The sequence below is a fragment of the Cellulomonas fimi genome (assembly GCF_028527925.1).
In the GTDB taxonomy this organism is placed as follows: Bacteria; Actinomycetota; Actinomycetes; order Actinomycetales; family Cellulomonadaceae; genus Cellulomonas; species Cellulomonas fimi_C.
Genome location: NZ_JAPESW010000020.1, coordinates 1 through 57,671, shown reverse-complemented (window position 1 = coordinate 57,671; position 57,671 = coordinate 1). Strand labels below are relative to the sequence as shown.

Annotated in this window: 50 protein-coding genes (1 of these 50 running past the window's edge); 16 read left to right on the top strand and 34 right to left on the bottom strand. The window is 72.5% G+C overall.

Annotated features, from left to right (window positions below; genetic code table 11):
- The 6 genes from OMK64_RS11175 to OMK64_RS11150 form a co-directional block, all read right to left on the bottom strand.
- On the bottom strand, window positions 1-6 hold the 5' portion of the coding sequence (locus OMK64_RS11175) for a pseudouridine synthase (RefSeq protein WP_374694085.1). 741 nt of this gene lie to the left of the window's left edge; the window shows 6 of its 747 coding nt (coding positions 1-6); the start codon lies at window positions 4-6; the stop codon falls past the left edge of the window.
- A gap of 197 nt (window positions 7-203) precedes the next feature.
- Window positions 204-776: an SMC-Scp complex subunit ScpB gene (gene scpB / locus OMK64_RS11170; RefSeq protein WP_272728476.1), complete on the bottom strand. Its 573-nt coding sequence runs from the start codon at window positions 774-776 to the stop codon at window positions 204-206.
- A 143-nt stretch (window positions 777-919) separates the two neighbouring features.
- Window positions 920-1,885, bottom strand: a complete 966-nt coding sequence (locus tag OMK64_RS11165) for a segregation and condensation protein A (RefSeq protein WP_272728450.1) — start codon at window positions 1,883-1,885, stop codon at window positions 920-922.
- Window positions 1,869-2,735: a ParA family protein gene (locus OMK64_RS11160; protein WP_272728448.1), complete on the bottom strand. Its 867-nt coding sequence runs from the start codon at window positions 2,733-2,735 to the stop codon at window positions 1,869-1,871. The genes OMK64_RS11165 and OMK64_RS11160 overlap by 17 nt, the downstream gene beginning before the upstream one ends.
- A 73-nt stretch (window positions 2,736-2,808) precedes the next feature.
- Window positions 2,809-3,771, bottom strand: a complete 963-nt coding sequence (locus tag OMK64_RS11155; protein WP_272728446.1) for a site-specific tyrosine recombinase XerD — start codon at window positions 3,769-3,771, stop codon at window positions 2,809-2,811.
- Between the two features lie 5 nt (window positions 3,772-3,776).
- A complete protein-coding gene (locus tag OMK64_RS11150; protein ID WP_272728443.1) occupies window positions 3,777-4,691 on the bottom strand; it encodes a heme o synthase in 915 nt (304 codons plus the stop codon).
- Window positions 4,692-5,109: 418 nt separating this feature from the next.
- On the opposite strand from OMK64_RS11150, the gene tkt reads away from it, so the two are divergent.
- The 5 genes from tkt (at window position 5,110) to pgl (ending at window position 12,396) form a co-directional block, all read left to right on the top strand.
- A complete protein-coding gene (tkt, locus tag OMK64_RS11145) occupies window positions 5,110-7,278 on the top strand; it encodes a transketolase (protein ID WP_272728441.1) in 2,169 nt (722 codons plus the stop codon).
- A gap of 69 nt (window positions 7,279-7,347) precedes the next feature.
- Window positions 7,348-8,490, top strand: coding sequence for a transaldolase (gene tal, locus OMK64_RS11140; protein ID WP_272728439.1), 1,143 nt, complete (start codon window positions 7,348-7,350; stop codon window positions 8,488-8,490).
- Window positions 8,487-10,028 (top strand): glucose-6-phosphate dehydrogenase, encoded by a 1,542-nt coding sequence (gene zwf, locus OMK64_RS11135; protein WP_272728437.1) that lies wholly within the window; start codon window positions 8,487-8,489, stop codon window positions 10,026-10,028. The genes tal and zwf overlap by 4 nt, the downstream gene beginning before the upstream one ends.
- On the top strand, window positions 10,025-10,942 hold the full coding sequence (locus OMK64_RS11130) for a glucose-6-phosphate dehydrogenase assembly protein OpcA (protein ID WP_272728475.1): 918 nt from the start codon (window positions 10,025-10,027) through the stop codon (window positions 10,940-10,942). The genes zwf and OMK64_RS11130 overlap by 4 nt, the downstream gene beginning before the upstream one ends.
- On the top strand, window positions 10,939-12,396 hold the full coding sequence (gene pgl, locus OMK64_RS21095) for a 6-phosphogluconolactonase (RefSeq protein WP_272728434.1): 1,458 nt from the start codon (window positions 10,939-10,941) through the stop codon (window positions 12,394-12,396). Before OMK64_RS11130 ends, pgl begins: the two co-directional genes overlap by 4 nt.
- Window positions 12,397-12,563: 167 nt before the next feature.
- Here pgl and OMK64_RS11120 read toward each other — a convergent pair whose 3' ends face one another.
- The 9 genes from OMK64_RS11120 to uvrC form a co-directional block, all read right to left on the bottom strand.
- Window positions 12,564-12,926 (bottom strand): RNA polymerase-binding protein RbpA, encoded by a 363-nt coding sequence (locus tag OMK64_RS11120; RefSeq protein ID WP_272728432.1) that lies wholly within the window; start codon window positions 12,924-12,926, stop codon window positions 12,564-12,566.
- 12 nt (window positions 12,927-12,938) lie between these two features.
- Window positions 12,939-13,184 (bottom strand): preprotein translocase subunit SecG, encoded by a 246-nt coding sequence (secG, locus tag OMK64_RS11115; RefSeq protein ID WP_124342187.1) that lies wholly within the window; start codon window positions 13,182-13,184, stop codon window positions 12,939-12,941.
- 172 nt (window positions 13,185-13,356) lie between these two features.
- Window positions 13,357-14,151 carry a triose-phosphate isomerase gene (tpiA, locus tag OMK64_RS11110; protein ID WP_272728429.1) on the bottom strand — a complete coding sequence of 265 codons (795 nt, stop codon included), beginning with the start codon at window positions 14,149-14,151 and terminating at the stop codon, window positions 13,357-13,359.
- A gap of 2 nt (window positions 14,152-14,153) precedes the next feature.
- Window positions 14,154-15,353, bottom strand: coding sequence for a phosphoglycerate kinase (locus OMK64_RS11105; RefSeq protein ID WP_272728426.1), 1,200 nt, complete (start codon window positions 15,351-15,353; stop codon window positions 14,154-14,156).
- A gap of 135 nt (window positions 15,354-15,488) precedes the next feature.
- Complete coding sequence (gene gap / locus OMK64_RS11100) at window positions 15,489-16,493, bottom strand: type I glyceraldehyde-3-phosphate dehydrogenase (RefSeq protein ID WP_272728424.1); 1,005 nt, start codon at window positions 16,491-16,493, stop codon at window positions 15,489-15,491.
- A 238-nt stretch (window positions 16,494-16,731) separates the two neighbouring features.
- On the bottom strand, window positions 16,732-17,712 hold the full coding sequence (whiA, locus tag OMK64_RS11095; protein WP_272728422.1) for a DNA-binding protein WhiA: 981 nt from the start codon (window positions 17,710-17,712) through the stop codon (window positions 16,732-16,734).
- A 48-nt stretch (window positions 17,713-17,760) separates the two neighbouring features.
- Entirely contained in the window at window positions 17,761-18,762 is a 1,002-nt protein-coding gene (locus tag OMK64_RS11090; protein WP_272728420.1) for a gluconeogenesis factor YvcK family protein, read from the bottom strand.
- Window positions 18,759-19,703 carry an RNase adapter RapZ gene (gene rapZ, locus OMK64_RS11085; protein ID WP_272728417.1) on the bottom strand — a complete coding sequence of 315 codons (945 nt, stop codon included), beginning with the start codon at window positions 19,701-19,703 and terminating at the stop codon, window positions 18,759-18,761. The genes OMK64_RS11090 and rapZ overlap by 4 nt, the downstream gene beginning before the upstream one ends.
- Window positions 19,700-21,787: an excinuclease ABC subunit UvrC gene (gene uvrC, locus OMK64_RS11080; protein WP_272728415.1), complete on the bottom strand. Its 2,088-nt coding sequence runs from the start codon at window positions 21,785-21,787 to the stop codon at window positions 19,700-19,702. The genes rapZ and uvrC overlap by 4 nt, the downstream gene beginning before the upstream one ends.
- 152 nt (window positions 21,788-21,939) lie before the next feature.
- On the opposite strand from uvrC, the gene OMK64_RS11075 reads away from it, so the two are divergent.
- Both OMK64_RS11075 and OMK64_RS11070 read left to right on the top strand, forming a co-directional pair.
- The gene (locus OMK64_RS11075; RefSeq protein WP_272728413.1) at window positions 21,940-23,046 is read left to right on the top strand and encodes a hypothetical protein; all 1,107 of its coding nucleotides are present in this window, start codon (window positions 21,940-21,942) and stop codon (window positions 23,044-23,046) included.
- A gap of 4 nt (window positions 23,047-23,050) precedes the next feature.
- Window positions 23,051-23,587 (top strand): OsmC family protein, encoded by a 537-nt coding sequence (locus tag OMK64_RS11070; RefSeq protein WP_272728411.1) that lies wholly within the window; start codon window positions 23,051-23,053, stop codon window positions 23,585-23,587.
- Window positions 23,588-23,614: 27 nt separating this feature from the next.
- Here the strand turns inward: OMK64_RS11070 and uvrA are convergent, their stop codons facing one another.
- Window positions 23,615-26,488, bottom strand: a complete 2,874-nt coding sequence (uvrA, locus tag OMK64_RS11065; protein ID WP_272728408.1) for an excinuclease ABC subunit UvrA — start codon at window positions 26,486-26,488, stop codon at window positions 23,615-23,617.
- Between the two features lie 94 nt (window positions 26,489-26,582).
- Here uvrA and OMK64_RS11060 point away from each other — a divergent pair, with 94 nt between their 5' ends.
- Complete coding sequence (locus tag OMK64_RS11060) at window positions 26,583-27,290, top strand: MBL fold metallo-hydrolase (RefSeq protein ID WP_272728406.1); 708 nt, start codon at window positions 26,583-26,585, stop codon at window positions 27,288-27,290.
- A gap of 62 nt (window positions 27,291-27,352) precedes the next feature.
- On the opposite strand, the gene OMK64_RS11055 is transcribed toward OMK64_RS11060, so the two are convergent.
- On the bottom strand, window positions 27,353-28,516 hold the full coding sequence (locus OMK64_RS11055; RefSeq protein ID WP_272728403.1) for an acyl-CoA dehydrogenase family protein: 1,164 nt from the start codon (window positions 28,514-28,516) through the stop codon (window positions 27,353-27,355).
- Between the two features lie 66 nt (window positions 28,517-28,582).
- Between OMK64_RS11055 and OMK64_RS11050 the strand changes: the two genes are divergently transcribed.
- Window positions 28,583-28,870 carry a YciI family protein gene (locus OMK64_RS11050; protein WP_272728401.1) on the top strand — a complete coding sequence of 96 codons (288 nt, stop codon included), beginning with the start codon at window positions 28,583-28,585 and terminating at the stop codon, window positions 28,868-28,870.
- Window positions 28,871-28,927: 57 nt separating this feature from the next.
- Here the strand turns inward: OMK64_RS11050 and OMK64_RS11045 are convergent, their stop codons facing one another.
- From OMK64_RS11045 to OMK64_RS11000, 10 genes are all read right to left on the bottom strand, one after another.
- Entirely contained in the window at window positions 28,928-29,932 is a 1,005-nt protein-coding gene (locus OMK64_RS11045) for a TerC family protein (protein WP_272728398.1), read from the bottom strand.
- A gap of 246 nt (window positions 29,933-30,178) precedes the next feature.
- Window positions 30,179-32,284 carry an excinuclease ABC subunit UvrB gene (gene uvrB / locus OMK64_RS11040; protein ID WP_272728396.1) on the bottom strand — a complete coding sequence of 702 codons (2,106 nt, stop codon included), beginning with the start codon at window positions 32,282-32,284 and terminating at the stop codon, window positions 30,179-30,181.
- A 161-nt stretch (window positions 32,285-32,445) separates the two neighbouring features.
- Window positions 32,446-33,084 (bottom strand): pyroglutamyl-peptidase I, encoded by a 639-nt coding sequence (gene pcp, locus OMK64_RS11035; RefSeq protein WP_272728394.1) that lies wholly within the window; start codon window positions 33,082-33,084, stop codon window positions 32,446-32,448.
- Entirely contained in the window at window positions 33,081-33,710 is a 630-nt protein-coding gene (gene coaE / locus OMK64_RS11030; RefSeq protein ID WP_272728392.1) for a dephospho-CoA kinase, read from the bottom strand. Before coaE ends, pcp begins: the two co-directional genes overlap by 4 nt.
- Window positions 33,711-33,811: 101 nt before the next feature.
- Window positions 33,812-35,284, bottom strand: a complete 1,473-nt coding sequence (rpsA, locus tag OMK64_RS11025) for a 30S ribosomal protein S1 (protein ID WP_272728390.1) — start codon at window positions 35,282-35,284, stop codon at window positions 33,812-33,814.
- A 229-nt stretch (window positions 35,285-35,513) separates the two neighbouring features.
- A complete protein-coding gene (locus tag OMK64_RS11020; RefSeq protein WP_272728388.1) occupies window positions 35,514-36,539 on the bottom strand; it encodes a 6-phosphofructokinase in 1,026 nt (341 codons plus the stop codon).
- A 143-nt stretch (window positions 36,540-36,682) separates the two neighbouring features.
- Window positions 36,683-38,437 (bottom strand): dipeptide ABC transporter ATP-binding protein, encoded by a 1,755-nt coding sequence (locus tag OMK64_RS11015; RefSeq protein WP_272728386.1) that lies wholly within the window; start codon window positions 38,435-38,437, stop codon window positions 36,683-36,685.
- A complete protein-coding gene (locus tag OMK64_RS11010; protein ID WP_272728384.1) occupies window positions 38,434-39,375 on the bottom strand; it encodes an ABC transporter permease in 942 nt (313 codons plus the stop codon). Before OMK64_RS11010 ends, OMK64_RS11015 begins: the two co-directional genes overlap by 4 nt.
- A complete protein-coding gene (locus OMK64_RS11005) occupies window positions 39,372-40,379 on the bottom strand; it encodes an ABC transporter permease (RefSeq protein ID WP_162351932.1) in 1,008 nt (335 codons plus the stop codon). Before OMK64_RS11005 ends, OMK64_RS11010 begins: the two co-directional genes overlap by 4 nt.
- Window positions 40,380-40,397: 18 nt before the next feature.
- A complete protein-coding gene (locus OMK64_RS11000; RefSeq protein WP_272728379.1) occupies window positions 40,398-42,068 on the bottom strand; it encodes an ABC transporter substrate-binding protein in 1,671 nt (556 codons plus the stop codon).
- Between the two features lie 147 nt (window positions 42,069-42,215).
- Here OMK64_RS11000 and OMK64_RS10995 point away from each other — a divergent pair, with 147 nt between their 5' ends.
- Window positions 42,216-43,043 (top strand): class I SAM-dependent methyltransferase, encoded by an 828-nt coding sequence (locus tag OMK64_RS10995; protein WP_272728377.1) that lies wholly within the window; start codon window positions 42,216-42,218, stop codon window positions 43,041-43,043.
- Between the two features lie 135 nt (window positions 43,044-43,178).
- Here OMK64_RS10995 and OMK64_RS10990 read toward each other — a convergent pair whose 3' ends face one another.
- The 3 genes from OMK64_RS10990 to polA form a co-directional block, all read right to left on the bottom strand.
- Window positions 43,179-44,822 carry a monocarboxylic acid transporter gene (locus tag OMK64_RS10990; protein ID WP_272728375.1) on the bottom strand — a complete coding sequence of 548 codons (1,644 nt, stop codon included), beginning with the start codon at window positions 44,820-44,822 and terminating at the stop codon, window positions 43,179-43,181.
- A complete protein-coding gene (locus OMK64_RS10985) occupies window positions 44,819-45,172 on the bottom strand; it encodes a DUF485 domain-containing protein (RefSeq protein ID WP_272728373.1) in 354 nt (117 codons plus the stop codon). The genes OMK64_RS10990 and OMK64_RS10985 overlap by 4 nt, the downstream gene beginning before the upstream one ends.
- Before the next feature lie 177 nt (window positions 45,173-45,349).
- Window positions 45,350-48,118: a DNA polymerase I gene (polA, locus tag OMK64_RS10980; protein WP_276595901.1), complete on the bottom strand. Its 2,769-nt coding sequence runs from the start codon at window positions 48,116-48,118 to the stop codon at window positions 45,350-45,352.
- Here polA and OMK64_RS10975 point away from each other — a divergent pair.
- Entirely contained in the window at window positions 48,117-48,530 is a 414-nt protein-coding gene (locus OMK64_RS10975) for a PaaI family thioesterase (RefSeq protein WP_272728369.1), read from the top strand. The genes polA and OMK64_RS10975 overlap by 2 nt on opposite strands.
- Here the strand turns inward: OMK64_RS10975 and OMK64_RS10970 are convergent.
- Window positions 48,446-49,174, bottom strand: coding sequence for a GNAT family N-acetyltransferase (locus tag OMK64_RS10970; RefSeq protein WP_272728366.1), 729 nt, complete (start codon window positions 49,172-49,174; stop codon window positions 48,446-48,448). The two genes, OMK64_RS10975 and OMK64_RS10970, sit on opposite strands and share 85 nt — an antisense overlap.
- Before the next feature lie 310 nt (window positions 49,175-49,484).
- Between OMK64_RS10970 and OMK64_RS10965 the strand changes: the two genes are divergently transcribed.
- From OMK64_RS10965 to OMK64_RS10950, 4 genes are read left to right on the top strand one after another with little or no spacing between them, the layout of a single operon-like run.
- Window positions 49,485-50,921 carry a branched-chain amino acid ABC transporter permease gene (locus tag OMK64_RS10965; protein WP_272728364.1) on the top strand — a complete coding sequence of 479 codons (1,437 nt, stop codon included), beginning with the start codon at window positions 49,485-49,487 and terminating at the stop codon, window positions 50,919-50,921.
- 12 nt (window positions 50,922-50,933) lie between these two features.
- On the top strand, window positions 50,934-51,920 hold the full coding sequence (locus OMK64_RS10960; RefSeq protein WP_272728362.1) for a branched-chain amino acid ABC transporter permease: 987 nt from the start codon (window positions 50,934-50,936) through the stop codon (window positions 51,918-51,920).
- Window positions 51,910-52,866: an ABC transporter ATP-binding protein gene (locus tag OMK64_RS10955; RefSeq protein ID WP_272728359.1), complete on the top strand. Its 957-nt coding sequence runs from the start codon at window positions 51,910-51,912 to the stop codon at window positions 52,864-52,866. Before OMK64_RS10960 ends, OMK64_RS10955 begins: the two co-directional genes overlap by 11 nt.
- On the top strand, window positions 52,863-53,747 hold the full coding sequence (locus OMK64_RS10950) for an ABC transporter ATP-binding protein (RefSeq protein WP_272728357.1): 885 nt from the start codon (window positions 52,863-52,865) through the stop codon (window positions 53,745-53,747). Before OMK64_RS10955 ends, OMK64_RS10950 begins: the two co-directional genes overlap by 4 nt.
- A 76-nt stretch (window positions 53,748-53,823) precedes the next feature.
- On the opposite strand, the gene OMK64_RS10945 is transcribed toward OMK64_RS10950, so the two are convergent.
- Window positions 53,824-54,462 carry a hypothetical protein gene (locus OMK64_RS10945; protein WP_272728354.1) on the bottom strand — a complete coding sequence of 213 codons (639 nt, stop codon included), beginning with the start codon at window positions 54,460-54,462 and terminating at the stop codon, window positions 53,824-53,826.
- A 57-nt stretch (window positions 54,463-54,519) separates the two neighbouring features.
- On the opposite strand from OMK64_RS10945, the gene OMK64_RS10940 reads away from it, so the two are divergent.
- Window positions 54,520-55,287, top strand: a complete 768-nt coding sequence (locus OMK64_RS10940) for an endonuclease/exonuclease/phosphatase family protein (RefSeq protein ID WP_272728352.1) — start codon at window positions 54,520-54,522, stop codon at window positions 55,285-55,287.
- 186 nt (window positions 55,288-55,473) lie between these two features.
- Here OMK64_RS10940 and OMK64_RS10935 read toward each other — a convergent pair whose 3' ends face one another.
- The gene (locus OMK64_RS10935; RefSeq protein WP_272728350.1) at window positions 55,474-56,742 is read right to left on the bottom strand and encodes an ABC transporter substrate-binding protein; all 1,269 of its coding nucleotides are present in this window, start codon (window positions 56,740-56,742) and stop codon (window positions 55,474-55,476) included.
- Between the two features lie 198 nt (window positions 56,743-56,940).
- A complete protein-coding gene (locus OMK64_RS10930) occupies window positions 56,941-57,621 on the bottom strand; it encodes an ANTAR domain-containing response regulator (protein ID WP_374694086.1) in 681 nt (226 codons plus the stop codon).
- Window positions 57,622-57,671: the final 50 nt, after the last annotated feature.

Sequence of the window (57,671 nt, the reverse complement as noted above, 5' to 3'; positions counted from 1 at the left end):
CGTCACCTCGGGCTCACGCGCCGGACGCGGGCGGGACGGTCGCTGCGGACGCTGCGCCGCCCGACCACCGGCACCGCCGCGCCCCGTCCCGCCGGACCGCGCCGGCTTCCCGGCGCCTCCGGCGCGCGTCGGCCGTCCGCCGCCGCCACCGCCGCGTCCGCCGGACGCCTTGCCGGGCGTGCCGCCACGCCGTTCCTGCGGGCTCATCTGGTCTCTCCGATCGCCTGGTCGACGCCGTCCAGCGCGTCGATGTCCGGCAGGTAGGGGGCGAGCGGGGGCAGCTCGTCCAGGCTGGACACCCCCATGCGCTCCAGGAAGTATCCCGTGGTCCCGTACAGGACCGCGCCGGTCGTCGGCTCGGTGCCGACCTCGGCCACGAGGCCCCGCGCCGTCAGCGTCCGCACGACGCCGTCCACGTTGACGCCACGCACCGCCGACACCTGACCGCGCGTCACCGGCTGGCGGTACGCGACCACGGCCAGCGTCTCGAGCGCCGCCTGCGTGAGCCGTGCGGTCTGCCCGTCGACGACGAAGCGACCGACGACGTCGGCGTACGCGGGTGCCGAGTAGATCCGCCAGCCGTCCGCGACGGGTCGCAGCTCGAAGCCCCGCGGCCGTCCGCCGCGCTCACCCCGGTACTCCGCCGCGAGCTCGGCGAGCAGCGCCTCGACGTCCACGACGGGCAGCGCGAGCACGGACGCGAGCCGCACGGCGGGGATGGGCTCGTCGGCGACCATGAGCACCGCCTCGAGCGTCGCGAGGGCGCCGCCGGGCAGGTCCTCGACGTCGAACGCGAGCTCGTCCGCCGCGGCCGGTGTGTCGGTGCCGTCCCGTTCGTCGTCACCGACCGATCCGTCGGCGGAGCTCGCCCGGTCGAGCGCGTCCTCCTCCAGGGGCTCGTCGTAGGACCTCTCGTCGCTCACGGGGAGCCTCCCTCGTCGGTCGGGGTGTCGGTCGTGCTGTCGACCGGGTCGTCCGTCGGGTCGCCGGTCACCCCCGTCGGGGCTCTGCCCGCTCCCCCGGCTCCCCCGGTCGTGTCGAGCTGGTCGAAGTCGTCGGACACCTGCACGTCCCCCTCGGCCGCACCCGTCCACCGCACGGTGAGCTCGCCGAGCGCCTCGACCTGGTCGAACGCGACGGCGCCCTCGCGGAACAGCTCGAGCAGCGCGAGGAACCGCGCGACGACCACGACGGTCGCGTCGGCGTCGGCGGTCAGCGAGCGGAACGACGCGGCCCCCGCGTGCCGCAGCCGCTCGACGAGCACGGCGGCCTGCTCCCGGACGCTCACCGCGGGCGCGTGCAGGTGGCTGATGTCGACCGCGGGCGGGCCCGGCTTCGGCGCGAGCGCGCGCGCCGCGAGGCGGGCGAGCTCCTCGGGCCCGACCTGCCAGACGAGCTCCGGCAGGAGCGCGGCCAGGTGCGGTTCGAGCGTGACGGTCCGCGGGAAGCGGCGGCCCTCGGTCGCGAACCGCTCCTCGAGGTAGCCGGCGACCTGCTTGTACGCCCGGTACTGCAGCAGCCGGGCGAACAGCAGGTCGCGCGCCTCCAGCAGCTCGAGGTCCTCCGCGTCCTCCACCTCGGCGCTCGGCAGCAGCCGCGCGGCCTTGAGGTCCAGCAGCGTCGCGGCGACGACGAGGAACTCGCTCGCCTGGCTCAGGTCCCAGTCGCGCTCGTGGGTCCGGATGTAGCCGACGAACTCGTCGGTCACGCGTCCGAGCGCGACCTCGGTGATGTCGAGCTTGTGCTTGGCGATGAGGCCCAGCAGGACGTCGAACGGCCCGCTGAAGTTGTCGAGGTGGACCTCGAAGCCGTGCGCGCCCGCCGGCGCCGGGCCGGCGGTCGACTGCTCGGGCGGGAGCGCGCGCTCGTCAGGCGGCGTCGCCACGGGCGACGAGCTCACGCGCGAGCTGCCGGTAGGCCGCCGCACCCGCGTGCGACGGGGCGTACGTGGTGATGGGCTCCGCGGCGACGGTCGCGTCGGGGAACTTCACGGTGCGGCCGATGACGGTGTGCAGCAGCGTGTCGCCGAACGCCTCGTGCACGCGGGCGACGACCTCGCGCGCGTGCAGCGTGCGGGAGTCGTACATCGTCGCGAGGATGCCGTCGACCTCGAGGCGCGGGTTGAGCCGGTCGCGGACCTTCTCGATCGTCTCGATGAGCAGCGCCACGCCGCGCAGCGCGAAGAACTCGCACTCGAGCGGGATGACGACGCCGTGCGCCGCGGTGAGCGCGTTGACGGTCAGCAGGCCGAGCGACGGCTGGCAGTCGACGAGCACGACGTCGTAGTCGTCGAGCACGGGCCGCAGCACGCGCGCGAGGACGGACTCCCGGGCGACCTCGCCGACGAGCTGCACCTCGGCCGCCGACAGGTCGATGTTCGCCGGCAGCAGGTCGAGCCCGGGCGTGGCCGTCGGACGCACGACGTCGGCGATCTGCGCGTCGCGCTCCATCAGCAGGTTGTAGACGGTGCGGTCGAGCTCGTGCGGGTTGACGCCCAGCCCGACCGACGCGGCACCCTGCGGGTCGAAGTCCACGACGAGGACGCGGCGCCCGTACTCGGCGAGCGCGGCCGCGAGGTTGATCGTGGTCGTCGTCTTGCCGACGCCGCCCTTCTGGTTGCACATGGCGATGACGCGGGCAGGACCGTGCGACGCGAGCGGGGCCGGCTCCGGGAAGAGGGGCAGCGGTCGTCCGACGGCGTCGAGCTGCGGTTCGGTCGTCTCCTGGCTCACCACGCGGGACAACCTACCCGAGCGGACGGTGCGATCACCGGAGGACGGCCCGTGCCGACACGATTCGGGCGGACCGTCATCGGGCGTGCGGGTGCGCGGCCGCGTACGCCTCGCGGAGCTCGTCGTCCTGGGAGGTGGTGTAGAGCTGCGTCGTCGTCACCGACGCGTGCCCGAGCAGCTCCTGGACGACCCGCACGTCGGCCCCGCGGGCCAGCATGTGCGTGGCGAACGAGTGACGCAGCGTGTGCGGCGAGATGCCGTCGGCGTCGACGAGGCCGGCCCGGTGCGCCGCGCTGCGCAGCACCGCCCAGGCGCTCTGCCGGCTGAGCCGGGCGCCGCGCGTGTTGAGGAACAACGCGAGGCGGTCGGTGCCCGGGCCGCCGACGGTCAGGAGCGGTCGGGAGTCCGTGAGGTAGTCGTCGAGCGCGCGCACGGCCCGGCGACCCAGCGGCGCCACCCGCTGCTTGGCGTTGCCGGCCGCGAGGCGCACCGCGGCGCGCCGCTCCGCGCGGTCGACGTCGCGCAGGTCGAGACCGACGACCTCCGAGATCCGGGCACCCGTCGAGTACAGGAGCTCGAGCAGCGCGCGGTCGCGGGCCGGGAGCGGCCCGTCCCCCTGGCCGGCGGCGTCGAGGAGCCGGTCGACCTCGTCGATCGTGATGGCCTTGGGCAGCCGCCGCGGCTGTGCCGGTGCGCGTACCGACCACGTCGCGTCGTCGACCGAGACGCCGTGCCGCGCGAGGAACCGGTGCCAGCCGCGGACGGCTGCGACGAGCCGCGCGGCCGACGACTCGGACAGCGGGCGGCGGCCGTCCGTGCCCGCGCGGGCCGCCTCCACGAAGGCCTCGACGTCCGAGCCCGCGATCTGCGCGGGGGACGTCCGACCGACCGACGCGAGGAAGCCGACGTAGCGCTCGAGGTCACGGCGGTACGCCTCGAGCGTGTTGTCCGACAGCCCGCGGTCGGCCAGGTGGCGGAGGTAGCGCTCGAGCGACGGGCGCAGCCCGTCGGCCGACCCGGCGGCTGCGTCGTCGGTCACCGTCGTCAGAGCGGCAGGAAGACGTCGACCGCGATCGCGACGGACAGGAGCGTCAGGTAGGTGATCGACCCGTGGAAGACCGTCATCGCGCGGAGCTTGCCGCGTGCCGGGTCGTTCGCGCGCCGCAGCAGCGTGACGCACGACCACAGGAACCACGCCCCGAGCGCGGTCGCGACGACCGCGTACACCCACGTCATGCCGGCGACGGGGACGAGGAGCAGCGTGCACGCGATCATCGCGAGGGTGTACGCGATCATCTCGCGCGCGACCTTCGAGTCCTTCGCGACCACCGGCAGCATCGGCACGCCGGCCGCGGCGTAGTCGTTGCGGAACTTCATCGACAGCGGCCAGTAGTGCGGCGGCGTCCAGAAGAAGATCACGCCGAACAGCACGAGCGGCGTCCAGGAGACGCCGCCGGTGACCGCGGACCAGCCGATGAGGACGGGCATGCAGCCCGCGGCGCCGCCCCACACGATGTTCTGCGGCGTGCGCCGCTTGAGGATCATCGTGTAGCCGACGACGTAGATGAGGATCGCGCCGGCCGTGAGCCACGCGGACGCGGGGTTCACGACGAGCCACAGCCACGCGAGGGACGCGATCCCGAGCGCGAGCCCGAAGGTCAGCGCCGCGCGCGGGCTGATCTCACCGGTCGCGGTGGGGCGCCGCTTGGTGCGGTTCATCACCTGGTCGATGTCGCGGTCCAGGTAGCAGTTGAGGACGTTGGCCGAGCCGGCCGCGGCGGCGCCGCCCACGAGCGTCGCGAGCACGAGCCCGAGGCTCGGGAAGCCGCCCTGGGCCAGGATCATCGTCGGGAGCGTGGTGACGAGCAGGAGCTCGATGACGCGGGGCTTGGTGAGCGCGAGGTAGGCACCGAGGACTCGGCGCGCGCGTGCGGTGCGGGTCGCGGGCGTCGTCGGCACGGCCGGGGCGGGCGCCGCCGTCAGGTGCGCGCGCGGGGTCGCCGCGGCCGACGCTCCGGCGTCGTCGACTGACAGTGGACTGCTGAGGCGCACGCGCTGCGGTTCCGTTCCTGGTCCGGCGGGGGGCTTGTCGCGCTGCCATGCTACGGCCTGGACCAAGGTCCCGGGTGGCGCCGGCGCCCGGATCAGGCACGGTGGGGGTGTGAGATCGGTCGCTGCGGCAACCGCGGATAGCGCCTTCCCGCGCCGTGGGCACGGTGACGTCCGCAGGCCGCGTGAGATATAGGCTCGACGCGCAGGGATCGACGACCGCCTCCCCCGGGGTCGCGTCGTGGTCCGGCGGCACCCCGGTCGCGGGTGCCCGACCAGAACGTCGGAGACGACACCCGGCCGCCGGTGCGGGTGGGAATGAGGTGCGGTGAACGCGAAGGCCCCCCTGGCGGAGACTGTCGGCTGGACCGACCTGGACCTGCGTGCCGTGGACACGGTGCGCGTCCTGGCCGCGGACGCCGTCGAGAAGGTCGGCAACGGCCACCCCGGGACCGCGATCAGCCTCGCGCCCGCGGCCTACCTGCTGTACCAGAACGTCCTCCGGCACGACCCGACGGACCCGCACTGGCTGGGCCGCGACCGGTTCGTGCTCTCCGCGGGTCACTCGGCCCTCACGCAGTACATCCAGCTCTACCTCGGCGGTTTCGGCCTCGAGATCGAGGACCTCCAGGCGCTGCGCACCTGGGGCTCCAAGACCCCCGGGCACCCCGAGTACCGGCACACGTCGGGTGTCGAGATCACGACCGGCCCGCTCGGCCAGGGCCTCGCCTCCGCGGTGGGCTTCGCGATGGCGCAGCGGCGCGAGCGCAACCTGCTCGACCCCGACGCCGCCCCGGGTACGAGCCCGTTCGACCACTACACGTACGTCATCGCGTCCGACGGCGACCTGCAGGAGGGCGTGACGAGCGAGGCCTCGTCGATCGCCGGCACGCAGGAGCTCGGCAACCTCGTCGTGCTGTGGGACGACAACCACATCTCGATCGAGGGCGACACCGAGATCGCGTTCACCGAGGACGTGCTCAAGCGGTACGAGGCCTACGGCTGGCACGTCCAGTTCGTCGACTGGACCGCGGGCGGCGAGTACCGCGAGGACGTCGACGCGCTGCACGCCGCGATCGAGGCCGCCAAGGCGGTCACCGACAAGCCGTCGTTCATCGGCATCCGCACGCTCATCGCGTGGCCGACGCCGAACAAGACGAACGACCACTCGTCGCACGGCTCCAAGCTGGGCACCGAGTCGGTCCGCGGGCTCAAGGAGCTGCTCGGCTTCGACCCGGACGTGGACTTCCCCGTCGAGCCCGAGGTCATCGCCCACACGCGCTCGCTCGCCGACCGCGCCGCGGCGACGCGCGCCGAGTGGCAGAAGTCGTTCGACGCGTGGCGCGAGGCCAACCCGGAGAACGCCGCGCTGCTCGACCGGCTCGTCGAGCGCCGCCTGCCCGAGGGCTGGGAGTCCGCGCTGCCGACGTTCCCCGCCGGCAAGGCCGTCGCGACGCGTGCCGCGTCCGGCGAGGTCCTCTCCGCGATCGGCCCGGAGCTCCCCGAGCTGTGGGGCGGCTCCGCCGACCTCGCGGGCTCGAACAACACGACCATGAAGGGCGCGACGTCCTTCATCCCCGCGAAGCGCTCGACGCACGAGTTCGGCGGCGACGAGTTCGGCCGCACGCTGCACTTCGGCATCCGCGAGCACGGCATGGGCGCGATCCTGTCCGGCATCACGCTGCACGGCCTGACGCGCCCCTACGGCGGCACGTTCCTGCAGTTCGCCGACTACATGCGCGGCTCGGTCCGCCTCGCGTCGCTCATGGGCGTCCCGTCGATCTACGTGTGGACGCACGACTCGATCGGCCTCGGCGAGGACGGCCCGACGCACCAGCCGGTCGAGCACCTGACCGCGCTCCGCGCGATCCCCGGCCTGTCGGTGGTCCGTCCGGCCGACGCGAACGAGACCGCGCAGGCGTGGAAGGCGATCCTCGAGCGCACCGAGGGCCCGGTCGGCCTCATCCTCACGCGCCAGAACGTCCCGACGTTCCCGCGCGGCGAGGACGGCTTCGCCGGCGCCGAGGGTGTCGCGCGCGGTGCCTACGTGCTCCAGGAGGCCAGCACCGGCACGCCCGAGGTCATCCTCATCGGCACCGGCTCCGAGGTGCAGCTCGCCGTCGCGGCGCGCGAGACCCTCGAGGCGGCGGGTGTCCCGACGCGCGTCGTGTCGGCGCCGTCGCTCGAGTGGTTCGCCGAGCAGGACGAAGCCTACCGCGAGTCGGTCCTGCCGTCCGCCGTGCGCGCCCGCGTCTCGGTCGAGGCCGGCATCGCGCTGTCGTGGCACAAGATCGTCGGCGACGCCGGACGATCCGTGTCGCTCGAGCACTACGGCGCCTCGGCGGCCTTCGAGAAGCTCTACGAGGAGTTCGGGATCACCGCCGACGCGGTCGTCGCGGCCGCCCACGAGTCGCTCGCCGCGGCCCGCGGGGACGCGGCCCCGTCCGCCGCCTCCGCGGCGCCGACGCAGAGCGGGACGGGCGACCTCCCGGCCTGAGCACGCGGCTCCGATCGGACGACCGGTCCCGTGCACCCGGGGCCGTCAGTGGGAAGAAGGGGAAGCACGATGGCACCGAGCAGCACCCCGGTCGCACGACTCACGGAGGCGGGGGTGGCGATCTGGCTGGACGACCTGTCCCGTGAGCGCCTGCGCACCGGTGATCTCGCCGACCTCGTCGAGAACCTCGGCGTGGTGGGCGTGACGACCAACCCGACGATCTTCGCGTCGGCCCTGTCGAAGGGTGACGCCTACGACGAGCAGCTCCGCGAGCTGGCCGCCGAGGGTGTCGACCTCGACGAGGCGGTCTTCCGCATCACGACGGACGACGTGCGCGCGGCCGCCGACGTCCTGCGCCCGGTCTACGACCGGACCGCGGGCGTCGACGGCCGCGTGTCGATCGAGGTGGACCCGCGGCTCGCGCGGGACACCGAGGGCACCATCGCGTCGGCGAAGGCGCTGTGGTCCACGGTCGACCGGCCCAACGTGTTCATCAAGATCCCCGCGACGGTCGAGGGGCTCCCGGCGATCACGGCCGTCCTCGCGGAGGGGATCAGCGTCAACGTGACGCTGATCTTCTCCCTCGACCGCTACCGCGCCGTCCTCGACGCGTTCCTCGCGGGTCTCGAGCAGGCGCGGGACAACGGGCACGACCTCGCGCCGATCGCCTCGGTCGCGTCGTTCTTCGTGTCGCGCGTCGACGCGGCGATCGACCCCCGGCTCGACGAGCTGGGCACGCCCGAGGCGGCGGAGCTGCGCGGCAAGGCGGCCATCGCCAACGCGCGGCTCGCGTACGGCGTCTACGAGGAGGTCGTCGGCGGCGACCGGTGGAAGGCCCTCGCTGCCGCCGGCGCGCACCCGCAGCGGCCGCTGTGGGCGTCGACGGGCGTCAAGGACAAGGCGTACCCCGACACGCTCTACGTCGACGAGCTCGTCGTCGCGGGCGTCGTCAACACCATGCCCGAGGCCACGCTGCGCGCGGTCGCGGACCACGGCGGCGACGCGCACGACACCGTGACCGGCACGGGCGCGGCGTCCGCGGAGGTCATCGACCGGCTCGCGGAGCAGGGCGTCGACCTCGACGAGGTCACCGTCCAGCTCGAGCAGGAGGGCGTGGAGAAGTTCGAGGCCAGCTGGGAGCAGCTCCTGTCGACCGTGCGCACCGGTCTGTCCGACGCGCAGGCGCAGGTCGCGGCCGGTGAGGCCCGGTGAGCGCGAAGGTCGCCGAGGGCCAGAACCCGCTGCGCGACCCGCGTGACCGGCGCCTGCCCCGCATCGCCGGTCCGTGCGGTCTCGTCATCTTCGGCGTGACGGGCGACCTCGCCCGCAAGAAGCTCATGCCGGCGGTGTACGACCTGACGAACCGCGGGCTCCTGCCGCCCGGCTTCGCGCTCACCGGCTTCGCCCGGCGTGACTGGGCGACGCAGGACTTCGCGCAGATCGTGCACGACTCCGTGAAGGAGCACGCGCGCACGCCGTTCCGCGAGGCGACGTGGCGCCAGCTGTCCGAGGGCATCCGCTTCGTGCAGGGCACGTTCGACGACGACGACGCGTTCGACCGGCTGAGCCAGACCGTCGAGGAGCTCGACGTGTCGCGCGGCACGGGCGGCAACCACGCGTTCTACCTGTCGATCCCGCCGAGCTCGTTCCCCGTCGTCTGCAAGCAGCTGGCCCGCTCGGGCCTCTCGCAGCCGAAGGACGGCACGTGGCGGCGCGTCGTCATCGAGAAGCCGTTCGGCCACGACCTGGCGAGCGCGCGCGAGCTGCAGGACATCGTGTCGAGCGTGTTCCGGCCCGACGACATCTTCCGGATCGACCACTACCTGGGCAAGGAGACGGTCCAGAACCTGCTCGCGCTGCGGTTCGCGAACCAGCTGTTCGAGCCGATCTGGAACGCCAACTACGTCGACCACGTGCAGATCACGATGGCCGAGGACATCGGCATCGGCGGCCGCGCCGGGTACTACGACGGCATCGGCGCCGCTCGGGACGTCATCCAGAACCACCTGCTGCAGCTCCTCGCCCTCACCGCGATGGAGGAGCCGGTCTCGTTCGACGCGGAGGGCCTGCGCGCCGAGAAGATCAAGGTCCTCTCCGCGGTGCGCAACCCGCGTGACATCGGCAAGCACACCGCGCGCGGCCAGTACACCGCCGGCTACCAGGGCGGCGAGAAGGTCGTCGGCTACGCCGAGGAGGAGGGCTTCAACCCGAACTCCACGACCGAGACGTACGCCGCGATCCGCGTCGACATCGACACGCGCCGCTGGGCCGGGGTGCCGTTCTACCTGCGCACGGGCAAGCGCCTGGGCCGCCGCGTCACCGAGATCGCGGTCGTCTTCAAGCGTGCGCCGCACCTCCCGTTCGAGTCGACCGCGACGTCCGAGCTCGGCAACAACGCGCTCGTCATCCGCGTGCAGCCCGATGAGGGCGTGACGCTGCGGTTCGGGGCCAAGGTGCCGGGCACGGCGATGGAGGTGCGCGACGTCACGATGGACTTCGGGTACGGGCACGCCTTCACCGAGTCCTCCCCCGAGGCCTACGAGCGTCTCATCCTCGACGTCCTGCTCGGCGACCCGCCGCTGTTCCCGCAGCACCAGGAGGTCGAGCTGTCCTGGCAGATCCTCGACCCGATCATCGACTACTGGGCCTCGAAGGGCGGCAAGCCCGACGAGTACCGCGCGGGCACCTGGGGGCCGGCGTCGGCCGACAAGATGATGGCGCGTGACGGACGCGCGTGGAGGCGACCGTGATCATCAACCTGCCGGACACCACCACGCGCGACATCAACAAGCGCCTCCTCAAGGAGCGTGACGAGGGCGGCGCGGTCGCACTCGGCCGCGTGCTGACGCTTCTCATCGACGCGGGCACGCACGACCCCGAGGGCGCGATCGACGCCGCGAACGACGCGAGCCGCGAGCACCCGTGCCGCGTGATCGTGCTCGCCAAGGACACGCACGACCGCACCTCGAGCCTCGACGCGCAGATCCGCCTCGGCGGCGACGCCGGCGCGAGCGAGGTCATCGTGCTGCGCCCGTCCGGGGCCATCGACCGACACCTCGACACGCTCGTCATGCCGCTGCTGCTGCCCGACGCGCCGATCGTCACGTGGTGGCCGTACGAGATCCCGGACGTGCCCTCCGAGCACCCGCTCGGCCGCATGGCGCAGCGCCGGATCACGGACTCGACGCAGTGCCGCAAGCCCGGCGCCGAGCTCCGCAAGCTGTCGAAGGTCTACGCCGAGGGTGACACCGACCTCGCCTGGACCCGGGCCACCCTGTGGCGCGGGCTCATCGCGGCGACGCTCGACCAGCCGCCCTTCGAGCCCGTCCGCAAGGCCGTGGTCACGGGCGAGAGCACGCACCCGTCGGTCGACCTCATGGCTGCCTGGTTCGCGGAGGCGCTGCGCTGCCCGGTCGAGGTCGAACGCCTCGCCGACGCGCCCGCGATCACGCAGGTCCGGCTCGAGCGCGCGTCGGGCGACATCGTGCTCGACCGCCCCGACGGCAAGACGGCGGCACTCCGTCAGCCCGACCAGCCGGAGCACCGGATCGCGCTGCCGATCCGCCAGCTGCGCGAGTGCCTCGCCGAGGAGCTCCGCCGGCTCGACCCCGACGAGGTCTACGGCGACGTCCTGCAGAAGGGCCTCGCGAGGATCGACGCGTGAGCCGCCGCGACGTCGTCGTCCACCCGGACGCCGCGGTCCTCGCGGAGGCCGTCGCCGCACGGCTGCTGACCCGGCTGCTCGACCTGCAGTCGCACCGCTCCCCCGTCCACGTCGTCCTCACGGGCGGCACGGTCGGGATCCAGTCGCTCGCGGCGGTCGCACGCAGCCCGCTGCGCGACGCGGTCGACTGGTCGGGCGTGCACCTCTGGTGGGGGGACGAGCGCTTCCTGCCCGACGGGGACACCGACCGCAACGAGACGCAGGCGCGCGAGGCGTTGCTCGACGGCCTCGACGCCCTCCCGGCCGGGAACGTCCACCCGATGCCGGCGCAGTCGGACGACGTGCCGACGCCCGAGGCGTCCGCCGCGGCCTACGCCCGCACGCTCGCCGAGCACGCCCCGCCCGGGCTCGTCGCGCCCCGGTTCGACGTCACGCTGTTCGGGATGGGGCCGGACGGCCACGTCGCGTCGCTGTTCCCCGGGCACGAGACGGTGTCCGTCACGGGCGTCGCGACCGTCGCGGTGCACGACTCCCCGAAGCCGCCGCCGCTGCGCGTGTCGTTGACCTTCGACGCGATCCGCGCGTCGCGCGAGGTGTGGGTCGTCGCCGCCGGTGCGGAGAAGGCACCGGCGGTCGCGTCGGCCCTCGCCGGGGCACCGGTCAGCGAGACGCCCGCGGCGGGCGCGCTCGGCACGGAGCGCACGCTGTGGCTCGTGGACGCCGCCGCGACGCAGGACGCGGCCCCCGGAGCCCCCACGGCTCCCGTGCCGAGCGACGAGGGCATCGATCCCGTCGCTCGGTGGACGGCCGTGGACACCTGGTTCGAGCAGCTCGCGCCGCAGGACGTCGCGCTCGTCGACGCCCAGCACAGCGCCCGGGAGGCCGGACTGCCCGACATCGCGGTGTCGGCGCTGCAGGGCAAGCTGCTGCACCTGCTCGCGCAGGGCGTCGGGGCCCGCCGCGTCCTCGAGCTCGGCACGCTGGGCGGCTACAGCACGCTGTGGCTCGCGCGGGCGGTGCCCGAGGACGGTCGGGTCGTCACGCTGGAGATCTCCCCCGAGCACGCCCGGGTGGCGTCGGAGACGTTCGCGCGTGCGGGCCTGGTCGAGCGGATCGACGTGCTGGTCGGTCCGGCGACGGAGACGCTGGCACGCCTCGCGGCCGACGGCGTGGAGCCGTTCGACCTGGTGTTCGTCGACGCCGACAAGCAGACGCTCGCCGCGTACGTCGACGCCGTCGCGGGTCTGGTCCGCCCGGGCGCGCTGGTCGTCGTCGACAACGTCGTGCGCGGCGGCGCCGTCGTCGACGCGCGCCACCCCGACGAGCGTGTGCAGGGCGTGCAGCGCTTCGTCGCGAGCGTCGCGCAGGACGACCGCTGGGATGCCACGGTGCTCCAGACCGTCGGCTCGAAGGGGTACGACGGCTTCGCGCTCCTGCGTCGCACGGACCGCTAGCCGCGGACGCCCCGCTCGGCTGGACGCGGACGACGACGGGCCCCCGCCACACAGGCCAGGGCCCGTCGTCGCGCGTCAGGGCGTCTCGCGCGCGTCAGGGGGTGCGAACGACGAGAGGCCCCGCCGCTCAGCAGCAGGGCCTCTCGTGCTCGCGGACGGTGTGTCGCTCAGGCGCCGGTCGTCCGGCTGCCGCGCCGCGCGCGGAGGGCGGCGAGCGCCTCGTCGAGGATCGCGGCGCCGTCCTCGTCGGAGCGCCGCTCCTTCACGTACGCGAGGTGCGTCTTGTACGGCTCGTTCTTGCTCGGCGACGGCGGGTTCTCCTGGTCCTGACCGGCGGGGAAGCCGCAGCGCGGGCAGTCCCACGTCGCAGGCGCCTCCTCGGCGGCCTCCTCTGCGAAGCTCGGCCGCGTCTCGTGGCCGTTCGCGCACCAGTAGGAGATCCAGATCCGCGGTGCGGCGTCGCCCCGCTCGGCCTCGCCCATCGGGCCGGCTCCGACTCGCGACCCCCTGATCGCGCTCCCGCTCGCCATCGCCAGCCCCTCTCAGCTCGCCGTGCGCTCGATGAGACCGAGCAGCACGATCACGACCGTCCAGAACAGGGCCACACCGATCGTGATCCGGTTGAGGTTGCGCTCCGCGACACCCGAGCTGCCCGCGCTGCTCGAGATGCCACCACCGAACATGTCGGAGAGGCCACCGCCCTTGCCCTTGTGCAGGAGCACCAGCGGGATGAGCAGGATGCTGGACAGGACCAGCAGCACCTGGAGGGTGATGCGCAGGGCGTTCACGGCGGAGTCGGTTCCTCACTGGACGGGCACGTCGACCGGCCGGATGGCGGCGACGCTGCGGTGGACCGCGGTACAGGGTAGGCGACTCGTGGCGGGAAAAGCCACCACCGCCCACAGGCGTGGGGCCCCGCGCCGCGTCGAGCGCGTGCACGGGGCCCCGGTGCCTGTCAGGTCAGAGCCCGACCTCGTGCGACTGGAAGCGCACGATCTTGGCGAACTCCTCCGGGTCGAGGCTCGCGCCGCCGACCAGGGCGCCGTCGACGTCGGGCTTCGCCATGATCGACGCGACGTTCGACGACTTCACCGAGCCGCCGTACAGGACGCGCACGGCCTGGGCGGTCTCGGCGTCGTACAGCTCCGCGACGCGGCCGCGGATCGCCTCGGACATCTCCTGCGCGTCCTCGGGCGTCGCCGTCTCGCCCGTGCCGATGGCCCAGACGGGCTCGTACGCGATGACGAGCGTGCGGACCTGCTCGGCCGTCACGTCGGCCAGCGCGGCCTCGAGCTGCAGCAGCGTGTGCTGCACGTGCGCGGCGGCACGGCGCGTGTCGAGGTCCTCGCCGACGCACAGGATGGGCACGAGGCCCGCCTTGAGCGCCGAGTGGACCTTCTTGTTGATGAGCGCGTCGGACTCGGCGTGGTACTCGCGCCGCTCCGAGTGCCCGACGAGCGCGTAGGTCACGCCGAGCTTGGTGAGGAACAGCGGCGAGATCTCGCCGGTGTACGCGCCGGACTCGTGAGCCGACAGGTCCTGCGCGCCGTACGCGATCTGGAGCTTGTCCGCGTCGACGAGCGTCTGCACGCTGCGCAGGTCGGTGAAGGGCGGGATGACCGCGACCTCGACCGTGGCGTAGTCGTGCTTGGCGTCCTTGAGCGTCCACGCGAGCTTCTGCAGCGTGTGGGTGGCCTGGTGGTGGTCCAGGTTCATCTTCCAGTTGCCCGCCATGAGCGGGGTGCGCTGGGCCATTCTCAGTCCTCCAGGACAGCGATACCGGGGAGGGTCTTGCCCTCGAGGAACTCCAGGCTGGCGCCGCCGCCCGTCGAGATGTGGCCGAAGCCCGCCTCGTCGAAGCCGAGCGTGCGCACGGCCGCGGCCGAGTCGCCGCCGCCGACGATCGTGAACGCACCGTTCGCGCCCGCGTCGACCAGCGCCTGGGCGACGGCACGCGTGCCGCCGGCGAACGCCTCGAACTCGAACACGCCGGCCGGGCCATTCCACACGACGGTCTTGGCGTCGACGATCTTCGACGCGAACAGCTGCTCCGACTCGGGGCCGATGTCGAGGCCGATCTTGCCGTCCGGGATCGCGTCCGCGGGGACGACCGACGACGGCGAGTCCGCCTTGAACTCGTCGGCGACGCGGATGTCGACCGGGAGCACGATCTCGACGCCGGCGTCCTCGGCCTGCGCGAGGTAGCCCTTGACCGTGTCGATCTGGTCGGCCTCGAGCAGCGAGTTCCCGACCGAGTAGCCCTTGGCCGCGAGGAACGTGAAGAGCATGCCGCCGCCGATGACGAGGCGGTCCGCCTTCGTCAGCAGGTTGGAGATGACGCCGAGCTTGTCGGAGACCTTCGAGCCGCCGAGCACGACGACGTACGGGCGCTCCGGGTTCTCCGTCGCCTTCTTGAGCGACTCGACCTCGTTGAGGACGAGCTTGCCGACCGCGTGCGGGAGCTTGAGCGCGACGTCGTAGACCGACGCCTGCTTGCGGTGCACGACGCCGAAGCCGTCCGACACGTACACGTCCGCGAGGGCGGCGAGGTCGTCGGCGAGCGACGCGCGCTCCTCGTCGACCTTGGACGTCTCGCGGGCGTCGAAGCGGATGTTCTCGAGCAGCGCGATCTGGCCGTCCTCGAGCGCGGCGACGGTCTCGCGCGCGGACTCCCCCACGGTGTCCTTCGCCAGCGCGACCGGCTGGCCGAGCAGCTCGCCGAGGCGCGCGGCGACGGGCGCGAGCGAGTACTTGTCCTCCGGGGCGCCCTTCGGGCGGCCGAGGTGCGCGGTCACGACCACGCGCGCGCCGGCGCCGAGCAGCGCCTGCAGCGTCGGCAGCGCCGCGCGGACGCGGCCGTCGTCGGTGATCGTCGTGCCGTCGAGCGGCACGTTGAAGTCGGAGCGGACGAGCACGCGCTTGCCGCGCAGGTCGCCGAGGTCCTCGATGGTCTTCATGGTCTCCTACCTTGCAGAACCGGCCGGCTCACGTCGGTCGGGGGGCTGAGAGGTGCTGACACGACAACGTCCGCGTGCGCCGAGGCCGGTGGCCGGGGCGCACGCGGACGCATGACGTGTGCTACGCGGGGTTCGTCAGAGACGGTCGCCCACGTACTGCGTGAGGGTCACGAGGGAGTTGGAGTAGCCCCACTCGTTGTCGTACCAGGCGATGATCTTGACCTGGTCGCCGATCACCTTGGTCAGCTTCGAGTCGAAGATGCTCTGGTGCGGGTTCGTGACGATGTCGCTCGACACGATCTCGTCCTCGACGTACTCCAGGACGCCCTTGAGCGGGCCCTCGGCGGCGGCCTTGACCGCGGCGTTGACCTCGTCGACCGTGACCTCGCGCGAGGCCGTGAACGTGAGGTCCGTGGCCGAGCCGGTGATCGTCGGGACGCGGAGCGCGAAGCCGTCGAGCTTGCCCTTGAGCTCGGGGAGCACGAGCGCGACGGCCTTGGCCGCACCGGTCGAGGTCGGGACGATGTTCTGCGCGGCGGCGCGGGCGCGACGCAGGTCGCGGTGCGGGCCGTCCTGCAGGTTCTGGTCACCCGTGTAGGCGTGGATCGTCGTCATGAGGCCGCGCTCGATGCCGATCGCGTCGTTGAGGGCCTTGGCGACCGGCGCGAGGCAGTTCGTGGTGCACGACGCGTTCGAGATGATGTGCTGCGTCGCCGGGTCGTACTGCTCGTGGTTCACGCCGACGACGAAGGTGCCGTCCTCGTTCTTCGCGGGCGCGGAGATGATGACCTTCTTGGCGCCGGCGTCGATGTGCGCCTTCGCCTTCGTGGCGTCCGTGAAGAAGCCCGTCGACTCGATGACGATGTCCGCGCCGAGCTCGCCCCAGGGGAGGTTCGCCGGGTCGCGCTCCTCGAGCGCGCGGATCTTCTTGCCGTCGACGATGATGTTCTCGTCGTCGAACTCCACGCTCAGCGGGAAGCGGCCGAGGACCGTGTCGTACTTGAGCAGGTGGGCGAGCGTCTTGTTGTCCGTGAGGTCGTTGACACCGACGATCTCGATGTCCGCGCCCGACGCGACGATGGCCCGGTAGAAGTTGCGACCGATACGACCGAAGCCGTTGATGCCGACCTTGATGGTCACTTGCCCTCCTCGGCAGCGCCGACGAGGTCGGCGCACACAATGGGTGTTGGGGTCAACGCACGCCGATGTGCGTTCCGCTCGCCCTCGACCGACTCATGCGCAGCACGTGACGGTCGTGTGACGATCGGATGACGCAACCCTATACCCGTGACGGAGGCCACGCGGGCCGGAGGTCCCAGGGTGGACACCCGTCCGGGTGCCTTCACCGGGATCGACGCAGGTCAGCCCGCGGACGGCCTCACAGGTCGAGCAGGTCCGGGCTCAGACCGGCCTCCGTGTCGGGGATCCCGAGCTCCGCCGCCCGCTTGTCCGCGGTCGCCAGGAGCCGGCGGATGCGGCCCGCGACCGCGTCCTTCGTCAGCGCCGGCTCCGCGAGCTTGCCGAGCTCCTCGAGCGAGGCCTCCTTGTGCGCGAGCCGCAGCTCGCCGGCCTCACGCAGGTGCTCCGGCAGGTCGTCGCCGAGGATCTCGAACGCGCGCTCGACGCGGGCCCCCGCTGCGACGGCCGCGCGGGCCGAGCGGCGCAGGTTCGCGTCGTCGAAGTTCGCGAGCCGGTTGGCCGTGCCGCGCACCTCGCGGCGCACCCGTCGCTCCTCCCAGACGAGCATCGTCTCGTGCGCGCCGAGCCTCGCGAGCATCGCGGAGATCGCGTCGCCGTCGCGGATGACGACGCGGTCGACACCGCGCACCTCGCGCGCCTTCGCCGCCACGCCGAGACGCCGCGCGGCACCGACGAGCGCGAGCGCGGCCTCCGGCCCGGGGCAGGTCACCTCGAGCGCCGAGGACCGGCCCGGCTCCGTGAGCGAACCGTGCGCGAGGAACGCGCCGCGCCACGCGGCCTCCGCCTCGGCCACGCCCGCCGACACGACCTGCGGCGGCAGGCCGCGCACGGGACGGCCGCGGTTGTCGAGCAGACCCGTCTGCCGGGCGAGCGACTCGCCGTCCTTGACGACGCGCACCACGTACCGGCTCCCCCGCCGCAGGCCCCCGCCCGAGACGACGATGATGTCGCTCTCGTGCCCGTACACCTCGGAGATCGCCTGCCGGAGCCGCCGTGCGGCGATGCCCGTGTCGAGCTCCGCCTCGATCACGATGCGCCCCGAGATGATGTGCAGCCCGCCCGCGAACCGCAGCGTCGCCGACACCTCGGCCTTGCGGACGGACGTGCGGTCCACCTTCAGACGCGCGAGCTCGTCCTTGACCTGTGCCGTCAACGCCATGGCGTCATCCTGCCATCTGGGACGGGCGTCCGGGTCCGGTCCCGGCGGTCAGCGCGAACCGGCCGCGCGGGTCCCCACGTCGCCCAGGAACCCCTCGACGACGTCCCGGAAGGCGGCGGCCAGGCGGAGCGGGTCGTGCAGCGGCGTGCCGTCGCCCCGGCCGACCTGACGCAGCAGGAGGCGCGCGCCGAGGCGGTCCGCCGTCGCGCTGAGGACGTCGACGTCGTCCACCGCACCCGGGTCGGCGACCACCGCGTCGACGCGCAGGCCCGGCGCGTGCGCACGCAGCGCCTCGAGGTGCTCCTCGGCGCGCATGCCCTCGGTCTCCCCCGACTCGGGCGAGAGGTTGAGCGTCACGATGGTGCGCGCGGTCGTCCGCTGCAGCGCGTCCCGCAACCCGGGGACGAGCAGGTGCGGCATGACGGACGTGTACCAGGAACCCGGTCCGAGGACGACCCAGTCCGCCTCCTCGATCGCCGTGACCGCCTGGGGGCACGCGGGCGGGTCCGTCGGATCGAGCCGCAGGTGCGCGATCCGCCCGGCCGTCGTCGCGACCGACACCTGCCCCTGCACGCGCTCGGGTGTGCCGTCGGCGTGCACCACGTCGGCCTCGATGCGCAGCGGGACGGCGGCCATCGGCAGCACCCGGCCCCGCGCGCCGAGCAGTCGCCCGACCCAGTCCAGACCTTCGACGGTGTCGTCGAGCAGCTCCCACAGCGCCACGATCAGCAGGTTGCCGACGGCGTGGCGGTCCAGCGGACCGTCGGACGCGAACCGGTGCTGCAGGACGTCGCGCCACGTCCGCCCCCACTCGGAGTCGTCGCACAGCGCCGCCAGCGCCATGCGGAGGTCACCGGGCGGCAGGACCCCGAGCTCGTCACGGAGCCGACCCGACGAGCCGCCGTCGTCGGCGACCGTGACGACCGCGGTGATGCGGTCCGTCATGAGACGCAGCGCGGAGAGCGTCGCGGACAGGCCGTGCCCTCCACCGAGCGCGACGAAGGACGGGCCGGACCCGCGGGGGGCACGCTGGGACGGCGGGACGCTCATTCCTTGCCGAGGTCCCGGGCCGACACCGCCACCTGGTGGCCGCGCTGGCGCAGCCGCGCCGCGATCGCCTCGCTCACGGCGACCGAGCGGTGCTTGCCGCCCGTGCAGCCGACCGCGATGGTGACGTAGCGCTTCTCCTCGTTGAGGTAGCCCGCGAGCACGGGCTCGAGCGCGTCCACGTAGCGGTCGATGAACTGCACCGCGCCCGGCAGGCCGAGGACGTAGTCGCGGACGGGCGCGTCACGGCCCGTCAGGTGGCGCAGCTCGGTCACCCAGTACGGGTTCGCGAGGAACCGCACGTCGACCACGTGGTCCGCGTCGAGCGGGATGCCGTACTTGAAGCCGAACGACAGGACCGAGACGCGCAGCACCTCGGCCGTCGAGCCGGCGACGACCGAGCGGACCTCGCGCGCGAGGTCGTGCACGTTGAGCTCGGAGGTGTCGATCACGGTGTCGGCGCGCTCGCGCAGGTCGCCGAGGACCGCGCGCTCGGCGGCGATCCCGTCGAGGATCCGCCCCTCGCCCTGCAGCGGGTGCGGTCGCCGCACCTGCTCGTAGCGGCGGACGAGGGCCTCGTCGGACGCGTCGAGGAACAGGATCCGGTGATCGACGCCGGCGGCCCGCAGGCTGTCGAGGACCTCGAGGACGTCGGCGAAGAACTCGCGGCCGCGCACGTCGACCACCGCCGCGAGCCGCTGCGCGCGCCGGCCGGTGGGGCCGCTGGTCAGCATCCCGACGAGGTGCGTGAGCATCTGCGCGGGCAGGTTGTCCACGACGTACCAGTCGAGGTCCTCCAGCACGGCGGCAGCGCGCGTGCGCCCGGCGCCGGACATGCCGGTGATGATGAGGAGCTGCGGTGCCTCGACGCGCGGGCCCTCGGCCGCGGCCTCGAGCGCCGGGATGCCGGCAGGGACGGTGATCGGCGACGGCTCGTCGGTCATGGCCTCAGCATGCCAAACCCCGATGCCTCCTCGGCCGACACCGGGCTCGCGTCGGCCGGCGCGTCGGGCGCGGCGTCCACGCTCGGGGCCGCGGGGACGACGACGGTCGCGCCCTGCCCGTCGCCCTGGGCAGCGTCGCCGGCCAGGGCCGCCACGACTGCCGCGGCGGTGCGCTCCCCCATGCCCTGCACGCTCGCGATCTCCTCGACCGACGCCGCCCGCAGGCGCTTGACGCTGCCGAAGTGCCGCAGCAGCGCGGCACGCCGGGCGGGGCCCAGCCCGGGGACGTCGTCGAGCACCGAGACGGTCATCCCCTTGGAGCGACGTCGGCGGTGCGCCGTGATCGCGAACCGGTGCGCCTCGTCGCGGAGCCGCTGCAGCAGGTACAGGCCCTCCGAGGAGCGCTGGAGGATCACGGGGTAGTCCTCGCCCGGGAGCCACACCTCCTCGAGGCGCTTCGCGAGACCGCAGAGCGCGACGTCGTCGATGCCGAGCTCGGCCATCGCAGCGGCCGCGGCGGCGACCTGCGGCTGTCCGCCGTCGACGACCACGAGGTTCGGCGGGTAGGCGAACCGCTGCGGGCGGCCCGTCGTCTCGTCGACCGGTCCCGAACGACGCGGCTCGTCGTCGTCCTCCCCCAACCCGAGCTCGACGTCACCCGCGTTGGAGCGCTCCGCGAGGTACCGGCGGAACCGGCGCGTGATGACCTCGTGCATGGCCGCGGTGTCGTCACGCGCGCCGTCACCGTCCGGGCCCCGCAGGTTGAACAGGCGGTACTCGCTCTTGCGCGCGAGCCCGTCCTCGAACACGACCATCGACGCCGACTGGAACGTGCCCTGGTTGTGGGACACGTCGAAGCACTCGATCCGCAGCGGCGCCGACGTCAGGTCGAGCGCCTCCTGGATCTCGCGGAGCGCCTGGCTGCGCGTCGTGAGGTCCCCGGCGCGGCGCGTGCGGTGCAGCATCAGGGCGTGCTCGGCGTTCCGCTGGACCGTCGCCGCGAGCTCGCGCTTGTCGCCGCGTTGCGGGACGCGGACCTGCACGCGCGCGCCGCGCAGGCCGGTCAGCCAGTCCTGCACCTGCTCGACGTCGGGCGGGAGGACCGGGACCAGCACCTCGCGCGGCACCGACGCGGTGCCGGTGTCCTCCTCGGTGCCGTAGACCTGCTGCAGCAGGTGCTCGACGAGCTCGGCGTCGGTGACGTCCTCGACCTTCTCGACGACCCAGCCGCGCTGACCGCGGATGCGCCCGTCGCGGACGTGGAACACCTGCACCGCGGCCTCGAGCTCGTCGCCCGCCAGCGCGAAGATGTCGGCGTCGGTCCCGTCCTTGAGCACGACCGCGTTGCGCTCCGTCGCCTTCTCGAGCGTGGCGATGTCGTCGCGCAGGCGGGCGGCCTGCTCGTAGTCGAGCTCCGCCGCCGCCTCCTTCATGCGCGCCGTGAGCCGCTTGGTGAACTTGGCCGTATCGCCGGCCATGAAGTCGCAGAAGTCCTGCGCGAGCGCGTGGTGGTCGTCCGGCGAGATGCGCCCCACGCAGGGCGCCGAGCACTTGTCGATGTATCCCAGCAGGCACGGGCGCCCCTGCTGGTGCGCACGCTTGAACACGCCCGCGGAGCACGTCCGCACCGGGAAGACGCGCAGCAGCAGGTCGACGGTCTCGCGGATGGCCCACGCGTGCGCGTACGGCCCGAAGTACCGCGTGCCCTTGCGCTTGGCGCCGCGCATCACCTGCACGCGCGGGAACTCGTCCGCCATGGTGACCGCGAGGTACGGGTACGACTTGTCGTCCCGGTACTTGACGTTGAACCGCGGGTCGAACTCCTTGATCCACGTGTACTCGAGCGCGAGCGCCGCGACCTCGGTCGGCACCACGGTCCACTCCACCGACGCGGCCGTGGTGACCATCGTCTGCGTCCGCGGGTGCAGGTTGTGCACGTCCTGGAAGTAGCTCGACAGACGTGACCGGAGGCTCTTGGCCTTCCCGACGTAGATGACGCGGCCGTGCTCGTCGCGGAATCGGTAGACACCTGGGGAGTCCGGCAGCTCCCCCGGCGCGGGACGGTACGTGGCGGGATCGGCCATGTCGTCGAGCCTAGGCGCTCGATCCGACACCCTCCGTCCGTCGAGGCCTCCCCGCGTCCGGGCCGCCCGGCGCTGACGGTGCGGCGGTGTGGTGAGGGGCGGTCGCGGGCGGTTCTCCTGCGCCGATGCGCGATGGCCTGTTATCATGTCTCATGCGCGCCGATGCCGCCGTCGACCGTCACCTCACCCGACTCGTCGCTGCCGGCGCGTCGCGCTCGCTGCACCGGCAGCGCCGGTGGGCGCTGCGGCACGCTCTCGCCGCCGCCGCGCTCGCCGACCTCCACGGCCCCTCTCCCCTCCCCGACGACGTGGCCGCGACCCCGCCCGAGGCGCTCGCCGCCGCGGAGCGGGCCGTCGACGCCGGCGCGCTCGTGTCGCCGGAGTTCCTCGCGTGGTACCTGCCCTGGGCCGCGGACGGCGGCCTGACGGACCCGTCCCGGCCGTCGGCCGGGCGCTCCCCCGCAGCCGCGCGCGCGCGCGTCGCGGCGCTGCGCGCCCTCGCGGGCGAGCTCGGCCTGCCGGCGCCCGACCACACCCACGGCACGCCCCCGCTGCGGACCGTCATCGCACGTCGACCGGTCGAGGACCTGCTGCGCGCCTTCGCCGGGCACCGCCCACGGCCCACGGCCACCCGCGCGCGCCTGCTCGCAATGCTCGCCGTGATGGATGCCGATCCCGTCGGCCCCACCGCACTCGCACGGATGGACGTGCGCGACCTCACGGCCGACGCGACCGCGCTGCGAGCCCCGAGCGACGGCCGGTCGCTCAGCCTCACGCCCGCCGCTACGGCCTCGGTCCGCACGTGGCTCGACGTCCGCGAGAACCTCGTCTCCTCGCTCGACGGCGGCGCGGTCCACGCCCTGTGGGTCTCGGCGCACGGCCTCCGCGACGCTGACGGCACCGCGCGCCCACCCGGCCTGCCACTGCACACCCGCGGCATCGAGCGTGCCTACGCCCGCGGCGTTCGTGCGCTGCGACGGCACCTCGCCGCGCACCCCGAGCGCGTCCCGCACTCCCTGCTGCCCGAGCACACGCCAACCGGCGCAGTGCCCGCGCTCGACCTGCCGCCCTCGCTCGAGCTCCTGCGACGCTCCTTGCTCGCCGCCGGTCACGGCCCCGCGCGCGACCGCGACGCGCCACCCGCCCACGATCGCGCTGCAGGCCCGCACGATCACGCTGCAACCATCCACGACCGCGCTGCCCACACAGCGTCGGCGTCCGAGGGCTCCGGCGCTCGGCCGCACGTCCCGCTAGCGTGACCGCATGGGCCCGCTGCACACCTACGCGATCGACGTGACCTGGACCGGCGCCGGGACGCGCGGCACTGCGAGCTACACCTCGTACAGCCGCGACCACGACGTGCAGATCGGCACGAAGCCACCGCTGCCCGGGTCGTCCGACCCCGCGTTCCGCGGCGACCCCGACCGCTACTCGCCCGAGGAGCTCTTCGTCGCGTCGATCGCGCAGTGCCACATGCTGTGGTTCCTGCACCTCGCCGCCGTGGCGGGCGTCGTCGTCGTCGCCTACCGCGACGAGGCGGTGGGCACGATGCGCGTCGAGGCGGCCGGCCACGGGCAGTTCACCGAGGTCGTGCTGCGGCCGCGGGTGACGGTCGCGCAGGGCCGTCATCTGCCCGACGGGACGCCCGTCACCGACGAGGTGCTGGGCGGACTCCACCACGCGACGCACGAGCACTGCTTCATCGCGCGCTCCGTCAACTTCCCGGTGCGGCACGAGCCGACGACGGTCCGGTTCGCTCCGCCGGCGCGCACGTCGTCCGCAGCGCCGACGGCGACCTGAGCCAGCAGCGCGTCGCGCACCACCCGACTACGCGGTCGCGCGCTCGCGCTCCTGGTCGACCTCCGCCTCGAGCACCTCGGCGAGGAACCGCCCGGTGTGGCTCGCCGCGACACCGGCGACGTGCTCCGGGGTTCCTTCGGCCACGACCGTGCCGCCGCCGCTGCCGCCCTCGGGGCCCATGTCGACGATCCAGTCGGCGTTCTTGATCACGTCGAGGTTGTGCTCGATGACGATGACGCTGTTGCCCTTGTCGACCAGCGACTGGAGCACGCCGAGGAGCTTGCGGATGTCCTCGAAGTGCAGGCCGGTCGTCGGCTCGTCGAGCACGTAGATCGTCCGGCCGGTCGACCGCCGCTGGAGCTCCGCGGCGAGCTTGACGCGCTGCGCCTCACCACCGGACAGCGTGGGCGCCGGCTGCCCGAGCCGGACGTAGCCCAGACCCACGTCGACGAGCGTCCGCAGGTGCCGGGAGATCGCGGGCACCGCGGCGAAGAACTCCGCGGCCTCCTCGATCGGCATCGCGAGGACGTCCGCGACGGTCTTGCCCTTGAAGTGGACCTCGAGCGTCTCGCGGTTGTAGCGCGCGCCGTGGCAGACCTCGCAGGGGACGTAGACGTCCGGCAGGAAGTTCATCTCGATCTTGAGCGTGCCGTCGCCCGAGCACGCCTCGCAGCGGCCGCCCTTGACGTTGAAGGAGAACCGGCCGGGCGTGTAGCCGCGGACCTTCGCCTCGGTCGTCTCGGCGAAGAGCCGACGGACGTGGTCCCACACGCCGGTGTAGGTCGCCGGGTTGGACCGCGGGGTGCGCCCGATGGGGCCCTGGTCGACGTGCACGACCTTGTCGAGGTGCTCGAGCCCGGTGACGCGCTTGTGCCGACCAGCGACCTGCCGGGCGCCGTTGAGCTCGTTCGCGAGCACCGTGTAGAGGATCGAGTTGACGAGCGTCGACTTGCCCGAGCCCGAGACGCCGGTCACGGCGGTCAGCGTCCCCAGCGGGAACGAGACGTCGATGCCCTGCAGGTTGTGCTCGCGCGCGCCGACGACGGTGAGCCGGCGGTCGCGGTCGACCTTGCGCCGCTCGACCGGCATGGGGATCGACCGACGGCCCGCGAGGTACGCGCCGGTCACCGACTCCTTCGCCTTCAGCAGACCCGCGAAGTCGCCGGAGTGCACGACGCGACCGCCGTGCTCGCCCGCGCCGGGGCCGATGTCGACGATCCAGTCGGCCGTGCGGATCGTGTCCTCGTCGTGCTCGACGACGATGAGCGTGTTCCCCAGGTCCCGCAGGCGCGTCAGGGTGTCGATGAGCCGCCGGTTGTCACGCTGGTGCAGGCCGATGCTCGGCTCGTCGAGGACGTAGAGCACGCCGACGAGCCCTGAGCCGATCTGGGTCGCCAGGCGGATCCGCTGCGCCTCACCACCGGACAGCGTCGCCGCGGGACGCGTCAGGGACAGGTAGTCGAGCCCGACGTCGAGCAGGAAGCCGAGCCGCGCCTGGATCTCCTTGAGCACCTGGGCGGCGATCGCGCGCTCGCGCTCGCCCAGCTCCAGGCCGTCGAGGAACGTCCGAGCCTCGCGGATCGGGAGGGTGCAGACCTCGGCGATGGACTTGCCGCCGACGCGGACCGCGAGCACCTCGGGCTTGAGGCGCGCGCCCTTGCAGACGGGGCACGGGACCTCGCGCATGAAGGCCTCGTACTTCTCCTTGCTCCAGTCCGACTCGGTCTCGGAGTGCCGGCGCTCGAGGAACGTGACGACGCCCTCGAACCCCGTCGAGTACGAGCGCTCACGACCCCAGCGGTTCTTGTAGCGGACCTTCACCTCGTGGTTCTGGCCGTACAGCACCGCGTCCTTCGCGCGCTTCGGGAGCGCCCGCCACGGGACGCTCGTCGAGAAGCCCATGTCCTGCGCGAGCGCGCCCAGCACGCGGGCGAAGTACTCGCTCGAGATCTGCGCCCACGGCGCGACCGCACCCTCGTCGAGCGACAGGTCCTCGTCGGGGACGATCAGGTCGGGGTCCACCTCGAGGCGCGAGCCGATGCCGGTGCACTCGGGGCACGCGCCGTACGGCGCGTTGAACGAGAAGGTCCGCGGCTCGATCTCGTCGAGCGCGAGCACGTGGTCGTTCGGGCACGCGCGGTGCTCGGAGAAGCGTCGCTCGCGGTGCGGGTCGTCGGCGTCGGCGTCGACGAGCTCGACGATCAGCAGGCCGCCCGCCAGACCGAGCGCGGTCTCGACGGAGTCCGTCAGACGACGCTGCACGCCCTCGCGCGAGACCAGGCGGTCCACGACGACCTCGATGTCGTGCTTGAGCTTCTTCTCGAGCGTCGGGGGCTCGGTGAGCTGGACGACCTCGCCGTCGACACGCGCCCGCGCGAAGCCCTTGCCCTGCAGCTCCTTGAACAGGTCGGCGTACTCGCCCTTGCGCCCGCGCACGACCGGCGCGAGCACCTGGTAGCGGGTGCCCTCGGGCAGCTCGAGCAGCCGGTCGACGATCTGCTGCGGCGTCTGCGCGGTCACGCGCTCGCCGCACTCGGGGCAGTACTGCGTGCCCGCGCGCGCGAACAGCAGACGCAGGTAGTCGTAGACCTCGGTGATCGTGCCGACGGTCGACCGCGGGTTGCGGTTGGTCGACTTCTGGTCGATCGACACCGCGGGCGACAGGCCCTCGATGAAGTCGACGTCGGGCTTGTCCATCTGGCCGAGGAACTGGCGCGCGTACGCGGACAGAGACTCGACGTACCGTCGCTGCCCCTCCGCGAAGATGGTGTCGAACGCGAGCGAGGACTTCCCCGAGCCCGACAGACCCGTGAACACGATGAGCTTGTCGCGCGGGAGGTCGAGGTCGACGTTACGGAGGTTGTGCTCGCGGGCGCCCTGCACCACCAGACGATCGTTCACGGCGGGCAGTCTACGTCGGACCACCGACACGTCGCACACGTGTTCGACCCCGGCGAACAGGCGCGGGCGCGTCCGCGGCGGGCACGATGGGCGCATGACGTACACCGGCGACGTGCGCCCGGGAGGTCCGGCCGACCTGCGCGTGCTCGACGAGGTCGAGATCCGCAAGGTCAGCGTCGGCCCGATGGACAACTGCGCCTACCTGGTCACGTGCCGCCGCCAGCACGCGCAGCTCCTGGTCGACGCCGCCGACGAGCCGGACCGGCTGGTCGCGCTCGTGCGCGAGGGGTCGGGCGCCGCCCGGCTCGACACGGTCGTGACGACGCACCGCCACCCCGACCACCACCGGGCGCTCGCGTCGGTGGTCGCCGTGACGGGCGCCACGGTCGCCGCGGGCGCGGACGACGCCGCGGCCGTCACGGACGCGACCGGCGTCCCCGTGGACCGCCGGCTCCGCGACGGCGACCTCGTCCTCGTCGGCCACGTCACGCTCGAGGTCGTCGCGCTCCGCGGTCACACCGACGGCTCCGTCGCCCTCGTCTACCGGGAGCCCGAGCACGTCGCCGAGCCCGACGCGGTGGCCGGCCGCGCGCACGTCTTCACCGGCGACTCGCTCTTCCCCGGCGGCGTCGGGAACACGGGCGGCGACCCCGCACGGTTCGCGCAGCTCCTCGACGACGTCGTCAGCCGCCTCTTCGACCGGCTCGGCGACGACACGTGGGTGTACCCGGGCCACGGGAAGGACACGACGCTCGGCGCCGAGCGTCCGCACCTCGACGCGTGGCGCGCCCGCGGGTGGTGACGTCCGACCCTCCACACCCTGGTGGACGTCCCGCGTCCCCACGCGCGCGCCGCGCGGCCGGCTCAGTCCTGCAGCGGCCCGAGCACGGACGTCGCGACGGTCGCGTGCGCCGACTCGTCGTCGGACGGGTGGAAGATCCCCGCGAGCACGTCGCGGTAGAGCCGCGCCAGCTCGCTGCCCGTGGAGTAGGACGCTCCGCCGGAGACCCGGATCGCGAGGTCGACGACGGCACGCGCCGACTCGGTCGCGCGGACCTTGAGGCCGACGAGCTGCGCGAACCACCGCGCGCCGTGGTCGACCTGCTCGTCGACGTCGCGCGCGAGCGCGAACAGCTGGAGCTCGGCCCCGTCCTGCACGAGCGCGGCGTCGGCGACCTTCCAGCGGATGTCCGGGTCCTGCGCGTAGGCGCGGCCGTCGTGCTTCATCGACGTGCGCCGCCGGGTCGCGGCCACGCCGAGCTCGAGCGCGCGGCGCCCGATGCCGGTGTAGACCGCGGCGAGCAGGACCTCGAACACCGCGAACAGCGCGAAGATGAACGGGTCGCCGCTCGGACCGGGCGGCAGCCGCCGGTACACGCGGTCGGCGGGCGCGTACGCCCCGTCGAGCACGGTCGTGGCGGACTGCGTGGCGCGCATGCCGAGCGTGTCCCAGTCGTCCTTCGCGGTCGCGCCGCCGTCCTCGCGCGCGACGACCCCGTGCACGAGCCGCGGGTCGTCGGGGTCGCCGTCGTCGAGCCCGAAGGTCGCGAGCCGCGTCCACACCGGCGACAGCGACGTGAAGATCTTCGTGCCGAAGTACCGGTAGCCGCCGTCCGGCTGACGCTCGGCGCGCGTGCGCGAGCCGAACATGACGAGGTCGTTGCCCGCCTCCGAGTTGCCGAACGCGAACACCTCCCCCGCCGCGGCGTCCGTCAGCACGAACTCGAACGCGCGGTCGCCGCGCTCGACGAGCAGCGCCGCGAGGCCGGTGACGACGAGGTGCATGTTGACGGCGAGCGCGGTCGCGGGCGCCGCCCCGGCGAGCCGGACCTGCTCGCGCGCGACCTCCTCGAGCGTGAGTCCCGCGCCCCCGAGGCGCTGCGGCACGAACGCCGTGAGGTAGCCCGCGGCGCGCAGGTCCTCGAGGTCGTCGTGCGCGAACGTGTTGTCCCGGTCGTGCCCGGGGGCACGGTGGCGGATGCGGTCGAGCAGGTCGTCGGTGAGGTGGGTGCGCAGCGTGCGGGCCATGCGGCCACTCTGCCACCGCCGTCGGCGCCGACCGGTCCCGCGTGCGTCGTCGGGCAGGATGGGCGCATGCCGACCTTCGCCGTCACCTACACGTACGACGAGCGCACCGACGTGCGCGACCGCGTCCGCCCTGAGCACCGCGACTACCTGCGTTCGCTCGTCGACGTCGGGCAGCTGCTCGGGTCCGGCCCGTTCACCGAGGGCGACCCTGGTGCGCTGCTCGTGTTCCGGACCGACGACCGCGCCGCTCTGGACGCGCTGCTGGCGGCCGACCCGTTCGCGCGAGAGGGTCTCGTCGCCGCGACGGCCGTCCGCACGTGGGACGTGGTCATCGGCCCGTGGAGCGCCTCCTGACCTGGCGGAGACGGCAGCGCCCCGGCCCTCGCGGGGACCGGGGCGCTGCCGCGCGGATCAGGCGCCGGTCGTCGCCGCGCGGGCGTCCTTGCGCGTCTTGACGAGGCTCGCGACCGTCGCGACGGCGAGCGTGCCGAGGATCACGGTGAGCGAGAGCCAGGTCGGGATCTCGGGCGCCCACTCGACCGGCTCACCGCCGTTGATGAAGGGCAGCTCGTTGACGTGCAGCGCGTGGAGCACGAGCTTCACGCCGATGAAGCCGAGGATCACCGCGAGACCCTGCGAGAGGTAGACGAGCCGCTCGAGCAGGCCGCCGATGAGGAAGTACAGCTGACGCAGACCGAGCAGCGCGAACGCGTTGGCGGTGAACACGATGTACGGCTCCTGCGTGAGGCCGTAGATCGCGGGGATCGAGTCGAGCGCGAACAGGATGTCGGTCGAGCCGATCGCGATCATCACGACGAGCATGGGCGTGAAGAACCGCTTGCCGTCGATCCGGACGCTCAGCCGGTCGCCGTGGTACTCCTCGGTCGTCGGCACGACGCGCTTGAACCACCGCACGGCGAGGCCGTCGCCGACCTTCTCGTCCTCCGGGTGGTCGGGGTCGTGGTGCTCGCGGGCGAGCTTGACGGCCGTGTACACGAGGAACGCGCCGAAGATGTAGAAGACCCAGGAGAACTGCTCGATCGCGGCGGCGCCGGCGAGGATGAAGACGGTCCGCAGGACGAGCGCGATGACGACGCCGACGAGCAGGACCTTCTGCTGGTACTCACGGGGCACCGCGAACTTCGTCATGATGATGAGGAAGACGAAGAGGTTGTCGACCGACAGCGACTTCTCGGTGATGTAGCCCGCGAAGTACTCGGACCCGAACTCCCAGCCCGACACGATGCCGAGGCCGATCCCGAACAGGATCGCGATCGCGATGTAGAACACGGACCAGCGCACGGACTCCTGGAAGGAGGGGGCGTGCGGGGTCCGCACGTGCGCGAAGAAGTCGAAGATGATGAGGCCCACCACTGCCACAGCGGTGACGGCCCACACCCAGCCAGCAACGTCCATCAGGACAACCTCCGGTACGGGAACGACGTCGGGTACCGAAGGTCTCCCCCACCCGGGCGTCCGGGCCGAGCGTCCCGGGGACCGCTGGGTCCCGTGCTGACGACACGCTCGCTCGTGGGGTACTCCCCTTCAGGCTGCCAGCGTAGGTGACGAAAGTCCCGGAGGCACGAGCCAGCACGGGATGTGCGGCACGTCACATGCGAACGCATCGATCGCACCGGTGGCGCCGCCGGCCGCGACCCCGGCTCAGGCGGTCGCCGCCTGCATCTGCCGCAGCTCCTTCTTGAGCCCCGAGATCTCGTCGCGCAGTCGCGCCGCGAGCTCGAACTGCAGCTCGCCCGCCGCCGCGTGCATCTGGTCGGTGAGCTCCTGGATGAGCCCCGCCAGCTCACCCGCCGCGGCGCCGGTCAGACGCGTGCGCTCGTCGCGCGGGCCGCCCTTCGACCCGAAGCCCGGCACCGGCGCCTTGCCCCGGCTCGCCTGCCGTCCCGCGCCACCGAGCAGCTCGGCCGTGTCGGCGTCCTCGCGCGCGAGCAGGTCGGTGATGTCGCCGATCTTCTTGCGCAGCGGCGTCGGGTCGATGCCGCGCTCCGTGTTGTAGGCGATCTGCTTCTCGCGGCGGCGGTTCGTCTCCTCGATGGCGATCTGCATCGCGGGCGTGATCTTGTCCGCGTACATGTGCACCTGCCCCGAGACGTTGCGGGCGGCACGGCCGATCGTCTGGATGAGCGACTTCCCGGACCGCAGGAAGCCCTCCTTGTCCGCGTCGAGGATCGCGACGAGCGACACCTCGGGCAGGTCGAGACCCTCACGGAGCAGGTTGATGCCGACGAGCACGTCGTACTCGCCGAGCCGCAGCTCGCGCAGCAGCTCGACGCGCCGCAGCGTGTCGACCTCCGAGTGCAGGTAGCGCACGCGGACGCCCTTCTCGAGGAAGTAGTCCGTGAGGTCCTCGGCCATCTTCTTCGTGAGCGTCGTGACGAGGACGCGCTCGTCCTTCTCGACGCGGTCGTGGATCTCGCCGAGCAGGTCGTCGATCTGGCCCTTCGTCGGCTTGACGACGATCTCCGGGTCGACCAGGCCGGTCGGACGGATGATCTGCTCGACCACGCCGTCGGCCATCGACAGCTCGTAGTCGCCGGGCGTCGCCGACAGGTAGACGGTCTGGCCGATGCGCTCGACGAACTCCTCCCACCGCAGCGGGCGGTTGTCGGTCGCGCTCGGCAGGCGGAAGCCGTGCTCGACGAGCGACCGCTTGCGCGACATGTCGCCCTCGAACATCGCGCCGATCTGCGGGACGGTCACGTGCGACTCGTCGATGACCAGCAGGAAGTCCTCGGGGAAGAAGTCGAGCAGCGTGTTCGGCGCCGAGCCCGCGGTGCGGCCGTCGATGTGGCGCGAGTAGTTCTCGATGCCCGAGCACGAGCCGATCTGGCGCATCATCTCGATGTCGTACGTCGTGCGCATGCGCAGCCGCTGCGCCTCGAGCAGCTTGTTCTGGCTCTCGAGCTCGGCGAGGCGCGCCTCGAGCTCGAGCTCGATGCCGTGGATCGCGCGCTCCATGCGCTCCGGTCCGGCGACGTAGTGCGTCGCCGGGAAGATCATCATCTGCTGCTCGCCGCGCACGACGTCGCCCGTGAGCGGGTGCAGCGTCGCGATGGCCTCGATCTCGTCACCGAAGAACTCGATCCGGACCGCGAGCTCCTCGTACATCGGGATGATCTCGACGGTGTCGCCGCGCACGCGGAACGTGCCGCGCGTGAACGCCAGGTCGTTGCGCGTGTACTGCATCTGCACGAACTGGCGCAGCAGCTGGTCGCGGTCGATCTGCTGCCCGACCTCGAGCGTCACCATGCGGTCGACGTACTCCTGCGGCGTACCCAGGCCGTAGATGCACGACACCGACGCGACCACGACGACGTCGCGCCGCGTCAGCAGCGAGCTCGTCGCCGAGTGGCGCAGGCGCTCGACCTCGTCGTTGATCGACGAGTCCTTCTCGATGTACGTGTCCGTCTGCGCGATGTACGCCTCGGGCTGGTAGTAGTCGTAGTAGGACACGAAGTACTCGACGGCGTTGTTGGGCAGGAGCTCGCGGAACTCGGTGGCGAGCTGCGCGGCGAGCGTCTTGTTCGGGGCCATCACGAGCGTGGGCCGCTGCACCTGCTCGATGAGCCACGCGGTCGTCGCGGACTTGCCGGTGCCGGTCGCGCCGAGCAGCACGACGTCCTTCTCCCCCGCGTTGATGCGCCGGGCGAGGTCGGCGATCGCCGCCGGCTGGTCGCCCGACGGCTGGAACTCGGACACCACGCGGAAGGGCGCGACGGTCCGCTGGAGCTCGGTGACGGGACGCATGCCTCCACGGTACGGGGCACCACCGACACGCGCCGGGCCCCTCCTCCACGGGCGAACAGGCGGTCCTGCACAGGAGCGGAGCGGGCTCGATCACGACGTCCGGCGGGCGTGCCGGAGCCACCGGAGGGACGCCGACCCGCACGGGCGCGCCCGGACGCCCGTCAGGCCTCCGCGCCCGCCGTGACACGCACGTCGTGGTGCACGCGCGCCGCCGTCCGGACGACCGCCGCGACCGCCCGCGCCGAGTCCTCGACGGGCAGCCCGGGGCCGTCGCCCGCCTCACGCGGGTCGCGCGGCACGTGCACGAACCCGCCGCGCACGTCGTCGCGACTCTCCAGCAGGTGCGCGAGCGCGTAGAACGTCGCGTTGCACACGTACGTGCCCGCGGTGTTCGACACCTCGACGGGCACCCCCTCCTGCGCGACCGCGGCCGCGCACGCCTTGACCGGGAGCGACGAGAAGAACGCCGCGGGGGCGCCCGCGATCACGGGGACGTCGACGGGCGCCGACCCGTCGGCGTCCGGGATGCGTGCGTCGATGACGTTGACGGCCACGCGCTCGAGGCCGACCGCACCGCGTCCGCCCGCCTCGCCGACGCACACGACCACGTCGGGCGACAGCTCGGCGATCGCCGAGCGCAGGTCCTGCCGGGCGCGGCGGAACGACACCGGCAGGCGGCGGACGACGAGGTCGACGTCCGGGTCGGCCCACGCGTCCCGCACGAGGGCGACCGCGTCCCACGACGCGTTGACGGGGTGGCCGTCGAACGGCTCGAACCCCGTCAGCAGGACGCGCGTCACGGCGTCTCGGCCGCGAGCTCGTCGGCGCGCTCCACGGCGAGCCGGTCCCACAGGTCGTCGACCTGGGTGCGGAGGTCGTCGTCGCTCCCGGTGCCGTCGAGCACGACGTCCGCCACCGCGAGCCGCTCGTCGTCGGCGGCCTGTGCGGCGACGCGCCGCTCGGCGTCCTCGCGCGTCATGCCGCGCAGCCGCACGAGCCGCTCGACGCGCAGCACGGCGGGGGCGTGCACGACGACGAGCACGTGGAACGCATCCGCCTGGCCCGTCTCGACGAGCAGCGGGATGTCGTGCACGACGACCGCCCCGTGGTCGACGACCGCGGCGGCCGCCTCGCGCTCGGCCGCGAGCCTCCGCACGATCGGGTGGACGATCGCGTCGAGCCGACGCCGCGCGTCCGCGTCGGCGAACACGATCGCCGCCAGCGCGGGCCGGTCGAGCGTCCCGTCCGCCGCGAGGACCCCGTCGCCGAACTCCGCGACCACCGCGTCGAGCCCCGCGCTGCCGGGGGCGACGGCCTCGCGCGCCAGCTCGTCGGAGTCGATCACCACCGCCCCGAGCTCGCGCAGCCGTCGCGCGGCGACGGACTTGCCAGCCGCGATCCCTCCGGTCAACCCGATGCGTTGCATGCGCCCATCCTGCCGGACCGGTGCCGGGTACGCCGACGGGCCGGCCACCCGCAGGTGACCGGCCCGTCGAAGGACTCACCGGGGACGTGCCCCGGACGAGATCAGTTGCCCGTGAGCTTCTCGCGCAGAGCGGCGAGCGCCTCGTCGGACGCGAGGGTGCCGGTGGCCTCCTCGGTGGACGACGAGTACGTCGACGGGACCGCACCGCCGGCGGACTCGCCGGACGTCGCAGCCTCCGCGTCGGCCTTCGCGGCCTCGGCGACCTGCTTGCGGTGCGCCTCCCAGCGCTCGTGCGCGGCCGCGTACTGGGCCTCCCACGCCTCGCGCTGCGCCTCGAAGCCCTCGAGCCACTCGTTCGTGGTCGGGTCGAAGCCCTCGGGGTACTTGTAGTTGCCCTGCTCGTCGTACTCGGCCGCCATGCCGTACAGCGCGGGGTCGAAGTCCTCCGAGGCCGGGTCGAAGCCCTCGTTGGCCTGCTTGAGCGAGAGCGAGATGCGGCGACGCTCGAGGTCGATGTCGATGACCTTGACGAAGACGTCGTCGCCGACCTGGACGACCTGCTCCGGGATCTCGACGTGGCGCACGGCCAGCTCCGAGATGTGGACCAGACCCTCGATGCCGTCCTCGACGCGCACGAACGCACCGAACGGCACGAGCTTCGTGACCTTGCCGGGGACGACCTGGCCGATGGCGTGCGTCCGGGCGAACGCCTGCCACGGGTCCTCCTGCGTCGCCTTGAGCGACAGCGAGACCCGCTCGCGGTCGAAGTCGACGTCGAGGACCTCGACCGTGACCTCCTGGCCGACCTCGACGACCTCGGACGGGTGGTCGATGTGCTTCCAGGACAGCTCGGAGACGTGCACGAGACCGTCGACGCCGCCGAGGTCCACGAACGCACCGAAGTTGACGATCGAGGAGACGACACCGGGGCGCACCTGGCCCTTCTGCAGCGTCTGCAGGAAGGTGGAGCGGACCTCGGACTGCGTCTGCTCGAGCCAGGCACGGCGCGACAGGACGACGTTGTTGCGGTTCTTGTCGAGCTCGATGATCTTGGCCTCGATCTCCTTGCCGACGTACGGCTGGAGGTCGCGGACGCGACGCATCTCGACGAGCGAGGCGGGGAGGAAGCCGCGCAGGCCGATGTCGAGGATGAGGCCACCCTTGACGACCTCGATGACGGTGCCGGTGACGACGCCGTCCTCCTCCTTGATCTTCTCGATCGTGCCCCACGCGCGCTCGTACTGCGCCCGCTTCTTGGACAGGATCAGCCGGCCTTCCTTGTCCTCCTTCTGGAGGACCAGGGCCTCGACCTCGTCGCCGACCTTGACGACCTCACCGGGGTCCACGTCGTGCTTGATGGACAGCTCGCGGGAGGGGATGACGCCCTCGGTCTTGTAACCGATGTCGAGCAGGACCTCGTCGCGGTCGACCTTGACGATGGTGCCCTCGACGATGTCGCCATCGTTGAAGTACTTGATGGTGGCGTCGATCGCGGCGAGGAAGTCCTCGGCCGAGCCGATGTCGTTGACCGCGACCTGCGGGGTGGCGGGCTTCGCGGGGGTGGAGATGCTCATGTAGGGATGGGCTCCGTTGCGGACAGGAAGTTGTGCGGACAGGATGTCGGTGCAGGTCACCGGCCCCGCGAGGGGCGATCTCCACCGCCGGGACGGGATCCCGGGTGGCGAGGTCGGACCTGGAGGAAGGCGCGCGGCACCGCCGTCCACCCTATCGGGGTGCGTGCGGGCAGGTCAAAGCGCGTGCTGCCCCGCCCGCCGCGCCGGATGCCGCGGTCGACCACGACCGTCAGGCGAGCGCCCGCGCGACCGACAGCAGCTCGTCCGGCACGTGCTTGACCTTGCCCGCGATCTCGCTCAGCGGCACCAGCTCGACCTTCTCGCCGCGCAGCGCCGTCATGACGTCCGAGCGGCCCTCGGTGATCGCGTCGATCGCCGCGACGCCGAAGCGCGAGCCGAGGATGCGGTCGGTCGGCGACGGCGTGCCGCCGCGCTGCACGTGGCCGAGCACGGTGACGCGCGTGTCGAAGCCCGTGCGCTGCTCGATCTCGGCCTTGAGCCGCTCGCCGATCGCGCCGGCGACGATCTCGCCGAACTTGCCGACCTGCGTCTCGTAGTGCATCGACGTGCCCTCCGCGGGCACCGCGCCCTCCGCCACGACGACGATCGAGAAGCTCGCGTGCGCGCGGTGCCGGTGCTTGAGGAAGCGCTCGATGCGGTCGATGTCGAACGGCGCCTCGGGCGCGAGGACGAGCTCGGCTCCCCCCGCGATGCCCGCGGTCGCGGCGATCCAGCCCGCGTGCCGGCCCATGACCTCGACGATCATCACGCGGTTGTGCGACTCGGCGGTCGTGTGGATGCGGTCGATCGCCTCGGTCGCGATCGAGACCGCGGTGTCGAAGCCGATCGACTGGTCGGTGCCCCAGACGTCGTTGTCGATCGTCTTCGGGATCGCGACGATGCGGACTCCCGCCTCGGCGATCTTGCTCGCCGCGTGCAGCGTGCCGTCGCCGCCGATGCAGATGAGGGCCTCGATGCGCTCGGCCTCGAGCGTCGCGAGCACCGCGTCGATGCCGCCGTCGCCCTTGTGGGGGTGGAACCGCGCGGTGCCGAGCAGCGTGCCGCCGACGGGCAGGACGTTGCGGATGTGGCTGCGGGTCAGCGGGATCGACAGGCCGTCGACGACGCCCTTCCACCCGTTGCGGAAGCCGATGATCGAGTGGCCGTACTGCCCCTCGCCGTGCTTGACGACGGCGCGGATCGCGGCGTTGAGCCCGGGGACGTCGCCGCCTCCGGTGAGCAGACCGACACGCACGGGAACTCCTTACACAGCACGACGGGTGGGGACGACGTCAGCGCTCCGTCGGGCTGCCGCGCACGCCAGCCTAGCCGTGACCAGGCACGTCACCCGTGCCTTCGGTCCCGGTCCGTGTCGCCGGCCCGGCGGTACGCGCGCGGTCAGACGCCGAGCTCGAGCGTCCGGCCCGGGATCGCGTCGAGCAGCGTGCGCGTGTACTCCGTCTGCGGTTCGTCGAACACGGCGTCGGCCGTGCCCTGCTCGACGATCCGGCCCTTCTCCATGACGCACACGACGTCGGCGATCTGCCGCACGACGGCGAGGTCGTGGCTGATGAAGAGGTAGGACAGGCCCAGCCGCGACTGCAGGTCGGCGAGCAGGTGCAGGATCTGCGCCTGCACCACGACGTCGAGCGCCGAGACGGCCTCGTCGCACACCACGAGCTCGGGCTCGAGCGCGAGGGCGCGCGCGATCGCGACACGTTGCCGCTGACCCCCCGAGAGCTCGCCCGGGTAGCGGCGCAGCAGCTCGGTCGGGAGCGCGACGTCCTCCATCAGGGCGTGCACGCGGTCGCGACGCTCGGCGGGGGTGCCGATGCGGTGCGCGCGCAGCGGTTCCTCGATGGTCCGGTAGATCGTGAACAGCGGGTCGAGCGATGCGTACGGGTCCTGGAAGATCGGCTGCACGCGGCGGCGGAACGTCACCTCGGCGGCGCGGTCGCGGCCCGAGCCGACGTCGACACCGTCGAACCGGATGGTGCCCGACGTCGGCTCGGTGAGGCCGAGCATCATGCGCGCGACGGTCGACTTGCCCGACCCGGACTCCCCCACGAGCGCGACGGTCCGCCCGCGCGGCACGGTGAAGCTCACGTCGTCGACGGCGGTGAAGTCCGTGGACCGGCTGAACAGGCCGCGCCCGCGCAGCTTGAAGACCTTCGTGACGTGCTCGACCTCGACGATCGCGTCGGGCCGCGCGCCGGCGTCGGCAACGGCCGGCGCGTCGACGGGCGCCGTCGTGACGCCCTCGCCGAGAGACGGCGCGAGCAGGTCCTGGGCCGCGACCTCGACGTCCCCGGTCTCCTTCGCGATCGCGATGCGGCGGGACGCGAGCGACGGCGCGGCGGCGATGAGGCGGCGCGTGTACTCGTGCTGGGGGTTCTGGAGGATCTCCCGGGCGGGACCCTTCTCGACGACCTCGCCGCGGTACATGACGACGACGGTGTCGGCGCGCTCCGCTGCGAGCCCGAGGTCGTGCGTGATGAGCAGGACGGCGACGCCGAGCCGAGCGGTGAGCGACGTGAGCCCGTCGAGGATGGTCCGCTGCACGGTCACGTCGAGCGCGGACGTCGGCTCGTCGGCGACCAGCAGGCGCGGCCGCGCGGACAGACCCATCGCGATGAGCGCGCGCTGCCGCATGCCGCCCGAGAACTCGTGCGGGTACTGCTGCGCGCGGCGGGCCGCGTCGGGCAGACCCGCCTCCTCGAGCAGCTCGACGGTGCGTGCCTGCGCGTCGGCCCCGCGCGCCACGCCGTTGTCCTCGAGGGCCTCGACGATCTGCGCCCCGACCCGGCGGACCGGGTTGAGGTTCGACATCGGGTCCTGCGGCACGAGGCCGATCTGCGCACCGCGCAGGCGCGACATCTCCGCGGGGCTGAGGCGGACGACGTCCTGACCGTCGAACAGGATCTCGCCGCCCGTGACGGCGCCGTTGGCCGCGAGCAGGCCGAGCACCGCGGCGGCCGTCGTCGACTTCCCTGAGCCGGACTCCCCCACGACCGCGACGGTCTCGCCGGGGTGGACGTCGAGGCTCACCCCACGCAGCGCGGTCGTCGACCCCGCGTCGGTGCGGAACTGCACCTCGAGGTCGCGGACCGAGAGCAGAGGCTCGCCGCCGAAGAGACCTGCCACTCCGCTCACCGCTTCCTCGACCGGGGGTCCAGCGCCTCGCGCAGCGCCTCGCCGAACAATGTGAACCCGAGCGCCGTGACCGCGATGCACGCGCCGGGCCACAGGGCCAGCCGCGGGGCGATCTCGAGCTCGTTCTGGGCGGAGGTGAGCATGCGCCCCCACTCGGCGGTGGTCGGCGAGCCGCCGCCCAGGCCCAGGTAGGACAGCGCCGCGGCCTCGATGACGGCGGTCGCGAGCAGCAGCGTCGCCTGCACGATCACGGGCGACACGCTGTTCGGCAGGACGTGGCTCATCGTCACGGTCCGCTTGCTCAGGCCGAGCGAGCGCGCGGCCAGCACGTAGTCCTGACCGCGTTGCGCGAACATCGAGCCGCGCAGCAGCCGCGCGAAGATCGGCACCTGCACGACGCCGATCGCGATGACGACGGCCGCGGGCGTCTGGCCCGCGATGGCCGCGATCGACACGGCGAGCAGCAGGCTCGGGACCGCGAGCAGCAGGTCGACGAACCGCATGATGACGTTGTCCGTCGCGCCGCCGAGCCCGCCGGACAGCGCGCCGAGGACGAGACCGCCGAGCAGGCCGAGCAGCGTCGACAGCACGCCGATCAGCAGCGACGCACGCGCGCCCCAGACGAGCTGCGAGAACAGGTCGGCGCCGTACCGGTCGAGACCGAGCAGGTACTCGTCGGACGGCCCGGGGATGTAGGTCGGACGCACCTCGGCGCGGCCCGGGAGCTCGCCCGCGTCGTACGGCGCGATGAGCGGCGCGAACACCGCGACGAGGATGAACACGACGACGATCGCCGCGCCGACGATCGCCCCGGGGTTGCGTCGCAGCCGTCGCGCGGCGAGCCGCCAGTGCGAGGCGCCCGCGAGGCGCGCCTCGTCGGTCGGGCGGCCCTGGCCGAGCGGCGCGTTGGGGACCTCGTAGACCTCGGGCGCGCTCATCGCGTGGCCCGGGTGCGCGGGTCGATGAAGCCGTAGGAGACGTCGACGACGAGGTTCACGAGTGCGTACACCACCGCGATGATGAGGATGAAGCCCTGCAGGACGGCGTAGTCCAGGTTGAAGATCGCGTTCGCGAGGAAGCTCCCGATGCCGGGGAACGCGAACACGGTCTCCGTGAGGACCGCGCCGGACAGCAGGAGGCCGACCTGCAGGCCGATGGTCGTGGCGACGGGCAGCATCGCGTTGCGCAGGATGACGCGGCGTCGCAGGCGGTCGGGTCCGAGCCCCTTGGCGCGGGCGGTGCGGACGTAGTCCGCGTCCTGCACCTCGATGACGGACGACCGCGTGATGCGGGCGATGATCGCGAGCGGGATCGACCCGAGCGCGATCGCCGGGAGCACGAGGTGCATGAGCGCGTCCCAGCTCGCGTCCCACTCCCGCGTGAGGATCCCGTCGAGCACGTAGAACCCCGTGGGGTGGGTCGCGATCATCGTCGGGTCCTGGCGTCCGGTGGAGGGGAACCAGCCGAGGTTGACCGCGAACGCCCACTTGAGCAGGAACGCGAGGAAGAAGACGGGGATCGTCACGCCGACGAGCGATGCGACGACCGTGAGGTGGTCGAGCGGTCGGCCCTGGCGGCGGGCCGCGACGTAGCCGAGCGGGATCGCGACGCCGACGGCCACGATCAGCGCGACCACGGTGAGCTCGATCGTCGCGGGGAACCGGTTGGTGAACTCCTCGAGGACCGGCCGGCCGGTCCGGGTGGACACGCCGAAGTTGCCCTGGAGGAGCTGCCCGAGCCACGTGACGTACTGCTGGATCAGCGGCTTGTCGAAGCCGTAGAGCTCGTTGACGCGGGCGACCGCCTCCGGGGTGGCGCGCTCCCCCAGGAGGGCCGTGGCAGGACCTCCCGGGAGAGCGCGCACCCACAGGAACAGCAGGACCGACAACCCGAGCAGGGTGGGGACGAGCAGCGCGAGGCGCCGCAGGATCAGTCGGGTCATCGAGTGGTGCGGTCTCTCTCAGCTGCCGAGCGTGATCACGTTGTAGACCTCGTCCTGGACCGGCGAGGCCGGGTAGCCCTGGACGTCGTCCTTGAACGCGAGCGACGGGACGGGGTGCGCGAGCGGGACGCCGGGCAGGAACTCCAGGAGCTCGGCGTTCGCGGCCTCGTAGGCGGCCTTCTGCTCGTCGATGTCCGCGACGTACCGGGCGTCGTTGATCGCCTGGAAGATCGCGGGGTTGTCGAAGCCCCACTCGTTCGAGGGCCCGCCGAAGAAGACCCCGATGAAGTTGTAGGTGTCGTTGTAGTCGCCGGTCCAGCCGAGCAGGTGCAGGCCGTGGTCCGGGGTGCCCTGGATCTTGTCCAGGTACTCGGGGTTCCACGGGTCGGGGACGGCGTTGACGGTGATGCCGACGGCCTCGAGGTCCGCCTTGATCGCCGTGAAGACCTGCTCGGGCGTCGGCATGTACGGCCGCGAGACGTTGGTCGGGTAGTTGAAGTCGAGCGTGAGGTTCGACTGGCCGGCGTCGGCGAGCAGCTGCTTCGCCTTCTCCGGGTCGTAGTCGTACGTCTCGACGTCGGCGTTCCAGCCGGAGACCGACGGCGGGACGAAGTTCGTCGCGACCTCGGTGCCCTCGGGGAGCGTCTGGGCGACGAGCGCCTCCTTGTTGATCGCGTGGGCGATGGCCTGCCGCACGCGCAGGTCCGCGAGCTCGGGCTTCGCCTGGTTCATCGCGAGGTAGAGGATGTTGAACGGCTCGCGGTTCACGATCTGGAAGCCGTCGGCCTCGAGCGCCTCGACGTCCGCGGGCCCGACGAGGTCGTACCCGTCGATGTCGCCGGCCTGGAGGGCCTGCCGGCGCGCGGTGGCGTCGGAGATGATCGGGAACACGATCCGCTTGATCTGGCCCTGCTCGCCCCAGTAGTCCTCGTTCGCGACGAGCACGACCTCCTCGCCCGGGCTCCACGAGTCGAACTTGTAGGGGCCGGTGCCCGTGGGGTGCGCGTTCGCGTACTCGGGCAGGACGGGGGCGTCGCCGTCGCCGGTGACGTTGTCGGCCTCGTACTCCTCGAGCGCGGTCGGCGACTGCATCGAGAACGACGGGAGCGACAGCGCCGAGATGAGCTCCGGCAGCGGGCTCTTGAGGTGGATCACCGCGGTCGTCGCGTCCGGGGCCTCGCAGCTCTCGTACTTGCCCGTGCCGTTGAGGCTCTCGACGTCGCTCGTCGCGAACCCGCCGTTGACCTTCTGCCAGTAGTACGACAGCGACTCGGACTGCAGGACGCCGGTGAAGTTGTTCCACCGGTCGAAGTTGAAGCACACCGCGTCACCGTCGAAGTCGGTGCCGTCCTGGAACTTCACGCCCTCCTTGAGCTGGAAGGTGTACTCCAGGCCGTCGTCGCTCACCTCCCACGACTCCGCGAGCAGCGGGGCCGGGTCGGCGGTGCCCGGTTCGGTGCCCACGAGACCCTCGAAGATCTGCCGGGCGACGCGGAACGACTCGCCGTCGTTCGCGAAGGCGGGGTCGAGCCCCGCCGGGTCGGAGGACGCGGCGAAGATGAACGTGTCACGTCCACCGCCGCTCGCGCCGTCGGTCGAGCCTCCGTCGGAGTCGCGATCGCTCGCGGCGCACGCCGTGAGCGCGAGTGCTCCGACCGTCGAGACGGCCACCAGCTTCCAGGACTTCACCACGACCACCCTTCGTCTACGGGGTACCAGCACGCCGGGCGCCGGAACGGCCCTGAGGCTAGGTGTCCCACGTGACCACGTTGTTACGCGGGAGTACCTGCTCGTTACGTGCCAGTACGTTCACTGGTCTCGGGCGACACTAGCGACATGTCGGAAAATGACAACTCAGCCGAGCCGGACCCGCTCGCCGACGCCGGCTATCGCGTGGTGCCCGACGCCGAGGGCGGGGCCGCGGGACGCGGGTGGTGGGACGCGAACGCCGACGAGTACCTCGACGAGCACGGCGCGTTCCTCGGGCCCGCCGACTTCGTGTGGTGCCCGGAAGGGCTGCGCGAGGAGGACGCCGGGCTGCTCGGCGACGTGACCGGGCGGCGGGTGCTGGAGGTCGGCGCCGGCGCGGCGCAGTGCGCGCGCTGGCTCGGGACGCGCGGCGCGCAGGTCGTCGCGACGGACGTCTCGCACGGCATGCTCGCCGGTGGTCTGCGGTACGACGCGGCACAGGGCACCCGCACCGCGCTGGTGCAGGCGGACGCGCGCGCGCTGCCGTTCGACGCGGCGACCTTCGACGTCGCGTTCACCGCGTTCGGCGCGATCCCGTTCGTGCCCGACGCGCAGCGGGTCCACGCCGAGGTCGCGCGCGTGCTGCGGCCCGGCGGACGGTGGGTGTTCGCGGTGACGCACCCGCTGCGGTGGGCCTTCCCGGACGACCCGTCGGAGCACGGGCTCACGGCGACGCGCTCCTACTTCGACCGCCGGCCGTACGTCGAGACCGGCGAGTCGGGACGCGTGCTGTACGCGGAGTACCACCGCACGCTCGGCGACCACGTCGCGGAGCTCACGGCCGCCGGCTTCGTCCTGGAGCGGCTCGTCGAGCCCGAGTGGCCGGCCGGGCATGAGCGGGTGTGGGGCGGGTGGGGTCCGGTCCGCGGCGCGCGCGTGCCGGGGACCGCGATCTTCGTGACGAACCTGCGCTGACCTGCTGACCCGCCGGCTCGCTCGCCCGCCGTGCCCGCGGGCCGGCCCGGCGCCGCGCACGTCGGGCGGCCGGCGTGGAGGCGCACGTCGGCCCGGACCGCGCGCGTGCTGCCGCGGCCCGGGCCGACGCGTCCGTCAGTGCACCGTCGCCTTCTCGGCGCCCGCGCCCGTGAGGGAGCGGACCTCCATCTCGGCGAACTTCTCGGGGTGCGGCTTCTCCTTGCTCAGGACCGTCCCGAGGATCCCGAGGAGGAACGCGAGCGGGATCGAGATGATCCCCGGGTTCTCGAGCGGGATGAGGTGGAAGTCGATGCTCGTGTCCCGGATCATCGACAGGCTCGCGCCCGTGTTCGGGTCGACCTTGCCGGACACGACCGGCGAGATCGCGATGAGCACGATGCACGAGATCAGGCCGCCGTACATGCTCCACAGCGCGCCCGACGTGTTGAACCTCTTCCAGAACAGCGAGTAGAGGATCGTCGGGAGGTTGGCGCTGGCCGCCACGGCGAACGCCAGCGCGACCAGGAACGCGACGTTCTGGCCGTTGGCGAAGATGCCGCCGATGATCGCGAGGATGCCGATCGCGACGACCGTGATGCGCGCGACGCGCACCTCGCCGTCCGGCTTGACCTCGCCCCGCTTGAGCCAGTTGGCGTAGATGTCGTGCGCGAACGACGCCGCGGCGGTGATCGTGAGCCCGGCCACCACGGCCAGGATCGTCGCGAACGCGACCGCCGAGATGATGCCGAGCAGGATCGTCCCGCCGAGCTCGTACGCGAGCAGCGGCGCCGCCGAGTTCACGCCGCCCGGTGCGGACGTGATCGTCTCCGGACCCACGAGCGCTCCCGCGCCGTACCCGAGGACGAGCGTGAACAGGTAGAAGATGCCGATGAGCCAGATCGCCCACACGACCGACCGCCGGGCCTCCTTCGCCGACGGGACCGTGTAGAAGCGCATGAGCACGTGCGGCAGGCCCGCCGTCCCGAGCACCAGCGCGAGGGCCAGCGACACGAAGTTCAGCTGGCTCATCGCGCTCGCGCCGTACTGCTTGCCCGGCTCGATGAGCGCCTCACCGCCCTCGCCCGCCTGGTCGATCGCACCCTGCAGCAGCTCGGACAGGTTGAACCCGTACTTCGACAGCACCCACAGCGTCATCACGCCCGCGCCCGCGATGAGCAGCACCGCCTTGATGATCTGCACCCACGTCGTGCCCTTCATCCCGCCGACGAGGACGTACAGGATCATGAGCGCGCCGACGACGGCGATGACGACGCCCTGCGCGGCGCGGTCGTCGATGCCCAGCAGGAGCGCGACGAGCCCGCCCGCACCGGCCATCTGCGCGAGCAGGTAGAAGAACACGACCGCGAGCGTCGACAGGGCGGCCGCCATGCGGACCGGCCGCTGACGGAGCCGGAACGACAGGACGTCGGCCATGGTGAACCGGCCCGTGTTGCGCAGCAGCTCCGCCACCAGGAGGAGCGCGACGAGCCACGCGACGAGGAACCCGATCGAGTAGAGGAACCCGTCGTACCCGTTGATCGCGATGGCGCCGCAGATGCCGAGGAACGACGCCGCGGACAGGTAGTCGCCCGCGATCGCCGTGCCGTTCTGCGGACCGGTGAACGAGCGGCCGGCCGCGTAGTAGTCGGCGGCGGTGCGGTTGGTGCGCGACGCGCGGAACACGATGATCAGGGTGACCAGGACGAACGCGCCGAAGATCGCGATGTTGACGAGCGGCTCGCCGACCTGCTCGGTCGCGGTGCGGACGACCGTGCTCATGCGACCTCACCGCCGTCGAGCGAGCCCTCCTCGATGTGCCGGCGCAGACGCTCGGCGACCTGGTCCTGCCGGTTGTTCGCCCACCGCGCGTAGATCATCGTGATCGCGAACGTCGAGACGAACTGGCCGAGCCCGAACAGCAGGCCGACCGTGATGTTGCCCCACACGCGCGTGCCCATGAAGTCGTGCGCGTACGTGGAGAGCAGGACGTAGAGGAAGTACCAGACCAGGAACAGCGCCGTCATCGGGAACACGAAGTTCCGGAAGCGACGGCGCAGCGCCTGGAACTCGGCGCTGCGCTGGACGCGTTGGTAGTCGGTCTCTGGGGTGTCGCTGAACGTGTCGGTCATGCGCGCCTCCCGGGGGACGTCGGACGTGGCGGCGTTGCCACAGGCGCTTACTGTGGCCCAGATCACGCCCGTCCACTAGCGGTGTTTTCGTCCGGATCGCCGAAAGTCGACCGAAACCCCCGGTCCGGGGACGACGGAGCCGCCCGCGGCTCGCGCCACGAGCGGCTCCGGACCGTGTCAGTGGCCCGCGTCGTGCCAGCTGTCACCCACGCCGACGCTGACGTCGAGCGGCACGTCGAGCGGACCGTCCTTCGCGGCGTCGCCCGCGGCGGCCATCTGCTCGCGCACGAGCGCCTCGACCTCGTCGCGTTCCCCCGCCGCGACCTCGAGCACGAGCTCGTCGTGCACCTGCAGGAGCATCCGCGACGCGAGCCCGCGCCGGGTCAGCTCGCGGTCGACGCCGAGCATCGAGACCTTGATGAGGTCCGCCGCGCTCCCCTGGATCGGCGCGTTGAGGGCCATGCGCTCGGCCGCCTCGCGGCGCTGGCGGTTGTCGCTCGTGAGGTCCGGCAGGTAGCGCCGACGGCCGAGGATCGTCTCGGTGTAGCCCGTCGTCCGGGCGACGTCGACGACGCCCGTGAGGTAGTCGCGCACGCCGCCGAACCGCGCGAAGTAGTCCTGCATGAGCCCTGCGGCCTCGGACACCTCGATCGACAGCTGCTGCGAGAGCCCGTACGACGACAGCCCGTACGCGAGCCCGTAGCTCATGGCCTTGATCTTCGACCGCATGGCCGACGTGACCTCGTCCGTCGGGACGCCGAACACGCGCGACCCGACGTACGAGTGCAGGTCCTCGCCCGAGCGGAACGCCTCGATCAGGCCCTCGTCGCCCGACAGGTGCGCCATGATCCGCATCTCGATCTGCGAGTAGTCCGCGGTGAGGAGCGTCTCGTAGCCCTCGCCGACGACGAACGCGCGCCGGATCTGCCGGCCCGCCTCGGTGCGGATCGGGATGTTCTGCAGGTTCGGGTCCGCGGACGACAGCCGGCCGGTCGCGGCGATGGTCTGCTGGAACGTCGTGTGGATGCGGCCGTCCGGCGCGACCGACCGCAGCAGGCCCTCGACCGTCTGGCGCAGGCGGATCGCGTCGCGGTGCGCGAGCAGGTGCTCGAGGAACGGGTGCTGCGTGCGCGCGAAGAGGTCCGTGAGCGACGCGGCGTCGGTCGTGTACCCCGTCTTGATGCGCTTGGTCTTCGGCATGCCGAGCTGGTCGAAGAGCACCTCCTGGAGCTGCTTCGGCGACCCGAGGTTCACCTCGCGGCCGATGACCGCGTACGCGTCGGCCGCGGCGCCCTGGACCTGGCCGTCGAACGACTTCTCGAGCGACGACAGGTACGGCTGGTCGGTCGCGATGCCCGTGCGCTCCATGCGCGCCAGCACGTCGACGAGCGGGAGCTCGAGCTCGTGCAGCAGCCGCTCGGCGCCGCGGTCGGCCAGGTCGCCCGCGAGCACGTCCGCGAGGTCGCGCACCGCGGAGGCACGCACGGCCGCACGGCGCCCCTCGTCGGTCCCGTCGAGCTCGAGGTCGAGCGCACCCTGACCGCCCACCTCGGCCTCCTGCGCGCCGAGCTCGCGCCTCAGGTAGCCGATCGCGAGGTCCGCGAGGTCGTACGCGCGACGGTCGGGCTGGCACAGGTACGCGGCGAGCTCGGTGTCGAACGTCACGCCCGCGAGGGTCAGCCCGCGCCCGTGGAGCGCGTGCCACGCCTCCTTCGCGGCGTGCACGACCTTGGGCCGGTCCGCGTCCGCGAGCCACGCGGCGAGCGCGGTCTCGTCGGCGGGGTCGATCTCGGCCAGGTCGAACGCGGCGGCCTGGCCCGCGTCGTCGGCGAGCGCGACCCCCCAGGCGTCGCCGCCGGCGGGCGCACCGGAGCCGCGCACGTCGAGGCCGATCGGCTGGTCGGCGCGGCCCTCGAGCCACTGCGCGAGGTCGCCCGCGCCGAGGACGGCGAGGTCGAGGGCCGCGGCGGCGACGGCGGCGGGCTTCTCACTCTCGTCGGGGAGCATCGCGAAGAGCCGGTCGCGCAGGGTGCGGAACTCGAGCTCGTCGAGGATGGTGTGCAGCGCGTGCCGGTCCCACGGGCGGGCGGCGAGGTCCTCGGGGCCGAGCGGGAGCTCGAGGTCGTCGACGAGACGGTTGAGCACGCGGTTCAGGCGGACCTGCTCCAGGTTCTCTCGCAGCGCCTCCCCGGCCTTGCCGGTGACCTTGTCGGCGTTCTCGAGGATGCCCTCGAGGCCGTCGAACTGGCCGATCCACTTCGCGGCCGTCTTCGGCCCGACGCCGGGGATGCCGGGCAGGTTGTCGCTCGACTCGCCGACGAGGGCCGCGAGGTCGGGGTAGCGCTCGGGCGGGACGCCGTACTTGGCCTCGACCGCGGCAGGATTCATGCGCGCGAGCTCGGAGACGCCCTTGACGGGGTACAGGACCGTCACGTCGTCGTTGACGAGCTGGAACGCGTCCCGGTCGCCGGTGCAGATGAGGACCTGCATCCCCTGCGCGCGGGCCTGACGCGCGAGGGTCGCCAGGACGTCGTCGGCCTCGTAGTCGGGCTTGGTGATGACGGGGATGTGCATCGTGTCGAGCACGCGCTGGATGACGTCGACCTGGCCGCGGAACGGCTCGGGCGTCGCGTCGCGGTTGCCCTTGTAGGCCTCGTACTGCTGCGTGCGGAACGTCGTGCGGCCGAGGTCGAAGGCGACGGCGACGTGCGTCGGCTCCTCGTCGCGCAGCAGGTTCGCGAGCATCGACGTGAACCCGAAGACGGCGTTGGTCGGGTCGCCCGTGGAGGTCGCGAACTTGTCGACCGGGAGCGCGAAGAACGCGCGGTAGGCCATCGAGTGCCCGTCGATGAGCAGGAGCCGCGCGGGCCCGGCGGGTGCGGCCGGGGTCGTCGTGGACAGGGCGGCTGGCTGTGCGTCGCTCACGGGTGCCAACCTATCTGCCATGGCTGACACCACCGACGCGCTCGCCGCGATGCCGTCCGTCACCGGGACCCTGCTGGAACGGATGTCGATCGAGATCCTCGAGCTGTCCGCCGCCCGGACGGTCGGCTCGATGCCGGTCGAGGGGAACACGCAGCCGTACGGGCTGCTGCACGGCGGGGCGTCGGCCGTGCTCGCGGAGACGCTCGCGTCGTACGCGGCGCAGGTGCACGCGGGCGTCGGGCGCGCGGCGGTCGGCATCGAGCTCAACGCGACGCACCACCGGTCGGCGCGATCGGGCGTCGTCACCGGGACGGCGACGGCGCTCCACCTCGGGTCGAGCCTCGCGAGCTACGAGGTGGTCGTCGAGGACGAGGACGGCCGGCGGCTCTGCACCGCGCGGGTCACCTGCATGCTGATCGACGCCCGACGCTGAGCCGCCGCGTCGACGCGCGGCGTCGGCACGGACGGCACGGGCTCGACGAAGCCGGTCGCCCGGATGCGGCCCTGCCGCCGGCGCGCGATGAGGTCCTCGATCCCGCGGGAGCCGGACCGGCGCGGCACGCCGGTGTGCGCAGCGGGTGCGAGGTCGTGCGCGAGGCGGCGCTGCAGCGAGGACGTCGTCACGAACCGGTGGGCGGCCGCGGGCGCGAATCCGAGCCGGGCGAGGAAGCGCTGCATGCCGCGTGCCCCGGGCAGCGGGAGGGCGTAGAGCTCGGTCGCGCCGACCGACTCCGCGTGCGCGACGGCCTCGGCGAGCAGGGCGTGGCCCAGGCCCCGGCGGCGCGCGTCGGGCAGGACGTACACGGCCTCGAGGTTCATGCTCACCACGTCGGTGAAGGGGCCCGGCCCGACGACGCGGGCGAGCAGGATCCCGCTCGGCGTCCCGTCGACGCAGCCGAGGAGCACGAGGCCGCCGGGCGCCCCTCGGAGCGCTCCCAGCTGGTCGCGCAGCCGGTCGGCGTCGTCGGTGCAGAGCTGCGCACCCACGGCGGCCTCGCTGCGCGCCGCCAGGCAGACGGCGACGAGGTCCTCGAGGTCGTCCGGGCAGGCAGCACGGACCTGGGTTCCTGGGCGCACGGCGGCGAGCCTCCAGACGGGACGAGGGGATCCGGTCGGGCGGTGCCGTCCTGCCCAGGCGGCACCGTGACCGATCATGACGCAGGCGGCCGCTGCCTGCCTAGTCCCCGGAGGTCCCGGGTCCCCCAGCACCTGGACGGACGCCCAGGGCCACGGCGACACGATCACTCGATCGGCACCGGGCCTCGCGTTCACGTAATGAACAAGACACAATCCCTGCCTATCGTCCTGCCACCCGGCTGGACGACGCATGCTCGACAGCGCCGCCGAGCCACTGCTCGCGCACGACCCGAACGGACGGAGGTCCCAGGTGCGATCACGCGTCCTGGACCGCAGCGCCCCCCTGCTGCAAGCCCGGCGGACAGCCGCCCCCCTGCTCCTGCTCCTCGCCCTCGCGGCGATGACGCTCGTCGCCGCCCCCGCGCAGGCCGGCGCGCCTGTCGCGACGGCCGCCGCCCCGGCGTGCGTCGCCGACGCGTCGACCGGCTGCATCGTCGGCACGCTGCGCACGTCGACGGGCGATCCCGTCACGGGAGCCGTCGTCACGGCCGTCGGCCCGGCCGGCGAGCTCACCGCGACGTCCGACGCCACGGGACGCTGGTCGATCCCGGTCACCGACCCGGGCGAGTACGTCGTGACGCTCGACGTCGCCACGATCCCCGCGGGCGAGGTGCTGCGCGACCCGGGCAACAACCCCCGCACCGTGCAGGTGGGACTCGGCGCCTCCGCGGCGGCCCTGTTCCCGCTCGGCGAGCCCGCCGCGGGCGGGTCCGGCGGGGGCGACGAGCCCAGCGACGGCCCGACCCCCACCCCGGGCACCGACGACGGCGGCACGCAGTCGTCGTCGACCGGCGGGGGCGGCATCACCGCGTCGCGCGTCGCGCAGCTCACCGTCAACGGTCTCGTGTTCGGCACGCTGCTGGCGCTCGCGAGCGTCGGCCTGTCGCTCATCTACGGCACGACGGGCCTGAGCAACTTCGCGCACGGCGAGCAGGTGTCGCTCGGCGGCATCCTCGCGTACGTCGGCACGCAGCTCGTCGGGCTGCCGCTCATCCCGTCGGCGATCATCGCGGTGCTGCTCGGCGCGGCGACCGGCTGGCTGCAGGACGCGTTCCTGTGGCGGCCGCTGCGCCGGCGGGGCGTCGGGATGATCCAGCAGATGATCGTGACGATCGGCCTGTCGATGGCGATCTCGTACGTGTACCAGTTCTTCTTCGGGGCCGGTCCGCTGCGCATCGTCACCGAGACCCCGACGTCCGTGACGCTCGGCCCCGTGCGCCTCACCGTGACGACGCTGTGGTCGATGCTCATCGCGGTCGTCGCGCTCGGCGCCGTCGCGTACTTCCTCCTGCGCACGCGCGCCGGCCGCGCCACGCGCGCCGTGTCCGACAACCCCGCGCTGTCGGCGGCGTCGGGCATCTCCGTGAACCGGACGATCCGCCTCGTGTGGGTCATCGGGGCGGGGCTCGCGGCGCTGGGCGGCGTGCTCGTCGGCCTCTACTTCGGCGCGACGTCGTGGTACTCGGGCGGCGCGATGCTGCTGCTCATGTTCGCGGCCGTCACGCTGGGCGGCCTCGGCGCCGCGTTCGGCGCGCTCGCCGGGTCGATCGTCATCGGCCTCGTCGTCGAGCTCTCGAGCCTCTGGATCCCGACCGACATGCGCTACGCGTCGGCGCTCGTGATCCTCATCCTCGTCCTGCTGGTCCGGCCGCAGGGCATCCTCGGCCGCGCGACGCGCGTCGGATAACGGAGACACCCCATGGACTGGTCACGCATCCTCCCGATCGTCCTCGGCGAGTTCTTCGCGCCGACGACCGCCGCGTACGCGCTCGCCGCGATCGGCCTCAACATCCACTTCGGCCTCACCGGCCTGCTCAACATGGGCCAGGCGGGCTTCATGCTCCTCGGCGCCTACGGCTTCGCGATCGCCACGATCGCCGGCTGGCCGCTGTGGGCCGCGGTGCTGGTCGCCATCGCCGCCGCGACGGTGTTCGCCCTGATCCTCGGCATCCCGACGCTGAAGCTGCGCGGCGACTACCTCGCGATCGTCACGATCGCCGCTGCCGAGATCGTCCGCCTCGTCGGGCGTTCCACGGCCCTCACCGACCTCACGGGCGCGTCCAGCGGCCTGCGCGGCAACCAGTACAAGTACACCTTCCAGGACGCCTCGCCGTTCCCCGACGGGAACTGGGCGATCGGGCCGTTCGAGTACGCGGTCAACGCGTCGAACAGCTGGTGGCTGCGCATCGTCGGCTGGGCCGTCGTGCTGCTCGCCTGCCTGCTGGTGTGGCTGCTCATCCGCTCGCCGTGGGGCCGCGTGCTCAAGGGCATCCGTGAGGACGAGGACGCCGTGCGCTCGCTCGGCAAGAACGTCTACAGCTACAAGATGCAGTCGCTCGTCCTGGGCGGCGTCATCGGAGCGGTCGCGGGCATCCTGTACGTGCTGCCACGCGCCGTCCAACCCGACTCGATGGGCCGTTCCATGACGTTCTTCGTCTGGACGATCCTGCTGCTGGGTGGCGCCGCGACGGTGTTCGGCCCCGTGCTCGGGTCGATCATCTTCTGGGCGGTGCTCGCGTTCATCAAGATCACGATGCGCGAGGTCGTGCCGACGACCGTCCTGCGCAACGAGCAGATCGAGCAGTTCGGCTGGATCATCGTCGGCGTCACCCTGATGCTGCTGATCATCTTCCGCCCACAAGGCATCCTCGGCGACAAGAAGGAGCTCGCGATCAATGCCCACTGAGCCCTCAGCCGCCGTGCCCACGACCGCGACGCCGTCCAGCGCCGCGCGGGAGGCCGCGGTCGCCGCGCTGCGCGACGTGCCGCACGAGCCCGGCGCCAAGAAGCCGGACCCGATCCTCGTCGCCGACGACGTCCGCCGGCACTTCGGTGGCGTCAACGCCGTCGACGTCGACCACGTGGAGATCCAGCGCGGCGCCATCACGGCCCTCATCGGCCCCAACGGCGCCGGCAAGACGACGCTGTTCAACCTCCTGACGGGCTTCGACAAGCCCAACAGCGGACGCTGGACGTTCGACGGCAGGTCGCTCGGAGGCGTGCCCGCCGCACGCGTCGCGCGCGCCGGCATGGTCCGCACGTTCCAGCTCACCAAGGCGCTCAACCGCATGACCGTCATCGAGAACATGCGGCTCGGCGCCACGCAGCAGCCCGGCGAGAACCTGTTCGCCGCGCTCGTCGCGCCGCTGTGGCGCGGCCGCGAGCAGGAGATCACGGCGCAGGCCGAGGAGCTCCTCGCGCGTTTCAAGCTCGACACCAAGCGCGACGACTTCGCCGGCAGCCTGTCGGGCGGCCAGCGCAAGCTGCTCGAGATGGCGCGCGCGCTCATGGCCAAGCCGCGGATGATCATGCTCGACGAGCCCATGGCCGGCGTGAACCCCGCGCTCACCCAGTCACTCCTCGGGCACATCCAGGCGCTGCGCGACGACGGCACGACCGTGCTGTTCGTCGAGCACGACATGCACATGGTGCGGCACATCTCGGACTGGGTGATCGTGATGACGGAGGGCCGCATCGTGGCCGAGGGGCCGCCCGAGTCCGTCATGCAGAACCCCGCGGTGATCGACGCCTACCTCGGCGCGCACCACGACACCGACCTCGGGGACGACGCGCTCCTCGACGACGCCGTGCTCGAGCAGCTCCGGGCCGAGGACGAGGAGGGGTCGCGATGAGCGACGCGATGGACGCCGTCACCCGGGACGACCACGACGCCGCCCCCGCCAGCACCGCCGTCGCCGTGGGCGACCGGGCCGCGCTGCACCGCGGTGCGCCCCCGGGCGAGCCGCTGCTGGCGGCGACGGACCTCGTCGCGGGGTACTTGCCCGGCGTCGACATCCTCAACGGGTGCAACCTCGTGCTGCACCCCGGCGAGCTCGTCGGGATCATCGGGCCCAACGGCGCGGGCAAGTCGACGCTGCTCAAGTCGCTGTTCGGGCTCGTGCCGGTCCGCTCCGGGTCGGTCACGCTCGGCGGCGAGGCGATCACGAACCTGCGCGCCGACCACCTCGTGCGGCGCGGCGTCGGGTTCGTCCCGCAGACGAATAACGTGTTCCCCTCGCTCACGATCGAGGAGAACCTCCAGATGGGTGCGTACCAGGCGCCCCGGAAGTTCAACGAGCGGTTCGAGTTCGTCGCCGACCTGTTCCCGACGCTCGGCGAGCGCCGCAAGCAGCGCGCGGGGTCGCTGTCGGGCGGTGAGCGGCAGATGGTCGCGATGGCGCGCGCGCTCATGATGGAGCCGACCGTCCTGCTGCTCGACGAGCCGTCGGCGGGCCTGTCCCCCGTCAAGCAGGACGAGACGTTCCTGCGCACGCGGCGCATCAACAAGGCCGGCGTGTCCGTGGTCATCGTCGAGCAGAACGCCCGGCGCGCGCTGCAGATCTGCGACCGCGGCTACGTGCTCGACCAGGGCCGGAACGCCTACTCGGGCCCGGGGCGCGACCTCATGCACGACCCGAAGGTCATCCAGCTCTACCTCGGCACGCTCGCGACCGACGTCGAGAGCGCGGCGCGACGGCCCGACGAGAAGGGCACGCCGCCGACGGGCGCGTGACGAGCGCCTGACGAGCGCGACGACGGCCCGCGGGGTGCTCCCCGCGGGCCGTCGTCGCGTCTGGCAGGACGTCCGGTCAGCCCTCGTCGGACGACGTCGCGCTCGTGCGCCCCGGCTCGACCCTGACCTCGCCGTGCGGCCGTCCCGTGATCCCGAGCTCGTCCGCGAGGAACAGGAACGCCTTGCCGTAGGGGTGGTCGCGCACGTCCTCGCGCACGACGTCCCAGTCGATCTGCTCGCGCAGGGCCCGCACGATCGCGAGCAGGCGCCCGAAGTCGCACGCGTGCTCCCCCAGCACCCGCATCTTCGTCGAGACGATCTGGGTCGCGCCCAGCACCGGCATGCGCACCGCGAGGACCTCGAGCTCGTCGCTGTGCTCGAGCAGCTCGCGCGTCACCGGCTCGCCGACCATGCGGAACAGCACGTCGACGAGCTGTCCGTGGTGGAACGCCTTGAACAGCCAGTTCTCCGCCGGCTGCTCGACGACGAGCCCTGCCGCGGCGATCGCCGCCTTGGCGCGCTCGACGTCCTCCTCGGGCACGGCGAAGTCCGCGTCGTGGCTCGGCTCGGGCGCGCCGCGCGCCCACGCGGCGTACCCGCCGACGAGGGCGAACGGGATCTGCGCGTCCGTGAGCGCCACCGCGACGAGCCGCAGCCCGTCCTGCAGCGCCGTGCGGTCGTCCGGGGGGTTCTCGAGGGCTCCCTGCACCGTCATCGGGCCATCTTTCATCCCGCCGCGCAGACCCGCAGGTCGGCGACGACAATCGCGAGGGTGCGACTCGCGACCTTCAACATCCTGCACGGGCGGTCGACCGTGGACGGCGAGGTGGACCTCGACCGGTTCGCGGCAGCGGTACGGGGCCTTGACGCCGACGTGCTCGCGCTCCAGGAGGTCGACCGTGACCAGCCGCGCTCGCACGGCGCGGACCTCACGGTCGTCGCCGCCGACGCGATGGGCGCGCCGCACCACCGCTTCGCCGCGACGCTGCACGGCGAGCCGGGCCTCTGGACGGCCGCGACGGGCGACCACGAGCCGTCGGCCGCGCGGTACGGCATCGCCCTGCTGAGCCGGCACCCGGTGCGCGAGTGGCGCGTCCTGACGCTGCCCACGCTGCGCCGCCGCGCCCCCGTGCGCTGGCCCGGCGAGCGGTGGCCGACGCTGGTCCGTGACGAACCACGGGCGGCCCTCGCCGCGGTCGTCGACGGGCCCGAGTTCACCCTGACCGTCGTCGCGACCCACCTGACGTTCATCCCCGGCTGGAACGTGCGGCAGCTGCGTCACCTCGTGAGCCAGGTGCGGCCCCTCCCCCGCCCGCTCGTGCTGATGGGCGACCTCAACCTCGAGCCGGACCGCCCCCAGCGCGCGACGGGCATGCGGCCGCTCGCGACCGTCCCGACCTACCCCGTGGGCGTCCCCGCGCGCCAGCTCGACCACGTGCTCGCCGACGGACCGCTGCAGGTGTCGCGGCCGGCCGTCTCGGTCGACACCGGCCTGTCCGACCACCGCGCGATCGTCCTGGACGTCGCGCTGCCCGCGTGAGCCCGTCCTCGCTCGGTGCCCCTGAGGGCGCCTGACTGCCCGGAGGATCCCCAGGACGGCCCGGCGGCCGTGCGGGACGGTCCTCCCTGGCGCACCTGCGCCGGGAACGCCCGAGGGGCCGGTGCGACTCGAGCCGCACCGACCCCTCGGTCACGTCCGACGGGCTCGCGCCCGTCACGTCCGGGTTCAGCCGACCTCGCCGAACTCCGACTTCGTGAACGTGTACTTGTTGTCCGCACCGAACGTGTAGACCCCGATGTACGCGGACGACGGGTCGTTGTCCTCGTTGAAGGGACCGACGCCCGACACGGCCTCGTAGTCGATGTCCTGGCCGTCGTCGAGCAGCTTGACGCAGTCGGCGAAGGTGTCGCACTTCTCGCCACCGTCGGCACCCGAGACCGCGGCCAGGTTGGCCTGGATGGTCTCGCCGTCGGTGCCGCCGCCCTTCACCGCGGCGAGCGCGGCGAGGATCGTGGCGTCGTACGACTCGGCGGCGTACGAGTAGTCGCTCAGCGAGTCGTTGACCTCGGCGAGCCGGGCCTGGAACTCCTCGCTCGGGAACGCACCGGGCAGCGTGCCCTGGGCGCCCTCGAGCAGGCCGGCCTGGAACTCCTCGCCGAACTGCGTGAGGTTGCCGTCGACGAAGTAGACCTTCGACATGTCGTAGCCCTGCGCGGCCAGCTCGCTGATGATGAGCGGCGTCTGCGTGGTGAACGCGATGATCGCGATCGCGTCCGGCCCGGCCGCCAGCGCGTTGCTGACGATCGAGGTGTAGTTCGTCTCGTTCGGGTCGAACTCCTGGCCGGCGGAGCCGTAGGCGAGCGTCGCACCGGAGTCGGTGACGACCTTCTCCACGACGTCGCGCAGCGAGGTGCCGTAGTCGTCGTTGAAGACGAGGATGCCGGGGTTCACGGCGCCGTCCCCGAGGATGAGGTTGGCGAGCGCCGAGCCCTGGACGGTGTCCGGCGGGGCGGTGCGGAAGTAGAAGTCGTTCGTGCCCGACAGGTCCGTGGCGGTGTTGGCGGGCGAGATCTGGACGATCTTGGCGCCGGTGATGTCGTCGATGACGTTGCGCGTCACCGAGGACGACGCCGCGCCGACGATGACGGACACGTCCTGGCTGATGAGGTCCTGGACCGACTGGGTCGCGACCTCGGCGTGCTCGGCGTCGGAGGAGTCGGTGTGGATCGCCTCGACGTCGGAGCCGAGGACCCCGCCTGCTTCGTTGATGTCCTTGACCGCGAGGTCGACGCCGGCGATCTCGGGCGGGCCGAGCTGCGCGAGCGAGCCGGTCTGCGGCAGGAGCGTGCCGATCTTGAGCGCGGCGGCCGAGTCGGAGCCGCCGTCGGTCGCGTCGTCTCCGCTGTCGCCGTCGCCGCCGCTGCACGCGGCGAGAACCAGCGCGGCAGCGCCCGCCAGGGCTGCGGCCCTGACTGCGTGTGTCGAACGAATCATGCGTGGTACCCCTCTTGTCGAGTACTGCGTCCCGCCGATCCCTGGTGAGGACCGGTGCAGTGTGGCGCGAAGGTAACCAGTCTTTGTATCCGGGATGTGAATGTCTCTGTCTCAGGGCATGTTTGTTGCAGAGTTGTGACAAAAGCGAGGCCGGCCGAGCGCGATGCTCGACCGGCCTCGTGACCGTGGGGCGAGGGGTCAGGACGCGCCGCCGCCGACCTGCTCGATGACGGCGTCCGCGACCTCGCGCATGGTGAGTCGGCGGTCCATCGACGTCTTCTGGATCCACCGGAAGGACTCGGGCTCGGTGAGGCCCATCTTCGTCATGAGCAGGCCCTTCGCGCGGTCCACGCGCTTGCGGGTCTCGAACCGCTCGGCGAGGTCGGCGACCTCCGACTCGAGCGCGCTGATCTGCGCGTACCGCGAGATCGCGATCTCGACCGCGGGCAGCAGGTCGGCCGGGCTGAACGGCTTGACGACGTACGCCATCGCGCCGGCGTCCCGGGCACGCTCGACGAGCTCGGTCTGGGAGAACGCGGTGAGGAGCACGACGGGCGCGAGGTGCGCCTTGCCGATCCGCTCGGCCGCGGAGATGCCGTCGAGGACGGGCATCTTCACGTCCATGACGACGACGTCGGGCTTGAGCTCGGTCGCGAGCGCGACGGCCTGCTCGCCGTCACCGGCCTCGCCGACGACGTCGAAGCCCGCGTCGCGGAGCGTCTCGACGACGTCCATGCGGATGAGGGCCTCGTCCTCGGCGACGACCGCGCGGCGCGCGGGACGCCCGCCGGTGCTGCTCGCGGGCTCGGGCGCGGGCTCAGCCGCGGGGGCCGCGCTCGGCAGGTCGAGGGGGGTCGCCTCGGTGTACCAGGACGGCACGACGGGGTTGCCCCACCAGTCGCGCCGCTGGTTGTCGTGCACGTCCCACG

Excerpts from the sequence above, each read along its gene's own strand:
- tpiA (WP_272728429.1), bottom strand. The coding sequence starts at position 14,151 with ATGGCCCAGCGCACCCCGCTCATGGCGGGCAACTGGAAGATGAACCTG.
- OMK64_RS10975 (WP_272728369.1), top strand. The coding sequence starts at position 48,117 with ATGGCTGACACCACCGACGCGCTCGCCGCGATGCCGTCCGTCACCGGG.
- OMK64_RS11090 (WP_272728420.1), bottom strand. The coding sequence starts at position 18,762 with ATGAGCGTCCCGCCGTCCCAGCGTGCCCCCCGCGGGTCCGGCCCGTCC.
- OMK64_RS10955 (WP_272728359.1), top strand. The coding sequence starts at position 51,910 with ATGCCCACTGAGCCCTCAGCCGCCGTGCCCACGACCGCGACGCCGTCC.
- OMK64_RS10995 (WP_272728377.1), top strand. The coding sequence starts at position 42,216 with ATGTCGGAAAATGACAACTCAGCCGAGCCGGACCCGCTCGCCGACGCC.
- tal (WP_272728439.1), top strand. The coding sequence starts at position 7,348 with ATGGCACCGAGCAGCACCCCGGTCGCACGACTCACGGAGGCGGGGGTG.
- polA (WP_276595901.1), bottom strand. The coding sequence starts at position 48,118 with ATGGCAGATAGGTTGGCACCCGTGAGCGACGCACAGCCAGCCGCCCTG.
- OMK64_RS11055 (WP_272728403.1), bottom strand. The coding sequence starts at position 28,516 with ATGGCCCGCACGCTGCGCACCCACCTCACCGACGACCTGCTCGACCGC.
- OMK64_RS10935 (WP_272728350.1), bottom strand. The coding sequence starts at position 56,742 with ATGATTCGTTCGACACACGCAGTCAGGGCCGCAGCCCTGGCGGGCGCT.
- OMK64_RS11070 (WP_272728411.1), top strand. The coding sequence starts at position 23,051 with ATGGGCCCGCTGCACACCTACGCGATCGACGTGACCTGGACCGGCGCC.
- OMK64_RS10985 (WP_272728373.1), bottom strand. The coding sequence starts at position 45,172 with ATGACCGACACGTTCAGCGACACCCCAGAGACCGACTACCAACGCGTC.
- rapZ (WP_272728417.1), bottom strand. The coding sequence starts at position 19,703 with ATGACCGACGAGCCGTCGCCGATCACCGTCCCTGCCGGCATCCCGGCG.
- uvrB (WP_272728396.1), bottom strand. The coding sequence starts at position 32,284 with ATGCGTCCCGTCACCGAGCTCCAGCGGACCGTCGCGCCCTTCCGCGTG.
- OMK64_RS11060 (WP_272728406.1), top strand. The coding sequence starts at position 26,583 with ATGACGTACACCGGCGACGTGCGCCCGGGAGGTCCGGCCGACCTGCGC.
- whiA (WP_272728422.1), bottom strand. The coding sequence starts at position 17,712 with ATGGCGTTGACGGCACAGGTCAAGGACGAGCTCGCGCGTCTGAAGGTG.
- OMK64_RS11005 (WP_162351932.1), bottom strand. The coding sequence starts at position 40,379 with ATGACCCGACTGATCCTGCGGCGCCTCGCGCTGCTCGTCCCCACCCTG.
- OMK64_RS10990 (WP_272728375.1), bottom strand. The coding sequence starts at position 44,822 with ATGAGCACGGTCGTCCGCACCGCGACCGAGCAGGTCGGCGAGCCGCTC.
- coaE (WP_272728392.1), bottom strand. The coding sequence starts at position 33,710 with ATGCAACGCATCGGGTTGACCGGAGGGATCGCGGCTGGCAAGTCCGTC.
- OMK64_RS10960 (WP_272728362.1), top strand. The coding sequence starts at position 50,934 with ATGGACTGGTCACGCATCCTCCCGATCGTCCTCGGCGAGTTCTTCGCG.
- OMK64_RS11075 (WP_272728413.1), top strand. The coding sequence starts at position 21,940 with ATGCGCGCCGATGCCGCCGTCGACCGTCACCTCACCCGACTCGTCGCT.
- OMK64_RS11010 (WP_272728384.1), bottom strand. The coding sequence starts at position 39,375 with ATGAGCGCGCCCGAGGTCTACGAGGTCCCCAACGCGCCGCTCGGCCAG.
- OMK64_RS11120 (WP_272728432.1), bottom strand. The coding sequence starts at position 12,926 with ATGGCGAGCGGGAGCGCGATCAGGGGGTCGCGAGTCGGAGCCGGCCCG.
- OMK64_RS10945 (WP_272728354.1), bottom strand. The coding sequence starts at position 54,462 with ATGACGGTGCAGGGAGCCCTCGAGAACCCCCCGGACGACCGCACGGCG.
- OMK64_RS11045 (WP_272728398.1), bottom strand. The coding sequence starts at position 29,932 with ATGGACGTTGCTGGCTGGGTGTGGGCCGTCACCGCTGTGGCAGTGGTG.
- OMK64_RS11050 (WP_272728401.1), top strand. The coding sequence starts at position 28,583 with ATGCCGACCTTCGCCGTCACCTACACGTACGACGAGCGCACCGACGTG.
- OMK64_RS11105 (WP_272728426.1), bottom strand. The coding sequence starts at position 15,353 with ATGAAGACCATCGAGGACCTCGGCGACCTGCGCGGCAAGCGCGTGCTC.
- rpsA (WP_272728390.1), bottom strand. The coding sequence starts at position 35,284 with ATGAGCATCTCCACCCCCGCGAAGCCCGCCACCCCGCAGGTCGCGGTC.
- OMK64_RS10950 (WP_272728357.1), top strand. The coding sequence starts at position 52,863 with ATGAGCGACGCGATGGACGCCGTCACCCGGGACGACCACGACGCCGCC.
- uvrC (WP_272728415.1), bottom strand. The coding sequence starts at position 21,787 with ATGGCCGATCCCGCCACGTACCGTCCCGCGCCGGGGGAGCTGCCGGAC.